At 72.1% G+C, this 56,487-nt stretch carries 54 protein-coding genes (2 of these 54 running past the window's edge); 18 read left to right on the plus strand and 36 right to left on the minus strand.

Annotated features, from left to right (window positions below):
* The 17 genes from DEI92_RS04065 to DEI92_RS04145 form a co-directional block, all read right to left on the minus strand.
* Positions 1-6 carry the beginning of a flagellar hook protein FlgE gene (locus DEI92_RS04065; protein WP_111012480.1) on the minus strand. 1,170 nt of this gene lie to the left of the window's left edge, so the window shows 6 of its 1,176 coding nt (coding positions 1-6); it begins with the start codon at positions 4-6; the stop codon falls past the left edge of the window.
* Positions 7-160: 154 nt separating this feature from the next.
* Positions 161-604, minus strand: coding sequence for a flagellar hook capping FlgD N-terminal domain-containing protein (locus DEI92_RS04070; RefSeq protein ID WP_111012481.1), 444 nt, complete (start codon positions 602-604; stop codon positions 161-163).
* 60 nt (positions 605-664) lie between these two features.
* The gene (locus DEI92_RS04075; protein WP_111012482.1) at positions 665-2,464 is read right to left on the minus strand and encodes a flagellar hook-length control protein FliK; all 1,800 of its coding nucleotides are present in this window, start codon (positions 2,462-2,464) and stop codon (positions 665-667) included.
* A complete protein-coding gene (locus DEI92_RS04080) occupies positions 2,461-3,393 on the minus strand; it encodes a C40 family peptidase (RefSeq protein WP_111012483.1) in 933 nt (310 codons plus the stop codon). Before DEI92_RS04080 ends, DEI92_RS04075 begins: the two co-directional genes overlap by 4 nt.
* On the minus strand, positions 3,390-3,860 hold the full coding sequence (locus DEI92_RS04085) for a hypothetical protein (RefSeq protein WP_111008835.1): 471 nt from the start codon (positions 3,858-3,860) through the stop codon (positions 3,390-3,392). Before DEI92_RS04085 ends, DEI92_RS04080 begins: the two co-directional genes overlap by 4 nt.
* On the minus strand, positions 3,860-5,191 hold the full coding sequence (locus DEI92_RS04090; RefSeq protein ID WP_111012831.1) for a FliI/YscN family ATPase: 1,332 nt from the start codon (positions 5,189-5,191) through the stop codon (positions 3,860-3,862). The genes DEI92_RS04085 and DEI92_RS04090 overlap by 1 nt, the downstream gene beginning before the upstream one ends.
* Positions 5,192-5,193: 2 nt before the next feature.
* Positions 5,194-5,856 (minus strand): FliH/SctL family protein, encoded by a 663-nt coding sequence (locus DEI92_RS04095; protein ID WP_181434638.1) that lies wholly within the window; start codon positions 5,854-5,856, stop codon positions 5,194-5,196.
* Entirely contained in the window at positions 5,849-6,904 is a 1,056-nt protein-coding gene (fliG, locus tag DEI92_RS04100; protein ID WP_258370058.1) for a flagellar motor switch protein FliG, read from the minus strand. Before fliG ends, DEI92_RS04095 begins: the two co-directional genes overlap by 8 nt.
* Positions 6,901-8,595 carry a flagellar basal-body MS-ring/collar protein FliF gene (fliF, locus tag DEI92_RS04105; RefSeq protein ID WP_111008832.1) on the minus strand — a complete coding sequence of 565 codons (1,695 nt, stop codon included), beginning with the start codon at positions 8,593-8,595 and terminating at the stop codon, positions 6,901-6,903. The genes fliG and fliF overlap by 4 nt, the downstream gene beginning before the upstream one ends.
* The gene (gene fliE, locus DEI92_RS04110; protein WP_111012485.1) at positions 8,595-8,924 is read right to left on the minus strand and encodes a flagellar hook-basal body complex protein FliE; all 330 of its coding nucleotides are present in this window, start codon (positions 8,922-8,924) and stop codon (positions 8,595-8,597) included. The genes fliF and fliE overlap by 1 nt, the downstream gene beginning before the upstream one ends.
* Positions 8,924-9,319, minus strand: coding sequence for a flagellar basal body rod protein FlgC (locus tag DEI92_RS04115; protein WP_111008830.1), 396 nt, complete (start codon positions 9,317-9,319; stop codon positions 8,924-8,926). Before DEI92_RS04115 ends, fliE begins: the two co-directional genes overlap by 1 nt.
* Positions 9,316-9,660: a flagellar basal body protein gene (locus tag DEI92_RS04120; RefSeq protein WP_111012833.1), complete on the minus strand. Its 345-nt coding sequence runs from the start codon at positions 9,658-9,660 to the stop codon at positions 9,316-9,318. Before DEI92_RS04120 ends, DEI92_RS04115 begins: the two co-directional genes overlap by 4 nt.
* A 146-nt stretch (positions 9,661-9,806) precedes the next feature.
* Positions 9,807-10,100 (minus strand): hypothetical protein, encoded by a 294-nt coding sequence (locus DEI92_RS04125; RefSeq protein ID WP_111012486.1) that lies wholly within the window; start codon positions 10,098-10,100, stop codon positions 9,807-9,809.
* 46 nt (positions 10,101-10,146) lie between these two features.
* Entirely contained in the window at positions 10,147-10,626 is a 480-nt protein-coding gene (gene fliS / locus DEI92_RS04130; protein ID WP_111008828.1) for a flagellar export chaperone FliS, read from the minus strand.
* Positions 10,627-10,630: 4 nt separating this feature from the next.
* Positions 10,631-12,070 carry a flagellar filament capping protein FliD gene (gene fliD, locus DEI92_RS04135; protein ID WP_258370059.1) on the minus strand — a complete coding sequence of 480 codons (1,440 nt, stop codon included), beginning with the start codon at positions 12,068-12,070 and terminating at the stop codon, positions 10,631-10,633.
* Between the two features lie 88 nt (positions 12,071-12,158).
* Complete coding sequence (locus DEI92_RS04140; protein ID WP_111008827.1) at positions 12,159-13,355, minus strand: flagellin; 1,197 nt, start codon at positions 13,353-13,355, stop codon at positions 12,159-12,161.
* A 135-nt stretch (positions 13,356-13,490) separates the two neighbouring features.
* Positions 13,491-14,312 (minus strand): sigma-70 family RNA polymerase sigma factor, encoded by an 822-nt coding sequence (locus DEI92_RS04145; protein WP_111008826.1) that lies wholly within the window; start codon positions 14,310-14,312, stop codon positions 13,491-13,493.
* Between the two features lie 303 nt (positions 14,313-14,615).
* Between DEI92_RS04145 and DEI92_RS04150 the strand changes: the two genes are divergently transcribed.
* The 5 genes from DEI92_RS04150 to DEI92_RS04170 all read left to right on the plus strand — a co-directional run bounded on the left by DEI92_RS04150 (position 14,616) and on the right by DEI92_RS04170 (position 19,385).
* The gene (locus DEI92_RS04150; RefSeq protein WP_111008825.1) at positions 14,616-15,104 is read left to right on the plus strand and encodes a flagellar protein FlgN; all 489 of its coding nucleotides are present in this window, start codon (positions 14,616-14,618) and stop codon (positions 15,102-15,104) included.
* Between the two features lie 2 nt (positions 15,105-15,106).
* Positions 15,107-16,537 (plus strand): flagellar hook-associated protein FlgK, encoded by a 1,431-nt coding sequence (flgK, locus tag DEI92_RS04155; RefSeq protein WP_111012487.1) that lies wholly within the window; start codon positions 15,107-15,109, stop codon positions 16,535-16,537.
* Between the two features lie 5 nt (positions 16,538-16,542).
* Positions 16,543-17,436, plus strand: a complete 894-nt coding sequence (gene flgL / locus DEI92_RS04160; protein WP_111012488.1) for a flagellar hook-associated protein FlgL — start codon at positions 16,543-16,545, stop codon at positions 17,434-17,436.
* Complete coding sequence (locus DEI92_RS04165; RefSeq protein WP_111012489.1) at positions 17,433-17,825, plus strand: flagellar assembly protein FliW; 393 nt, start codon at positions 17,433-17,435, stop codon at positions 17,823-17,825. The genes flgL and DEI92_RS04165 overlap by 4 nt, the downstream gene beginning before the upstream one ends.
* A 615-nt stretch (positions 17,826-18,440) precedes the next feature.
* Positions 18,441-19,385, plus strand: a complete 945-nt coding sequence (locus DEI92_RS04170; RefSeq protein WP_181434639.1) for a hypothetical protein — start codon at positions 18,441-18,443, stop codon at positions 19,383-19,385.
* 39 nt (positions 19,386-19,424) lie between these two features.
* Here the strand turns inward: DEI92_RS04170 and DEI92_RS04175 are convergent, their stop codons facing one another.
* The 3 genes from DEI92_RS04175 to DEI92_RS04185 form a co-directional block, all read right to left on the minus strand.
* Positions 19,425-20,393, minus strand: a complete 969-nt coding sequence (locus DEI92_RS04175; RefSeq protein ID WP_111012490.1) for a beta-ketoacyl-ACP synthase 3 — start codon at positions 20,391-20,393, stop codon at positions 19,425-19,427.
* Positions 20,394-20,480: 87 nt separating this feature from the next.
* Positions 20,481-20,873 carry a ChaB family protein gene (locus DEI92_RS04180; protein ID WP_111008820.1) on the minus strand — a complete coding sequence of 131 codons (393 nt, stop codon included), beginning with the start codon at positions 20,871-20,873 and terminating at the stop codon, positions 20,481-20,483.
* A 107-nt stretch (positions 20,874-20,980) separates the two neighbouring features.
* Positions 20,981-21,832, minus strand: a complete 852-nt coding sequence (locus DEI92_RS04185; RefSeq protein ID WP_111008819.1) for an SDR family oxidoreductase — start codon at positions 21,830-21,832, stop codon at positions 20,981-20,983.
* Between the two features lie 120 nt (positions 21,833-21,952).
* Here DEI92_RS04185 and DEI92_RS04190 point away from each other — a divergent pair, with 120 nt between their 5' ends.
* Together DEI92_RS04190 and DEI92_RS04195 are read left to right on the plus strand one after the other, a co-directional pair.
* A complete protein-coding gene (locus tag DEI92_RS04190; protein ID WP_111012491.1) occupies positions 21,953-22,924 on the plus strand; it encodes an aldo/keto reductase in 972 nt (323 codons plus the stop codon).
* 55 nt (positions 22,925-22,979) lie between these two features.
* Complete coding sequence (locus tag DEI92_RS04195; RefSeq protein ID WP_111012492.1) at positions 22,980-23,303, plus strand: hypothetical protein; 324 nt, start codon at positions 22,980-22,982, stop codon at positions 23,301-23,303.
* A gap of 207 nt (positions 23,304-23,510) precedes the next feature.
* Here the strand turns inward: DEI92_RS04195 and DEI92_RS04200 are convergent, their stop codons facing one another.
* The 3 genes from DEI92_RS04200 to zapE all read right to left on the minus strand — a co-directional run bounded on the left by DEI92_RS04200 (position 23,511) and on the right by zapE (position 26,788).
* Positions 23,511-24,170, minus strand: a complete 660-nt coding sequence (locus DEI92_RS04200) for a tyrosine-protein phosphatase (protein ID WP_181434640.1) — start codon at positions 24,168-24,170, stop codon at positions 23,511-23,513.
* Between the two features lie 71 nt (positions 24,171-24,241).
* Positions 24,242-25,516 (minus strand): ammonium transporter, encoded by a 1,275-nt coding sequence (locus tag DEI92_RS04205; RefSeq protein ID WP_111012494.1) that lies wholly within the window; start codon positions 25,514-25,516, stop codon positions 24,242-24,244.
* Between the two features lie 243 nt (positions 25,517-25,759).
* Complete coding sequence (gene zapE / locus DEI92_RS04210) at positions 25,760-26,788, minus strand: cell division protein ZapE (protein WP_111008814.1); 1,029 nt, start codon at positions 26,786-26,788, stop codon at positions 25,760-25,762.
* 172 nt (positions 26,789-26,960) lie between these two features.
* Between zapE and DEI92_RS04215 the strand changes: the two genes are divergently transcribed.
* The 6 genes from DEI92_RS04215 (at position 26,961) to DEI92_RS04240 (ending at position 33,806) form a co-directional block, all read left to right on the plus strand.
* Positions 26,961-27,884 carry a sulfurtransferase gene (locus DEI92_RS04215; protein ID WP_111012495.1) on the plus strand — a complete coding sequence of 308 codons (924 nt, stop codon included), beginning with the start codon at positions 26,961-26,963 and terminating at the stop codon, positions 27,882-27,884.
* Entirely contained in the window at positions 27,881-28,315 is a 435-nt protein-coding gene (locus DEI92_RS04220; RefSeq protein ID WP_111008812.1) for a SufE family protein, read from the plus strand. Before DEI92_RS04215 ends, DEI92_RS04220 begins: the two co-directional genes overlap by 4 nt.
* A 174-nt stretch (positions 28,316-28,489) precedes the next feature.
* Positions 28,490-29,086 carry a DUF3000 domain-containing protein gene (locus DEI92_RS04225; RefSeq protein WP_146243985.1) on the plus strand — a complete coding sequence of 199 codons (597 nt, stop codon included), beginning with the start codon at positions 28,490-28,492 and terminating at the stop codon, positions 29,084-29,086.
* Complete coding sequence (locus DEI92_RS04230; protein WP_375342530.1) at positions 29,079-30,347, plus strand: HRDC domain-containing protein; 1,269 nt, start codon at positions 29,079-29,081, stop codon at positions 30,345-30,347. The genes DEI92_RS04225 and DEI92_RS04230 overlap by 8 nt, the downstream gene beginning before the upstream one ends.
* Before the next feature lie 77 nt (positions 30,348-30,424).
* Positions 30,425-31,636, plus strand: a complete 1,212-nt coding sequence (locus DEI92_RS04235) for a thiolase family protein (protein ID WP_111008810.1) — start codon at positions 30,425-30,427, stop codon at positions 31,634-31,636.
* Position 31,637: 1 nt separating this feature from the next.
* A complete protein-coding gene (locus DEI92_RS04240) occupies positions 31,638-33,806 on the plus strand; it encodes a 3-hydroxyacyl-CoA dehydrogenase NAD-binding domain-containing protein (RefSeq protein WP_111012497.1) in 2,169 nt (722 codons plus the stop codon).
* 105 nt (positions 33,807-33,911) lie between these two features.
* Here DEI92_RS04240 and dxs read toward each other — a convergent pair whose 3' ends face one another.
* The 5 genes from dxs to dut all read right to left on the minus strand — a co-directional run bounded on the left by dxs (position 33,912) and on the right by dut (position 40,935).
* Complete coding sequence (dxs, locus tag DEI92_RS04245; protein WP_111012498.1) at positions 33,912-35,861, minus strand: 1-deoxy-D-xylulose-5-phosphate synthase; 1,950 nt, start codon at positions 35,859-35,861, stop codon at positions 33,912-33,914.
* 155 nt (positions 35,862-36,016) lie between these two features.
* The gene (locus DEI92_RS04250) at positions 36,017-38,854 is read right to left on the minus strand and encodes an aconitate hydratase (RefSeq protein ID WP_111008807.1); all 2,838 of its coding nucleotides are present in this window, start codon (positions 38,852-38,854) and stop codon (positions 36,017-36,019) included.
* A gap of 70 nt (positions 38,855-38,924) precedes the next feature.
* On the minus strand, positions 38,925-39,701 hold the full coding sequence (locus tag DEI92_RS04255) for a DUF3159 domain-containing protein (RefSeq protein WP_111008806.1): 777 nt from the start codon (positions 39,699-39,701) through the stop codon (positions 38,925-38,927).
* Positions 39,701-40,408 carry a DUF3710 domain-containing protein gene (locus DEI92_RS04260; protein WP_111008805.1) on the minus strand — a complete coding sequence of 236 codons (708 nt, stop codon included), beginning with the start codon at positions 40,406-40,408 and terminating at the stop codon, positions 39,701-39,703. The genes DEI92_RS04255 and DEI92_RS04260 overlap by 1 nt, the downstream gene beginning before the upstream one ends.
* On the minus strand, positions 40,405-40,935 hold the full coding sequence (gene dut / locus DEI92_RS04265) for a dUTP diphosphatase (protein ID WP_111012499.1): 531 nt from the start codon (positions 40,933-40,935) through the stop codon (positions 40,405-40,407). The genes DEI92_RS04260 and dut overlap by 4 nt, the downstream gene beginning before the upstream one ends.
* A gap of 39 nt (positions 40,936-40,974) precedes the next feature.
* Here dut and DEI92_RS04270 point away from each other — a divergent pair, with 39 nt between their 5' ends.
* Positions 40,975-41,406, plus strand: a complete 432-nt coding sequence (locus DEI92_RS04270; RefSeq protein ID WP_111008803.1) for a DUF3093 domain-containing protein — start codon at positions 40,975-40,977, stop codon at positions 41,404-41,406.
* A gap of 97 nt (positions 41,407-41,503) precedes the next feature.
* Here DEI92_RS04270 and DEI92_RS04275 read toward each other — a convergent pair whose 3' ends face one another.
* Complete coding sequence (locus DEI92_RS04275) at positions 41,504-41,800, minus strand: DUF4193 domain-containing protein (protein WP_111008960.1); 297 nt, start codon at positions 41,798-41,800, stop codon at positions 41,504-41,506.
* 298 nt (positions 41,801-42,098) lie between these two features.
* On the opposite strand from DEI92_RS04275, the gene sepH reads away from it, so the two are divergent.
* Positions 42,099-43,196, plus strand: coding sequence for a septation protein SepH (gene sepH, locus DEI92_RS04280; protein ID WP_111012500.1), 1,098 nt, complete (start codon positions 42,099-42,101; stop codon positions 43,194-43,196).
* 15 nt (positions 43,197-43,211) lie between these two features.
* On the opposite strand, the gene DEI92_RS04285 is transcribed toward sepH, so the two are convergent.
* On the minus strand, positions 43,212-44,357 hold the full coding sequence (locus DEI92_RS04285; RefSeq protein ID WP_220037451.1) for an alkaline phosphatase family protein: 1,146 nt from the start codon (positions 44,355-44,357) through the stop codon (positions 43,212-43,214).
* Between the two features lie 41 nt (positions 44,358-44,398).
* On the opposite strand from DEI92_RS04285, the gene DEI92_RS04290 reads away from it, so the two are divergent.
* Positions 44,399-46,873 carry a DNA topoisomerase (ATP-hydrolyzing) subunit A gene (locus tag DEI92_RS04290; RefSeq protein WP_111012502.1) on the plus strand — a complete coding sequence of 825 codons (2,475 nt, stop codon included), beginning with the start codon at positions 44,399-44,401 and terminating at the stop codon, positions 46,871-46,873.
* Between the two features lie 119 nt (positions 46,874-46,992).
* Here DEI92_RS04290 and DEI92_RS04295 read toward each other — a convergent pair whose 3' ends face one another.
* Complete coding sequence (locus tag DEI92_RS04295) at positions 46,993-49,119, minus strand: type IIA DNA topoisomerase subunit B (RefSeq protein ID WP_111008799.1); 2,127 nt, start codon at positions 49,117-49,119, stop codon at positions 46,993-46,995.
* Positions 49,120-49,348: 229 nt separating this feature from the next.
* Here DEI92_RS04295 and DEI92_RS04300 point away from each other — a divergent pair, with 229 nt between their 5' ends.
* Positions 49,349-49,573, plus strand: coding sequence for a hypothetical protein (locus tag DEI92_RS04300; protein WP_111008798.1), 225 nt, complete (start codon positions 49,349-49,351; stop codon positions 49,571-49,573).
* Positions 49,574-49,684: 111 nt separating this feature from the next.
* Here the strand turns inward: DEI92_RS04300 and DEI92_RS04305 are convergent, their stop codons facing one another.
* The 5 genes from DEI92_RS04305 to DEI92_RS04325 all read right to left on the minus strand — a co-directional run bounded on the left by DEI92_RS04305 (position 49,685) and on the right by DEI92_RS04325 (position 55,667).
* Positions 49,685-50,455, minus strand: a complete 771-nt coding sequence (locus DEI92_RS04305) for a type 1 glutamine amidotransferase (RefSeq protein WP_111012503.1) — start codon at positions 50,453-50,455, stop codon at positions 49,685-49,687.
* Complete coding sequence (locus DEI92_RS04310) at positions 50,452-51,711, minus strand: MurT ligase domain-containing protein (RefSeq protein WP_111008796.1); 1,260 nt, start codon at positions 51,709-51,711, stop codon at positions 50,452-50,454. The genes DEI92_RS04305 and DEI92_RS04310 overlap by 4 nt, the downstream gene beginning before the upstream one ends.
* 7 nt (positions 51,712-51,718) lie before the next feature.
* Positions 51,719-53,038, minus strand: a complete 1,320-nt coding sequence (locus tag DEI92_RS04315; RefSeq protein WP_111008795.1) for an RNA polymerase sigma factor — start codon at positions 53,036-53,038, stop codon at positions 51,719-51,721.
* 284 nt (positions 53,039-53,322) lie between these two features.
* Positions 53,323-54,663: a nitrate/nitrite transporter gene (locus DEI92_RS04320; RefSeq protein ID WP_111012504.1), complete on the minus strand. Its 1,341-nt coding sequence runs from the start codon at positions 54,661-54,663 to the stop codon at positions 53,323-53,325.
* Between the two features lie 65 nt (positions 54,664-54,728).
* A complete protein-coding gene (locus DEI92_RS04325) occupies positions 54,729-55,667 on the minus strand; it encodes a proteasome assembly chaperone family protein (RefSeq protein WP_375334614.1) in 939 nt (312 codons plus the stop codon).
* 105 nt (positions 55,668-55,772) lie between these two features.
* Between DEI92_RS04325 and DEI92_RS04330 the strand changes: the two genes are divergently transcribed.
* Positions 55,773-56,487, plus strand: partial view of a leucyl aminopeptidase gene (locus DEI92_RS04330; RefSeq protein ID WP_111012505.1) — the 5' end (the start) only. The gene runs 776 nt beyond the window's last position; 715 of the gene's 1,491 nt are visible here — the first part of the coding sequence; the start codon lies at positions 55,773-55,775; the stop codon falls past the right edge of the window.

A 56,487-nucleotide genomic window follows, 5' to 3' on the forward strand; every position in this document is an offset into this window, starting at 1 on the left:
GAGCATGGTGCGTCCTTTCGGAGGGCGACGGGCCGGCTGGCTCGCCGTCGGTGACGGAAGTGGTGGTCTCCGCGGCGCGTCCGTGCTGTGCGGTGGTGGTCCGACCGGCCGTCCTGGCCGGGGTGGTCGTGCGGGCAGGGCCCGGGGATGTGCAGGGCCGTCAGGATCCGCTGCTGGTCGTGGTCGTGACCCCGGAGACGCTGTCCAGAGCGACCTCCTTCCCGTTGACGGTCACCTGCGGGACGCTCCCGGCGTACGAGACGGCGGTGGCGGTGCCGGTCACGTCGGTGCCGGTCGTCGGGTCGGTGTAGGAGACCTGCTTGCCGACGAGGTTGGCGGCGGCGATCCGCATCTGGAGCGAGAAGTTCTCGTTCGCGGTCGACGTCTGGTTCGTCATCTGCTCCATCATCGCCATCTGCGTCTGCTGGCTGATCATGGCGTTCGTGTCCATCGGACTCGATGGGTCCTGGTTCTGCAGCTGCGTGACGAGCAGCTTGAGGAACATCTGCGAGTCCATCGTCGACGAGGTCGTCGTCGGGTTCGCCGCGAGCGCTGATGCCTGGGCGGCCGTGTCCACGGTGCCGGTGATGCCGTCGAGTGCCATGTGCGGTCCTTCGTTCGTTCTCGGTGACTATCGGTCGTCGTTCGGGTCTCGTCAGCGCCGTCAGGCGAGGACGTCGAGCCCGGTGGTCGGGGTGGCCGTCCGTCCGGCGGCCGCAGCGGTGTCAGCGGACGCCGCCGTGGCGCCGGCGGCCCGGACCGGACCGCCCGGGCCGGGCGTCGGGGCGGTCGAGGGTCGCCGGTCGCCGCCGCCCGTGTCCGACGGCTGGTTCTGCCCCGAGAGGTCGAGTGTCGTCGCCACCCCGGTCTGCCCGAGGTCACGTCGGAGCTCGGGCATGATCGACCGCACCGCGTCCCGGCCCGCGTCCGACGCGGCGAACAGCTCGACGCGCATCCCGTCGGCGGACACGTGCGCGCGGACGGTCACCGATCCGAGCGTCTCCGGGCTCACCGTGACGGTCACGACGTGCTCGCCGTGTGGTGCTGCCGCGAGCGTGAACAGCGGTCGCGCGAGCTGCTGCGCCAACGGCGCGGGGGTCGGCGACGGCGCTGCGGCGGTCGCCGACACCGCGGGACCGGCCGGTCCGGCTCCCGGGGCCACCGCGGGTACGGCGAACGGGAGGGACGGGGCCGCGTCCGACGCGCGCTGGTCGACGGCCGCGGGTCCGGTCGTCGTGCGCGCCGGACCGGCCGGAGCCGGTCCCGCGGTGCGGGTCGGGAGGGACGGTGCGGCGTCCGCGGACGCCATGCGGACCGCCGGTCGCTCGGTCGCCGTCGACGGCCGGACGGTGATCGCCCCGCTGGCCGCCGCCGCGCTCGGCAGGGGTCCGCTCGTCGCGGTGTCGCTCGTCGCGGTGCCGCTCGTCGCGGTGCCGGTCGTGGCGGGTCCGGTGACGCTCGCTCCGGTGCTCGAGGCGTCGGTGGCGCGCCCGGCGATGCCGACCCCGTCGGTGATGGCTTCGGAGGTCCTGGTCTCGACGGAGCCGGACCGGGAGGCGCCGGTGCCGGCGCCGGTGCCGGTGGCACTCCGGCCGAGCCGGCTGCGGCCGAAGGTGTCGACTCCGACCGGCGACGTCGACGTGACGGAGGCGCCACCCGGGGCCGTGGTGCCTCCGGCGAGCGTGCCGGGGACGCCTGCGGTCGCGCTCGGGTCGGACGTCGCGTCGGCCGCGGTGTTCCCGGGAACGCCGTCGGGCACCGGGGCGGCGGCGAGTCCGGGCAGTCCCCCCATCGGGGTGAGCGTCGCCGGCACGGCGGGTGTCGAGCCGGAGGCACCGGACCCGAGCGCCGCGCGGCGGCCGGTGGTCGTGTCCGCGCCGAGACCGACACCCGTCGGCGCGGCGCCCCCGGCGACGGTGGTGGCCGTGGCGGTCGTGGCACCGGGGACGTCGAGCGCAGCACCCGCGCCCGTCGGGACAGCGACGACCGAGCCGGACGTGGTTCCGGTGTCGGCCACGGCCGAGGGCGCACCGGCGGCCGTCGAGGACGCCCCGGTGACGGCAGCAGCCAGGCTCGCGAGCGCCGCGGCACCGGCGACGTCCACGAGCCCGTCCCTGACGTCGGCGCCGGACTGGTCGCCCGCGTCCGTCCCGTTCGCGGGCGTCGATGCCGACCGGGCTCGTTCCGCATGGCGGTCGGCGCCGTCGTGGCGACCCCGTGGTCGTGCGGCGCGGTCCTCGTGGCGGCTCCCGGGCCTCCCGGTCGATGGAGCGGGCCGGTGATCGGGTCGGACGCCGGCCTCCTGGTCCAGCCGGTCGTCGGACCGGCCGTCCCGATCGCTGTCGGTGGCGACGGAGGCCAGGGTCGCGTCGAAGTCCCCGGAGCCGGTGGGCGAGGTCGGACGTCCCGTACCGGACCGTGGCGCCGCGGGCGGCGGTGCCGCGGGCGTGGCGAGCACGGTCATGCGATGCTCCCGCCGCCGAGCAGCGACATGAGCGCCGCTGTCTGGAGGTCGGCCGACGAGGTCCCCGCGGTGCCGCCGAGCGACGAGAGCGACGACAGGCCCCCGAGCGAGGACAGCGAGGACAGCGAGGACAGTGAGGACAGGCCGCCGAGTGAGGACAGCCCCCCGAGCGACGCCAGCGCGTCGAGCGACGACGCGCTCGAGCCCGCTCCCGTCGCGGACGACAGCGACGCCAGGAGGGACCGGGCGGACGCCAACGCGGAGGCGTCGGAGGCGGAGGCGGAGGCGGCCGCGGCCGGGGGCGAGGACGTGGCGGTCGACGGCACGATGCGTCGGATCGTCGCGATGTCGCTGTCCTTCAGCCAGTTGTCGACGATGCGGACGTCCTTGCCGGGGTGCGGCGCGTGGAGCACCTTCCCGTTGCCGACGTAGATGACGACGTGGCCCTCGCCCTTCGGGATGATGAGGTCCCCGGGCTGCGCCTGGGCCAGCGAGGGCACGGCGACGCCCATCTTCGCCTGGTCCGGCACGACGCGGGGCATGTGGACGCCGAGGTCCTTGAACACCGTCTGGACGAGTCCCGAGCAGTCCATACCGGACCGGGTGGTGCCACCGAACACGTACGGCACGCCGAGGTATTTCTCCGCGTCCGCCACGACCTCGGTTCCCGTGGCCCCGGACCCCGTCGCCAGCGTGCCGGCCTCGGCATCCGTCGACGTCGGCGCGGCAGCGTCGGTGGTGGCCGGAGCAGCGGTGGCACTGGCGCCGGTCGCCGTCGTCGGGTCGCTCGCGGCGCTCAGGGCGTCCGCGAACGCGGTCGAGGCATCGGTGGAACTCGTGGCGGTCGCGCTCGCGTCGACACCGCCGCGCAGGGTGGCAATCTGGGACTGGATCTCCTGGATCCGGGCGAACACCGCGTCGACGGTCATCGGGCACCTCCGGTGGGGTCGGTGGGGGCCGCGGGACGCTCGGTCTCCGGCGGCGTGGGTCGTGCCGTGCGGGCGGCGATCTCGTCGAGGACGAGCTGTTCGGCGCGCAGGTCCTCCTCGGCGACGCGCTCGGCGTGCCGTTGCTCGAGCTTCTCGAGTCCGATCGCGGCACGGCGTGCGTCGTGGTGGGCGCTGCGGGCCCGGTCGGCGGCGGCACGGCGGGTGGCCTCGACCCCCGCGAGCTCCTCGAGCATCCCGCGGGTCGCGGCGCGGGCGGCGGCGACCGCGCTGAGCACCGCGGCGTCGGTGACCTCGGCCTGCGGGTCGTCGAGCGTGCGGCGGGCGGCCATCCGTGCGTCGGCGGCGTCGCGGAGCCGCTCGTTGGCGGCAGCCAGCTCGGCGGCGGCCTGGTCCTGTTGCGCGTGCCGGAGGCGGAGCAGTCCGGCGAGGGCGAAGCGGCGGGGCATCAGACGCCCCCGAACCGCGCGACGAGGGCGGCGAGCCGGCGCCAGGAGTCCTCGGCCTCGGCGCGCTCGTCCATGCCCTGCCGGAGGAACGCGTCGATCGCGCCCTGGTGGTCCACCGCGGCGTCGACGAGGGGGTTGCTCCCCCGCTGGTACGCCCCGACGTCGAGCAGGTCCTGCGCGGCCTTCCGCGCAGCCATGACCGATCGGAGCGTGGTGGCGAGGGCGCGGCGGTCCGCCGGCGTCACCTTGCCGGCGACGCGGGACACCGACCCGAGGGGGTCGACGGACGGGAAGTGTCCCGTGACCGCCAGGCGCCGGTCGAGCACGACGTGCCCGTCGAGGATGCTCCGCGCCGCGTCGGCGATCGGCTCGTTGTGGTCGTCGCCGTCGACGAGCACCGTGTACAGGCCGGTGACGCTGCCGACGCGGTCCGTTCCGGCACGCTCGAGCAGTCCTGCGAGGAGCAAGAAGGTCGACGGCGGGTACCCGCGGGTCGCGGGCGGCTCGCCCACGGACAGGCCGATCTCGCGCTGCGCCATCGCGACGCGGGTGAGCGAGTCCATCATGAGGACGACGTCCTGTCCGGCGTCGCGGAACGACTCGGCGATGCGGGTCGCCAGGAACGCCGCCCGGAGCCGCATGAGCGCCGGCTCGTCGGACGTGGCGACGACGACGACCGAACGCGCGAGCCCGGCTGGCCCGAGGTCGTCCTCGAGGAACTCCCGGACCTCGCGACCGCGTTCACCGACGAGGGCGATGACGCTCACGGCCGCGTCGCTCCCCCGCGCGATCATCGACAGCAGGGACGACTTGCCGACACCCGAGCCGGCGAACAGCCCCAGGCGCTGCCCTCGGCCGACGGTGGTGAGGGTGTCGAGCACGCGGACACCGAGCTGGAGCGGGGTCGCGATCCGTGCGCGGTGCATGGCGGAGGGCGTGTCGTGGTCGAGGGGCACCAGGTCGTCGGCGTCGAGCGGCCCGGCACCGTCGATCGGCCGCCCGAGCCCGTCGAGCACACGCCCGAACAGACCGGTACCGGTGGGCACGAGCACGGGACGCCCGGTCGGCCGTGCCGGGGTGCCCGCGGTCACCCCGGTGAGTCGGCCGAGCGGCATGCAGCGGATGCCGCTCGCGTCGGTGGCCACGACCTCGACGGCGACCGGTGGTTCGCCGTCCCGGCCGACGGCGACGACCTCGCCGATCGCGCAGTCGAGCCCCGCGATCGTGAGTCCGAGTCCGACGGCGCTCGTGACGACGCCGACCCGCTGCGGACGTGCCGCCGCGACGGCGCGGTCGAGGGCCGCCGGACGGATCCGCGGCGGCGTTCGCACGCTCACGAGGCGGTCCCGTCGTCCGGCGCGAGGTCGAGCGCGGCACGCACGCGGGCGAACGCCGTGGTGATGCGCGCGTCGAGGATCCCGGAGGGCAGGTCGACCACGGCGTCGCCGTCGCGCAATGCCGGGTCCGCGACAATGGGGACCGGCAGAGCGGCCCCTGCGACGGCGGCGGCGTCCGCCGGGCTGAGGCGCACCGCCAGCGCGACGTCGGTGTCGAGGGACGCGAGCACGCGTCGGACGGTCGCGAGCGCGCCGGACGGGTGCTGCGCCTCCCGGCCGTCGGTGGGCATCGCCCGGGAGGCCCGGATCTCGTGTCCGACGACGGCTTCGGCGAGCTCCACGGCGGTGGTGACCACGGTCTCCTCGGCCTCGTGCAGCACCGGGACCACGCGTGCCACGAGCGCGCGCGTCGCGGTCTCGAGCGCGGCCACGGCGGCGGCCGTCCGCGCCTCGAGCGCTGCGGTGCGGGCCACGTGCTCGGCCTCGAGCTCAGCCCGCCGCACCGACGCCTCGGCCTCGGCGGCGCGCAGGCCCGCCGCGTAGCCCGCGGCGTGACCGCGCACGTCGGCCTGCGCCTTCCGACGCTCCTCGGCCGGGGCCGCGATCGAGGGATAGGCGATCCGGGTGAACGTGGCAGCGCTCGTGTCGACGTCACTCAACGAAGTCGTCCTCCTCGGCGCGGTGCACCGTGATGACGCCCTGGGCCTCGAGCTCGCGGACGGAACGGACCACCTCGGCACGTGCTTCCTCGACCTGCGACATGCGGACCGGCCCCATCGACTGCACCTCGTCGTCGAGCAGGTCACGGTTGCGCTCGGACACGTTCGCGCGGATGGTCTCGACGACCGCCTGCTGCGCGCCCTTCATCGCCGTCGCGAGCACCTTCGAGTCGATGCCGCGGAGCACCTGCTGGATGTCCCGCGCCTCGAGCTTGACGATGTCGGCGAACGTGAGCATGCGCGACCGGATGTCCTCGGCGAGCTCCGGGTCGCGCGACTCGAGGCTGTCGAGCAGGGCCCGCTCGGTCGACACGTCCGACCGGTTGATGATCTCGACGAGGGGCGCGATGCCGCCGACGACCTCGACGCTCTCGCGGGGAGCGACGACGGCGCCGGCGCGACCGCGGAGCGTCGCGGCGACGATCCCGACGGCCTCCGGGGTCGCCGTGCCCATGGTCGCGAACGCCTGCGCGACGTCGGTCCGCGCGGCCTCGTCGATGCCGGCGAGCACCGCGGACGCCTGCCCGGCGCTGAGGTGCGCGAGCACGAGCGCGATCGTCTGCGGCAGCTCGCCGTCGAGTAGCGTGACGACCTGCCCGGGCTCGGCCTCGTCGAGGAACTCGAACGACGCCCCGGCCATCGTGGACGCCAGGCGTTCCATGACACCCGCGGCCCGCTCGGAGCCGAACGACGCCTCGAGCAGTCCGAGCGCGGCGTCCTTGCCCCCGCGGCGGGTGACCCGGCCGGTCGTGCTGATGCGGTGGAACTCGGCGATCGCGCGGTCCGCCACCGTCTGGTCGACGCGGCGCATCCGGACGATCTCGGCCGTGATCTCCTCGGCTTCGAGCTCCGAGAACTGCTTCATGACCTTCGCGGCGCTGGCCGTGTCCATCTGCATGAGGATGACCGCGACCTTCTGCGCGCCGGTGAGCTGTTGCGTCCCGGCCGTCGGGGCCCCGCTGCTCGGGGTCGTCAGCGGCGTGCTCACACCGAGGTCCTGTCGTCGAGCAGCCCGCGGAGCAGGTCGGCGGTCTTCTCGGGATCACGCTCGGCGAGGGCGGCGATGTCCGCCCGCCGGCGCTCCGCCGTGACGTCCTCGCTCGAGAGCACCTCGGTCGGGGCGTCTCCGGTGGGCGCCTCACCGAGCGTCGGCAGCGCGATGGTCGGTGCGTCCGCCGCGGCGAGCGACGCACGCGGGTCCGCACCGTCGAGCGCGATCGGCAGCTCGTACGCGTCGGAGAACGCGTCGAGCTCGCCGAGGTCGACGTCCTCGCGTTCGGCGCGCCGACCCCGGCGGGCCATCATGACGAGCACGGCGACGATCGCGAGCACGACACCGCCCACGATGGCCGCGGTGCGGATGGTGGACCACATCGCGGTCGCGGCGGCCTGGGCGTCGGCGGCCTTGAGCGCGGCGGCGGCCTGCTTGGCCGCGTCGTTGTTGAAGTCGACGACCGCGACCTTCACCTGGTCGCCGCGGGTCTGGTCGACACCGGCGGCGTTGGCCACGAGGTCGTCGATGCTCTGCAGGTTGACGCCCTTGGCGGCCTTGCTGTTGAGCGCGACCGAGATGGTCTGCCGGTTGAGCGCACCGGCCGGGATCGTGGTGGTCTCGGTCGTCTTGTCGACGGCGTTGTCCTTGGTCGACGACTCGTTCGTGTAACCGTTGCCCGAGCCGCTGGACCCACTCGATCCACTCGTGCCGCTCGTCGAACTGCCGCTCGGCACGGCGATGTTGTCCGGGCCGAGGACACCGGTCGCTCCGGATCCGCCGGCGCCGGAGCCGTCGTAGCTCTCGGTCGAGCTGGACTCGTTGAGCGCGACGGGGCCGCTCGTGGGCTGGGCGAACGACTCGGTGGTGCGCGTCCCGGAGTTCGGGTCCATGGTCGCCGCGACGACGACCGAGGAGTTGCCGGCGCCGACCACCTTGTCGAGCAGTGCCTGGACCTGCTGGCCGACGCGGGTGTCGTAGTCGCTCGCCTGGTCGTCGGACCCGCCGGTGGTGCCGGTGCCGACGGCCGAGAGCACGTCGCCCTTCGCGTCGACGACCGAGACGTCGGTCGGCTGCATGCCCTCGACGGCGGCGCTCGTCAGGTGCACGATCGCCTGGACCTGCTCGGTGCTCAGCGTCTGGCCGGCCTTCGGCTCGACGAACACCGACGCGGTCGGGTCCTTGGTCTCCGAGACGAACACGCTCTTCTCGGGGATCGCGAGCTGCACGGACGCCGTCTGCACGCCGTCCATGGCGCTGATCGTCTTGGCGAGCTCGCCCTCGATCGCGCGCTTGTACGTGACGTTCTGCTGGAACTCCGACGCCGTGACGCCCATCTTGTCGAGCAGTGCGTACCCACCCTCGTTCGACGACGGCAGCCCGTTCGAGGCCGCCTTGAGGCGTTCCTGGTACACGTCGCCCTGGGGCACGAGGATGGTCGCCCCGCCGTCGGTGAGCTGGTACGGCACGTTGTCCGTCGTCAGCTGGTCGGTGATCGAGCTGGCGTCGGTGGCGGCGAGGCCGGTGAACAGCGGCGCGTACGAGGGCTTCGAGAGCCAGCTCGTCAGGGCGATCGCGCCGAGCACGACGGCCGCGATCCCGATGACCGCGATGGTGCGCTGCGCGACACTGAAGCCCTTGAGGGTCGCGCCGAGACGCGCGAACGCGTTGCGGAGTGCGAGCGGCATCAGGCCTGCATCCTCATGATCTCGTTGAAGGCGTCGACGCCCTTGTTCCGCACGGCGGAGACGAGTTCGAGCGTCACCTGCGCGCGGGTGGCGGCGATGGTCGCGTCGTGGATGTCGTCGAGGTTCCCGGTCACGGCCTTGACGGCGAGCGTGTTCGATTGGCTCTCGAGCGACTGGAGGCCGTCCACCGCGTTGCCGAGACTCGTGGCGAACGACCCGTCGGTGCCGGTCGTGGGCTCGGCGGTGGTGGCGGGCGTGGTGGCCTGCGAGGTGCCGAACACGCCGGAGAGCGCGTTCGTGGTGACCCCGTTGACGGCGTCGATGGGCATCAGTTCTTCCCGATCTGGAGTGCCGCCTCGTAGGCGGTCTTGGCACGGTCGACCACGGCGGCGTTCGCCTGGTAGCCGCGCTGGGCCATGATGAGGTCCGCCATCTGCGTCCCGAGGTCGATGTCCGGCATCCGGACGTACCCCTCCTTGTTCGCGAGCGGGTTGTCCGGGTCGTAGGTCACGCGGCCGGCGGCACTGCCGAACGCGGCGCCCTCGACGTAGGCGCCGGAGACACCGTCGCCTTCCTGGACCTCGACGTACCGGGCCTGGAACGCCGAGTCGTCCATGGACTTGACCGTGTTGACGTTCGCGATGTTGTCCGAGATCGCGTCGAGCCACTTCCGGTGCACCGTGAGGCCGGTGCTCGCGATGCCGATCGCGTCGAACGTGGTCACGAGTCGGTCCGCATCGCCGCGCGGACCGCCGTGAGCTCCGCGTTCATCGCCTGTGACGCGAACTGGTACCGCAGGGTCGTGTCGACGTTGGACAGCGTCTCCTCGTCGAGGTCGACGTTGTTGCCGTTCGTGTTCGTCGGCTCGAGGCTCCGCGCGATGGTCGGCGTCGTGCTGCCGTTCCCGTCCGCGACGGACTGGGCGAGCGCGTCCTCGAACTGCACCTTCTCGGCGTGGTAGTTCGGCGTGTTGATGTTCGCGATGTTGTTCGCGATCACCTTCTGCCGGAGCGAGAGACCGTCGAGCGCGCTCTGCAGCGCCGAGGTCGACACGGAGTCGAGCATGACCAGCCGTTCCACGAGGACGGCGACCACGAGGGGTCGCCGGTGGCGGAGGCCGATCCGTGGCCGAGGACGAGCGATCCGTGCTCGAGAGGGGCTATCGGCGCACCGCCCGGCCCGCGTAAGCGGTCGCCCCGAACGGGGGTCGGTCAGCCCGTGACGTCGAGGTACCGAGCCGGTTCCGGCGCCCGCGACGACGCGACGGACCGCAGCGCGCCCAGGTGCGCGGCGACGTCCCTCCTGGCCGCGTCGACGCGCGCGACGGCGTCCCGCTGCGCTGCGAGCAGCCGGGAGGCCCGACCCACGAGCTCGCGCGGGATCCGTCCCAGTCCGGTCGGCGGGGTCCACTCCGGGACCGCGACGCCGACGGCGTCGGCGCGGGCGACCGCGACCTCGAGGTCGGTGAGGACGCGGTCCCACGCCGAGTGCGCGTCCACGGTCACTGCGTCGCCGCGATCCTGACCGGACTGCTCGCCGGGCGTCGACCACTCAGGCGACACCGAGTGCTCCCCCGGTCCCGGTCGCCGTCGCCGACGCGGGCAACGCCGCGGCGGCGTCGTGCCACGCGGCACGGAGCGGCTCGAGCAGACGGATGCACTGCCGTGTCGCGTCGACGTCGTGGTGCACGTTCGCGGTGATCAGCGCGGTCGACGCGTAGTTGTAGATGGCGAGCAGCCCCTCCCCGCCGTCCCACACGTCGATGCGGAGCGACGTGGACAGCTCCCCCACGATCGCCTGCGCGTGCATGAGCTGCTCCCGAGCGGTCGACCAGTCGGCGGTGGTCTGCGCCTGTTCGGCGCGGTGCAGGTCGAGGAGCAGCCGGTCGTAGAGCATCGTGACGAGCTGGGCCGGGGTCGCGGACAGCACCGACTGGGTCGCGTACTGCGCGCGGCGACGGTCGTCAGCGGCGGTGCCCTCGGCGGCGGCGCGACGGAACGCGGCGGCGGAGGCGAGGTCGAAGGCGTTCATCGGGTCACTTGCTCGACGACGAGTACGAGGGCAGCGACGAGATCTGGCTCGTGAGCCAGGTCGACTGCGACTTCAGGGTGGACAGGTTCGTCTCGAGGTTCGTGTACTCCTCCTGCAGCGTCGCACGGCGGTCCGCGAGCCGCGTGTCCCAGTCGCTGATCTGCTGGTTGAGGTCCGTGACCACGGACTGCTGCCCCGTGATCGCGGTCGTGATCGAACCGCTGTACTTGTCGGACGCGCCGTTCGCGACGTTCGCGACGTTCTGCGCCAGGCCCGAGAGGATCTTCTGCGTGCCGGCGGGGTCCGTCGCGAGCGCGGCCTGGAACGCGTCCGAGTCGAAGGTGAAGTCGCCGTCCTTCGTGATCTCGATGCCGATCGAGGACGGGGACTGCCCGTTCACCGGGGTCGACATCGCGCTCGTGATCTGCTGCACGGCGTCCCGCGTCGTCGCGTCGCCGAGGAGCACGCCCGCGGTCGTGGACTGCGAGCCGTCGGTGGCGCTCGTCGACGTCGACACACTCGTGTTCGACGAGTAGTAGCTCGTGATCGCGTTGAGTGCGTCGACCAGGCCGGACGCGACCGCGGTGGCCTTCGTCGTGTCCTGGGCGACGGTGACCGTGACCGGTGACGCGGACACCGCCGACACGTTCACGGTGAGTCCGGGCACGAGGTCGGTGAACGTGTTCGTCGAGCTCGTGATCGTCTGCGCGGCCGCGGTGCCCGCCCACAGCGTGACCGAGGCGTCGGACGCCTGCTGCACGACGGCGGCACCGGACTCGGTGAGGACGTTCGTCGCGGTCCCCGCGTCGACGTCGCTGCCCGAGCCGCGGTAGAGGGTGAACGCGCCCGCCGACCCCGAGGCCGTCGCGGTGAGCTGGAGCCGGTACTGCTTCGTGCCGTCGGCCGTCGTCCCCGCGGCGACCTTCGTCGCGGTGACGCCGGCGCCTGCCTTGTTGATCGCGCTGACGACGTCGTCGAGCGAGCCGGAGGCCGGGCTGATCTCGGTCTTCGCACCGCTCGCGGAGACGACTGTGAGCGTCGGCGCGCTGCTCGACCACGTCGTCATCGCGGCGGTGACGCCGACCTGCGCTGCGGCGGTGCTCCCGACCGTGAAGCTGACGCTCCCGGCGGCCGCGGTGCTCGACACGCTCGCGGTGACCGCGGAGGACGAGCTCGACGCGGTGAGGAGGTTGAGGGAGGTGCTCGTGGCGGCGGCCGTGGCCTTCGTCGCCATGGTCGCGAACAGGCCGTTGATCGTCTGCAGCGACGAGATGAACGCGCTCGTCGACGTGACCTTGTCCTGGAGCAGCGACTGCGGCAGCTGCTCGATCGACATGAGCGAGTTGATGATGCTCGTGGTGTCGAGGCCACTGGCGAGGCCGTCGATGCCGAGCGTGCCCGATGCCGACGTCGAGGTGGTCGTCAAGGCGGAGGTGGTGGACACCGTGGGGCTCCTTCCGGTCGTTCGACGGCAGCGACGCCGCCGCACGGATCACCCGAACGGATCCGTACGGCGGCGGCCGCCAGGGGTGTTACTTGAGCAGCGAGAGGACGCCCTGCGTGCTCTGGTTCGCCTGCGCGAGCATCGCCGTGCCGGCCTGGCTCAGGATGTTGTCGCGCGTGTAGTTGACCATCTCCTCCGCCATGTCGACGTCGGTGATCCGCGACTGCGCCGCGGTGAGGTTCTCCTTCGCCACGTTCGTCACGTTGATGGCGTGATCGAAGCGGTTCTGGACGGCACCGAGGTTCGAGCGGGCGGTCGACACGGCCGTGATCTGCGCGTCGATGGCACGGATCGCCGCCTGGGCGTGGTCCGCGGTGTCGAACTGCAGGCCCGTCGTGGACGAACCGGCGGCGCCCGTCAGGGTGCCGGTGGTGTCCGCCGTCCCGAGCGGGCTGACGGTGTCGACCGCACTGCCGTCGTTCGCGCGGACGTTGAAGCCGGTGGTCGCGCCGTTCACGTCCTTCACCGCGGTGGCGGTGAAGTTCTTCGAGAACGTGGCGTCACCGTTCAGCGAGGACACGAGATCGTCGACCGACGTGAACGTGCCGTCGGCGTTCGAGCCCGTGAGGGTGCCCGTCGTGACCTTGAGGTCCGACGAGGTGCCCTTGCCGGCCTCGAACGAGAGCGACTTGCCCTGGAAGGCGGTGTTGATGTTCGTGCCGCTCTTGATCGTGAACGCGGTGCCGTCGGACTGCGTCGCGCCGAGCGCGTCGACGACCTTGTTCACGTTGGCGCCGGACAGGTCGACCGAGATCTGGCTGTTGGCGTCACCGTTCGCGCCGACCTGGAACTTCAGCGTGCTGTTGCTGTTGAGCAGCGACGTGCCGTTGAAGTTCGTGGACGAGGCGATGCGGCTGAGCTCCGACTGGAGCGACGAGACCTCGGTCGTGATCGCGGTGCGCGAGTCGGCGTTGTTCGAGTCGTTGCCGGCCTGCACGGCGAGGTCACGCATGCGCTGGAGGATCGAGTGGACCTCGGTGAGGCCACCTTCAGCGGTCTGCACGACGGAGATGCCGTCCTGGGCGTTGCGGGCCGCGACCGTGAGGCCACCGACCTGCGACTTCAGGCCCTCGGAGATCGACAGACCGGCGGCGTCGTCGGCGGCCTTGTTGATCCGCAGACCGCTCGAGAGCTTCTCGAGCGAGTTCGACAGGTCGTTCTGGGTCGCGTTGAGGTTCCGGTACGTGTCGAGTGCCGAGAGGTTGGTGTTGATGGACATACCCATGGTGATTTCCTCCGTGAAATGTGGGTGTGGTGCGCCGGCCCGTCCATGGGCTGGCATCGAGGACTCTCGGCCGTGCGGCCGGAGCCGTTAGGAGACGGTGCGGACCGATTTCCGCGTGCCGTGCTCCCGACGTTCTCAGCTCGCCGCGGCGGCAGTTCCGGCGAGGGGCTCGATCACGGCGCGGGCCATGCCGACCGCCGCGTTCGAGGCGACCCGTGCGAGGTAGGCGCTGCGTCGCGCGGCCGTCGTGCGGGAGCGCGGCTCGACGACGACGTCGTCGCTGTCGCCGTAGTGGGCGGTCAGGCCGTCGTGGAGCAGGCGCATCGCCTCGGACCGCTGCTGCGACACCGCCGAGTGGGTGATCCCGAGCTCCTCGGCGACCTCGGTGACGGTGCGGTCCCCGAAGTACACGGCCTCGACGATGAACCGCATGCGCTCCGGCAGAGCGGCGACGGCGGCGCGGAGGTAGCGGGTGCGCTCGGTGGCGAGGAGGTCGTCACCGGGCAACGGGACCTCGGCCGCGAGCGAGTCGTGCACGGTCTCGTCGATCGTGGTGACCGTCCGGCCCGCGTCGGCGAGGGCGTCCGCCGCGGACTGGCGGTCGACCCCCATGGCGTCCGCGAGCTCCTGGACCGACACCGCGCGTCCGAGCTGCGCCGTCAGGGTGTCCTGCACGGCGAGGGTCTCCTTGATGCGCTTGCGCGTCCCACGGCTGGCCCAGTCGCCGGCGCGCATGTCGTCGGCGAACGCCCCGGTGATGCGCGTGCGGGCGTACGCACCGAACGGCACCCCGAGCGAGGGGTCGTACGCGTCTGCGGCGGTGACGAGCGCCAGGGCACCGACGGAGGCCATGTCGTCGCGCGACAGGTGGGTCGCACGGGCGCAGACCTCGGCGACGAGGTACCCCACCAGCGGGAGGTTCTCCACCACGAGTGCGTTCCGTGCCGTGCGGTCCATCCGGTGTCTCCCCCTCGATGATCGGTGCGGTCGCCCGCGGTGCAGTCATGAACCTATCGACGAGCTGAGGGGGACAGGAGACCTCTCCCGGCCCCAGTCCGGGGGTTTCCTGGGCGCCCTGGGTCGGCATTTCGGGGGACAAGGCGGTTCCCGTCCCCCCGAAGTGGAGGCGCGGTGCCACTGGTGCCCCTCCGGGGGTTCGGCTAGTGCGCCCAGGTCGCTCCCACCGTCGCTCCTAACGGCGGTGGACGTGCGGACCGATAGTGCTCGTCGACGCAGCGAGCCGATCACCGGGAGGAGACCTTGGGCATGAACGAACTGTCCGCCGTGCTGTGGCGGGAACGCGAGCTCCTCGAGCTCCTCACCTTCAAGCTCGAGGAGGAGCAGCTGCTCCTGACCGCCGGACGCTCGCGGTGGGTCGACCACGCGAGCCGTGAGGTCGAACAGGTCCTCGAGCGGCTGCGCGCCGTCGGCCTCGAGCGCAGCGTCGAGAGCGCCGCCGTCGCCGAGCAGCTCGGCGCGCCGACCGACGCACCCCTCCGCGAGATCGTGTCGGCCGCCGCGCCGGAGGGGCCGTGGGGCGAGATCCTCGCTGCGCACCTCCGCGCGATGATCGAGCTGACCGCGCAGGTCGCCGCGCTGCGGGACGAGAACGAGCGGTTCCTCCGAGCGGCGGCGCGCGCCACGCAGGAGACCCTGGCCGGTGCGGTCGGCGAGGTCGCGACGTACGACGGCCGCGGGTCCGCCGACGCCGGCGCCGCCGGTGCGCACTTCTTCGACGGGAGCCTGTAGTCATGGTCAGCACCTTCGGATCGCTCGCAACCGCCTACTCCGGGCTCTCCGCCGCGCGTGCCGGACTCGACGTCGTGGGTCAGAACATCGCGAACGCGGGGACGACCGGGTACACCCGGCAGCGGATCACGCAGACGTCCATCCCGCCGGTCGCCGCGACCGGGCTCCTCACCGGTACGGTCGCGACCGCCGGCCAGGGCGTCTCCGTCGAGGGCATCGCCCGACTCGCGACCATGACGCTCGACACGCAGGTCCGTGCCTCCGCGTCCGCCTCGGGGTACGCGTCGGCTCGCTCGTCCGCACTGTCCGACCTCGAGACGTCGTTGAACGAACCCGGGGCGAACGGACTGTCCAGCCAGCTGGACACGATGTGGTCGGCCTGGTCGGACCTCCAGAACAACCCCGGGGACACCGCGTCCGGCGGCGTCGTGCTCAGCTCGGCCACGCAGGTGGCGAGCACGCTGCGGACCGGATCCCAGGCGATCGACGCGCAGTGGGCCTCCGCGCGGTCCGACGTCGGCGACGCGGTCGGGCAGCTCAACACCGCGGCGACCCAGGTCGCGGCGCTCAACGACCGCATCCGCACCACCGCCGCAGGGGGCGGCTCGACGAACGAGTTGATGGACCAACGCGACGTGCTCACCGAACAGATGGCGTCCCTGTCCGGCGCCACGGTGCGGGACAACGGCGACGGCACGGTCGACGTGGTCATCGGCGGGAACGCGATCGTCGACGGCACGTCCGCCCACGCCGTGGCCGTCACCGGTTCCGACACGCTGCGCGGCGCCGCCGCCTCCCCGGTGACCCTGTCGTGGGTCGGCGGGTCCGGCTCGGCCGTCACACTGGACGGCGGCAGCATCGCCGGCACGCTCAGCGTCCTCGCGCCCGCGAACGCCGACGGCACCGGGGGCGCCCTCGCCGAGGCCTCCGCGGGGTACGACCGTGTCGCGACCGCGCTCGCCACGCAGGTGAACGCCGTGCACGAGACCGGGTACACCCCCGCGGGTGCCACCGGCACGGACTTCTTCGCGATCGCGGCCGGTGTCCCGGCCGCGCAGGGCCTCACCGTCGTCCCGACCGACGCCGCCGGCATCGCCGTCCGGACCGGGGACGGCTCGTACAGCGGCAGCATCGCGGACACCATCGGCCAGATCGGCTCCGCCGCGGACGCCCCCGACCGGACCTGGTCGGACGTCGTCACCGGCATCGGCACGACGTCGAGGACGGCCGCGACCCAGACCACCCTCACCGGACTCGCCGCGACGAGCGCCAAGACGCAGCAGCAGTCCGGGGCCGGCGTCGACCTCGACGAGGAGAACGTGAACCTGCTCACCTACCAGCACGCCTACCAGGGGGCCGCGCGCGTGCTCACCGCGGTCGACCAGATGCTCGACACCCTCATCAACCACGTCGGCGTCGTCGGGATCAGCTGATCGTCATGCTCACTCGTGTCACGACCCAGATGTCCATGGCGGCGGCGCAACAGCGTCTCCATACCGGTGCCGCGCGGCTCGCGCAGCTGCAGGACCAGGCGTCGAGCCTGAAGCACATCACCGTCCCGTCGGACGACCCCAGCGGTACCGGCAAGTCGATCACCGTGCGGAGCGCCCAGGCCCAGAACGCGCAGTACTCCCGCAACGCCGACGACGGCGCCGGGTGGCTGGCCACGACCGACTCCGCGCTCGCGAGCGTGTACTCGGTCATGAACAAGGTCCGGGACCTCACCGTGCAGGGATCCAACAGCGGCACCATGAACGACACCGACCGGAACGCGATCGTCACCGAGCTCCAGGGACTCAAGCAGGACCTGCTCCAGGACGCCAACACGCAGTACGGCGGTCGGGCCGTCTTCGCCGGCAACACGGACGCGTCCGCCGCGTACGGCAGCGACTTCACCTACAACGGGTCGACCGACGGCACCGACGTCGGCGTGCAGCGCCGGATCGCGTCGGGGACGACCGTGCGCGTCGACACCGACGGCAGCGCCGTCTTCGGGACCGGGAGTGACTCGGTGTTCAGCCTCATCGACGACATCAGCAGCGACCTGCAGTCCGGTGCCGACGTCAGCGCGCGGATCAGTCAGGTCGACAGCCGGATCGCCGCCGTCCGTGGCGTCCAGGGCGACGTCGGCACCCGACACTCCTCGGTCATCACCGCGCAGTCGACCCTCGCGTCCCGGTCCACCGACCTCGAGGGACAGCGCTCCCAGATCGAGGACAAGGACGTCGCCAAGGCGATCCTCGACCTGCAGCTCCAGCAGACCAACTACCAGGCAGCCCTCGCCGTCACCGCGAAGACGCTGCAGCCGACCCTGATGGACTACCTCTCATGAACATCCCGCTGACGTTCACCGTCCCACCGTTCGGTCTCGAACCCTTCACGTCGTTCACCCTGCAGGAGGTCACCGGTGCCGAGGGGCTCTTCGCCCTCGCCGGGCACGGCACCACCGCTGCCGGCACCGAGGACCCACGCCTGTTCGTCCTCGACGCCGCCGTGCACCTGCCCGACTACGCGCCCGTCATCACCGAGGAGCAGACCGCGCTCCTCGACCTCCGCGACGCGGGCGAGGCGATGCTCCTCGTCGTCGCGAACCCCGCCGAGAGCGGCACGACGGTGAACCTGCTCGCGCCGGTCATCGTCAACGCCCGGACCGGCATCGGCGCGCAGCTCATCCTCGAGGGGCAGGACCACCCCCTCCGAGCGGTGCTCGCGCGCCGCTGACGCCGCCCCGCCGCTCCCGCTGGTTTCCCGACAGGTCAGCGGTCGTCCGACACGCACACCGTCACCGAAGACGCGTGCATCTGGTTCCCGCGCATACGACGACATCGCCGATGACGGACGACAGCGGGATCGTCACCAGGTGACGCACCACTCGCTTCCGACGGTGACGACACTCCTCCCCAGGTGATCCACGAGCAGGCCCGTCCCCAGTCCAGTGCTCCCGGTGCGTGGGCGCGCCCGGAGCTCCACGAGCATCACTGCATGCCGTCGACTCGTCACGCCCGCTCTGGTCGCGTCGCCGACAGCCGCCGGTGCCGCCACCGACCGGGAGGCCCACCTCGTTCCCGCCGGACCGGCACCCGCCGGGCGCGCACGGTCGGTGCGGGCCCCGTTCACGGATCCCCGGAGCGCGCGACCGGCGTCCACGCCGCCAGCACGCGTCCACGACGCCGACGCCGCCCGCGGGCCGAGCTGCCGACGCTCCCCCGCGCGGGCTTACCCCTCCGCCCCATCGCCGCCCCCACGCGCAGTCTGAAGCGGAAGAAGCGCGCAGGCAGGGCGGCCGGAACGCACCGGCCCCGGCACCCGCGAAACCGCCGAGCGTAGGGTGCACGAATGGCCAAACGAGGCACCCCGGGCGATCGAAACGCCATCGTCCCCCTTCCCGTCACGGTCCCGACCGACAACACCTCGGTCGAGGCGCAGACCGACGTACCCGGCCCGAGCGGCCTGGCGTCCACTCGCTGGTCGGCGACGCTCGACCGCGTGCTCAGCGTGCAACGCCCGGTGGTGGTCGCACACGTCGACCGGATCCGTCGGCGCCGCCCGGACGCCACACCGGCCGAGGTCATCGCGATCCTCGAGCGCCAGTACCTCACCGCCGTGTCGACGGGCGGCGCCGCGGTCGGAGCGAGCGCGGTGATCCCCGGGGTCGGGTTCGCGACGAGCCTCGGCCTCACGGGCGCGGAGACGGCGGCGTTCCTCGAGGCGAGCGCCCTGTTCGCCCAGTCGGTCACCGAGGTGCACGGCATCGCGGTGACCGACCCCGAACGAGCGCGGACGCTCGTGATGGCGATGATCCTCGGCGCGCCCGGAACCTCGCTCGTCAAGCAGCTCGCGGCCCAGGCCGGGGGTGGCCCGACGCGGACGGCGTTCTGGGGCGAACTCGTCACGTCGAGCCTGCCCCGCTCGGTCGTCAGCGGCATCGGCGGGCGGCTCCGTGACTCGTTCGTCAAGCGCTTCCTGGCGCGGCAGGGGGCGAGCGTGCTCGGCCGCGCGGTGCCGTTCGGGATCGGTGCGGTCATCGGCGGCGTCGGGAACCACGCGCTCGGCCGCAAGGTGATCGACGGCTCGCGGACGGCGTTCGGCCCGCCGCCGGCACACTTCCCGCTCCCGGTGTCGCCGCGCCCCGAGCGAGCTCGACGCGGGCGCGACGTCGCCCCGGGCGTCGAGGCCGGGACCTCGCGGCGCCGGCAGCGCGCCCTGCCCTGGCGTCGTCCTGCCGACACGGACGACCTCTGGGCCGACCCGGACACGGGCACGGACACGCCCGCGTCGTAGCGAGCGGCCGGGCGCGTCGCGGCCGCGCCGACGGTGGCCTCAGCCCCGCCGGACCGGCGTCCGGACGACCTGTCCGGCGTGCGCGAAGCCCCCGCCGAACCCGAACAGCAGCGCGGGCACGCCCTCGGGCAGTTCCCCGGCCGCCCACGCCTTCGACAACCCGAGCGGCACGCTCGCGGCCGAGGTGTTCCCGGACTCCTGCACGTCGGTGATCACGAACTTCGTGTCGCCCCCGAGCGCCTTGGCGAGCGGCTCGATGATCCGGAGGTTCGCCTGGTGGAACGCGAGCACCTGAATCTCGTCCATCGTCATCCCGGCCTTCTCGACGATGCGGCGCGCGTGCCCCTCCGCCTCGGTGATCGCCCAGCGGTAGATCGAGCGGCCTTCCTGCGAGAACCGTTGCGGGTCCCCGTCGACGAGCACGGCCTCGAGCAGGTGCGGGACGCTCCCCCAGGACACCGGGCCGATCTCGGCGGTGTCGCTGCGTTGGACGACGGCGGCTCCGGCTGCGTCGCCGATGAGGACGCACGTCGACCGGTCGGTCCAGTCGACGAGGCCGGAGATCTTCTCGGACGCGATCACGAGCGAGGTCGTGGCGCTGCCGAGCCGGATGGACTGGTCGGCGAGGGCGAGCGCGTACTCGAAGCCGGAGCAGGCGGTGTTGATGTCGATGGGCGCCGGGCCGGCAGTGAGTCCGAGCGCGACGGCGACGCGTCCGGCGGTGTACGGCGCGCGGTCGGTGGCGGAGGTCGACGCGACGAACACCTGGTCGATCTCGGCGGGGTCGATGCCCGCGTCGGCGATGGCGGCACGGCCGGCCTCGATCGCCATGCTCGTGACGGTGTCGGCCTCGGACGCGATGTGCCGCGTGCGGATCCCGGTTCGGGTCCGGATCCACTCGTCGTTCGTGTCGACGATCGCCGCGAGGTCGTCGTTCGTCATGATCCGGGCGGGCTGGTGGTGCCCGAGGCCGATGATGCGGCTGCCGGGCGTGTTCGCGTCGTTCACCGGATCGACGCTAGTCGACGCGCGCCCGGCGACCGTGCAGTGCGCACGACAACGAACCCGACCCCGTCTTGGGGCCCTCGTGCACGTTCACGAGCGGGCGTCGCGCGTCGCCTTCGCGTTGGCCTTCTTGATCGCGTCGACGAGTTCGTCCTTGGTCATCGACGATCGCCCGCTGACGTCGAGCCGCTTCGCCACGTCCATGAGGTGCTGCTTGGACGCGTTCGCGTCGACGCCCTGCTGGGTCTCACCGTCGTCACGACTCCCGGCTGCACCGGAGTCGGACGGACCGTTCTCCGCCTTGCGCTCCCAGTGGTCGCCGATCTTCTCGTACTCGTGCTTGACGGCGGCGAACGCGGTCCGGTGGGCGCGCTCCCCGGGGCCGTAGGTCTCGTTCGCCGAGTCGAGCGTCTTCGCGTAGATCTCCTGCGCGTGCTCATCCGAGCGCTGCAGGGTGCTCGGGATCTCGTCCTTCGCGGGCATGGTGACTCCTCTCGCTGGTCCAGTCGTACCCCACACGGCCGGGTGTCGGACGGGAGGCGCGGCACCGGTTTCGATGTCGCGCCTCCCGTCCGTCCCGTGGTCGCGGATCAGAGGATCGGCGTGCCGCCGGTGACGGCGATGCGGGCACCGGACACGTAGCTGCCGTCGTCACTGGCGAGGAGCACGTACACCGGGGCGAGTTCCGCGGGCTGGCCGGCGCGACCGAGCGGCGCCTGCGACCCGAACGACTCGACCTGCTCCTCGGGCATCGTCGACGGGATGAGCGGCGTCCAGATCGGCCCTGGCGCGACGCTGTTCACGCGGATGCCGCGCGACCCGACGAGCTGCGCGAGCGCAGCCGAGAAGTTCGCGATGCCGGCCTTCGTCACGTCGTAGGGCAGGAGCGTCGGCACGGGGTTGTCCGAGTTGACCGAGCTCGTGCCGATGATCGACGCGCCCGCCTCCATGTGCGGCAGGGCGGCCTTCGCGAGGTGGAAGTAGGCGCTGAGGTTCGTGGCGATGGTGTGGTCCCACTCCTCGTCGGGGATCTCCTCGAGCGTCTCGTGCGTCATCTGGAACGCGGCGTTGTTGACGAGCACGTCGAGGCCGCCGAACTCCTCGACCGCCGTCGCGATCACGGAGCGGCAGTACGCCGGGTCGGACAGGTCACCGGGGAACAGGACGGCCTTCCGGCCGGCGTCCTCGATCCAGTGCTTCGTGTCCTGGGCGTCCTCCTCCTCGTCCGGGAGGTAGCTGATGAGCACGTCGGCACCCTCACGGGCGAACGCGATGGCCACGGCCTTGCCGATGCCGCTGTCGCCGCCCGTGATGACGGCACGCTTGCCGGTCATCTTGCCCGAGCCCTTGTACGACTGCTCGCCGTGGTCCGCCTTGGGGCCGAGCTCGGCTTCACTGCCGGGGGTGTCCTGCTGCTGCGGGGGCTGCTGCTGGTCGCTCATGTGGTCCTCTCCTGTCGTTGCTCCGTCGGCGTCCGTTGGCGATGCGTGGCGGACGCACGGCACCCAGGCTGGTCCGCTGCTCCTGGACCCGCGCTCAGCGGGAGGCGTAGACCCGGAGGCATGGAATACACACACCTCGGACGCACCGGCCTGTCCGTCTCCCGCGCCGTGCTCGGCACCATGAACTTCGGACCACAGACGAGCGAGGAGGACTCGTTCGCGATCATGGACCGCGCCCACGACCTCGGCGTCAACTTCTTCGACACCGCCAACGTGTACGGCTGGCAGAAGGGCGAGGGCGTCACCGAGCAGATCGTCGGCCGCTGGTTCGCGCAGGGCGGCGGCCGCCGCGAACGCACGGTCATCGCGACCAAGCTGTACGGCGACATGGGCGACTGGCCGAACGAGTCGAAGCTCTCGGCCCTGGCGATCCGTCGTCAGCTCGACGACTCGCTCCGCCGGCTGCAGACGGACCACGTCGACCTGTACCAGTTCCACCACATCGACCGGGAGACGCCCTGGGAAGAGATCTGGCAGGCGATGGAGGTCGCCGTCCAGCAGGGCAAGGTCCTGTACGCCGGGTCGAGCAACTTCGCCGGGTGGCACATCGCCCAGGCGCAGGAGGCCGCCGCGCGCCGGAACTTCGTCGGCCTCGTCAGCGAGCAGTCGATCTACAACCTGCTCGTGCGCGACGTCGAGCGCGAGACCCTGCCCGCCGCGCGCGCGTACGGCCTCGGGATGATCCCCTGGTCGCCGCTCCAGGGCGGTCTGCTCGGTGGCGTCATCGAGAAGACCGAGGAGGGCTCGCGCCGGCTCGAGGGTCGCGCGAAGGAGGCCCTCGAGGCGAACCGACCCGCGATCGAGCAGTACGAGGCGTTCGCGAAGGAGATCGGCCACGCGCCGGGCGAGCTCGCGCTCGCGTGGCTGCTCCACCAGCCGGGCGTGACCGCGCCGATCACCGGCCCGCGGACGATGCAGCAGCTCGAGTCGGCGGTGGCATCCGTGGACATCCACCTCGACCAGGCGGCGCTCGACCGCCTCGACGAGATCTTCCCGGGGCACAAGACGTCCCCGGAGGACTACGCCTGGTGACGACGGACGCGCCGGTCACCCATCCGGTGGCCGAGAACTCGGAGAGGACGACGACATGGTGAACGACCGCGGCGGGATGAACGAGGGTGCCGCGAGCGTGGGTGCGAGCCTGCAGCACGAGGCATCCGAGTCGGGCGACCGGCACATGGACCAGCACCCGGAGCAGATGGGTCGCGCCGAGGACGGCTCGTCCGGCCTCGACCGGGAGGACCGGGGCGAGCGGGAGCAGAGCGCCCTGGCCGCACTCGGTGACGACGCGCGCGGCGGCGACGCGATGGTCGGCGCGGCCGATGCGGCCGGCGACGCGTCCTCGGGGACCCAACAGGACGACCAGGAGGCACCGGGCGGCGACCGCGCGGACGGCGCCGACGTGCCGTAACGGGCTGACCCGGCCGATGCCCGGGGCCCGGCTCCGGGATCCGGGACCCGGGACCCGATCCGCGAGATCGCAGGAGATGCCGCTCTGGAACACTCCGGGGCGGCATCTTCCGCGATCTCGCGGTGCTGTGCGACCTCGCGGTGCTGTGCGATCTCGCGGTGCTGTGCGATCTCGCGGTCCTGGGTGCCGTGCCAGGTCGGATCCGGGTCAGAGCCGGTCGACCTCGCGGTCGCTCAGCCCGAGCCAGCGCAGGTAGCCGCGGACGGACAGGAACCGCTCCTCCACGTGCTCGACGACCGCGACGGCCGTGGCGGCCTCCGATCGGGCGTTCCGGTCGAAGTGCTCGGCGTCGGCAGCCTCGGCGCGTTCGCGGGCGAAACGGTCCGCCAGCGCCGCCCCGGTCGCGGCGTAGTCCGCGCCGATGCGGTCGAGGTCCGCGCCCCAGAGCCGGGCGAGCAACGCGCTGACGACGCCGGTGCGGTCCTTGCCCGCGGAGCAACAGACCAGCACGTCGCCCTCGGTCTCGGCCAGGGCGCGGAACACGAGGAGCATCGTCGCTCGGTGCCGCACGAGCCAGTCCACGTACTGGTCGCGGAGCTCGAGGGCGTCGGGGGCCGACTCCTCACCGGCCGCGGGGTCGAACAGCGGCACGTTCCGGTAGCCCGCGGCCGCGCGGAGCGGGTGCGCGAGCGCGGCGACCTCGTCGCCGCGGCGCAGGTCCACGACCGTCTCGAGCACGACGGGGTAGGCGGTGGCCGGCACGTCCTCGGTGTTCGAGCGGTAGACGGTGCGGGTCCGCCCCGCCTGGAACCCGGGTCCGCCGACCTCACGGAAGTTCGCGAGCGTGGGCGGTGTCGTCGTGGTCACCGCGTCAGTCTGCCACCGGACACGACGACGCCCCCGGCGCGGAGCCGGGGGCGTCGTGCGTGTCGCGTGGGTCAGCGGACGGAGACCGGGGTGCGGTCGGCCTCCTCGTAGAGCACGTAGCCCTCCTCGCCGTGGACGGCGGTGTCGATGCCGGCGACCTCGTCCTCGGCGCGGACGCGGAACCCGATGGTCTTCTCGACGATCCAGCCGATCACGAAGGCGAGGACGAACGAGTAGACGAGCACGACGCCGGCCGCGGTGGCCTGCTTGCCGAGCTGCACGAACGAGCCGGAGTAGATGAGGCCGGTGGTGTTCGCGAAGAACCCGAGCCACAGCGTGCCGACGATGCCGCCGACCAGGTGGACGCCGACGACGTCGAGTGAGTCGTCGAAACCGAGGCGGTACTTCCAGTCGATCGCGAAGCAGCAGATGATGCCCGAGACGAACCCGAGGACGACGCCCCAGCCGGGCGTCAGCGCGGCACAGGCGGGCGTGATCGCGACGAGACCGGTGACGGCGCCCGACGCCGCGCCGACCGAGGTGGCCTTGCCGTCGCGGATCTTCTCGATCATGAGCCAGCCGAGCACGGCGGCGGCGGGTGCGGCGAGCGTGTTGATCCACGCGAGCGAGGCGATGCCGTCCGCGGCGCCCTCGGACCCGGCGTTGAACCCGAACCAGCCGAACCAGAGGATCCCGGCGCCGAGCAGGACGAACGGGGGGTTGTGCGGCTTGTGGGCGCCCTTGGCGAACCCGACGCGGCGGCCGAGCACGATCGCGAGGGCGAGGCCCGCGGCACCGGCGTCGATGTGGACCGCCGTGCCACCGGCGAAGTCGATGACACCCCACGTGGCGAACATGCCGGACTTGAGGTTGAACACCCAGCTGGCGACCGGGAAGTAGACGAGGGTCACCCAGATGCCGGAGAAGATCATCCACGCGCCGAACTTGGCGCGGTCGGCGATGGCGCCGGAGATGAGCGCGACCGTGATGATCGCGAACGTGGCCTGGAACCCGACGAACGCGAGGTCGGGGTACGTGGCGTGGAGCGTCGACGCCTGCGACTGCTCGAACGCCTGGCCGAGACCGAGCTGGTTGAGGTCGATGCTGAAGAACCCGACCTTGCCGACGACGTGGGTGCCGGGGCCGGTGTTCGCGAACGAGATCGCGTAGCCGTACAGCACCCACAGGACGCTCACGAGACCGATCGCGCCGAAGGACATCATCATCATGCTGATGACGCTCTTCGCCTTGACCAGGCCGCCGTAGAAGAACGCGAGGCCCGGCGTCATGAACAACACCAGCGCCGCCATGATCAAGATGAAGGCCGTTTGACCTTGGTTGAGCATCTGTTCACCTCTCTGTTGCTGTGGACCGCGTCGGCGGCGCTGTCCGCGTCTGACGGGCCCGCCTCGGGTGGGACCAGTGTGGCGACGAGAGGTTTCACTCCGGAGCACGGCGTGTTTCACGGATGTAACACGACGCGCCGCCGTGTGAACGTTGTGTTTCGGCAGGCTGGCGCGGCGCTCGACAGCAGCCGAGGACCTCCCCCGAACAGGTGCCGACGCGCAGCCGACGCGCCGGAGCGGCGTTCAGGCGCGCGTCAGCGCGACCACGCGCGACGCGGCACGGAGGTACTTCTTGCGGTACCCACCCGAGAGCATGGACTCCGGGAACACCTGGTCGAGCGGAGTGCCGGACGCCACGAGCCGCACCTGGGCGTCGTACAGGCGGTCCACGAGCGCGACCCACCGGAGCGCGTCGGTCTGGTCGGTGAACGGCACGACGTCGACGAGGCCGGCCGCGTCGAGCCCCTCGACCATCGCGACGTACCGCGAGGGGTGCACCGTCCCGAGGTGCGCGACGAGGTCGGCGAACCGGTCCTCGGTGACGCGCGCCTGGCCTCCCGGCAGGGCGCGGAGGACCGCGGCGACGTCGTCGACGGTCGCGGCGGTCTCGTCGATGGAGCGGCGGCGGAAGTCGAGCCCGTCGATGCGGAGCGTGGTGAACCGGTCCGCCATCGCCTGGATCTCCCGGAGGAAGTCCTGCGCCGCGAACCGGCCCTCGCCCAGGGCCCCGGGCGGGGTGTTCGACGTCGCCGCGATGCGGGTACCGCGCTCGGCGAGTTCCCGGATCAGCCGGGTCATCATCATGGTGTCGCCCGGGTCGTCGAGCTCGAACTCGTCGATGCACACGAGCGCCGTGCCCGTGAGCAGGTCCACGGTGCCCTGGAACCCGAGCGCACCGACGAGTGCCGTGTACTCGATGAACGTCCCGAACGTCCGGCGGCCGGTCTCCGCGTGGTACGCCGCCGCAAGCAGGTGGGTCTTGCCGACACCGAAGCCGCCGTCGAGGTACACGCCCGACGTCGTCGGCTCGGGTGCGGGACGCCGACGGCCGAACAGTCCGCGGCGGGCGGACACGGGCCGGTCGGCGACGAACCGCTCGACGGCGTCGCGGACCTCGGCCTGCGACGGGAAGTCGGGGTCGGGTCGGTACGAGGCGAACGACGCGTCGGCGAACTGCGGCGGCGGGACGAGCGCCGCGGCCATCTGCTCCGGCGTGACGACGGGGTCCCGGTCCGCCAGACGCGGCAGGGTCCCGACGGCGTCGTTCGGCATGCTGGGCGGACCTTCCGTCGAGGGATCGGGAACAGCGTCACCCGTCGTCACGTTGATCGACCACGGACGGTGCGGACGCGTAGCGTTGTCCGGGCGCCGCCCGTCGATGCTATCCGCGTCCGATGTCCACCCGCACGATCCGAACCGGCCCCGAGGGGCCCAGGAGGTACCCATGACCGCCCCGGTCGACCCGTCCGAGCAGTTCGCCGCGTACGCCCACCCCGAGCGACTCGTGTCGACCGCGTGGCTCGCCGAACGGCTGACGGCCGCGGAACCCGGTCAGCACGACCTCGTCGTCGTCGAGTCCGACGAGGACGTGCTCCTGTACGAGACCGGCCACATCCCCGGCAGCGTCAAGATCGACTGGCACACCGACCTGAACGACCCGGTGCAGCGCGACTACATCGACGGCGAGGCGTTCGCGCGCCTGGTCGGCGGCAAGGGGATCGCGCGCGACACGACGGTCGTCATCCACGGTGACAAGAACAACTGGTGGGCCGCGTACGCGTTGTGGGTCTTCACCCTCTTCGGGCACGAGGACGTCCGTCTGCTCGACGGCGGGCGGGCGAAGTGGGTGGCCGAGGGTCGCCCCATGACGACGGACCGGACCGAGGTGACGCCGGTCGAGTACCCCGTGGTCGAGCGGCGGGACAGCGCCGTCCGCGCCTTCAAGGAGGACGTCCTCGCGCACCTCGGCGAGCCCCTGATCGATGTCCGGAGCCCCGCCGAGTACTCGGGTGAGCGCACCACGGCGCCGGACTACCCGGAGGAGGGCGCGCTGCGCGCCGGCCACATCCCGACCGCCACGAACATCCCGTGGGCGACCGCGGCGGCGCCGGACGGCACGTTCCGTCCTCGAGCCGAGCTGGACGCCGTGTACCGCGACGGTGCGGGCATCGGCGACGACGACGCCGTGATCGCCTACTGCCGCATCGGCGAGCGGTCGAGCCACACCTGGTTCGTGCTCACGCACCTGCTCGGGATCCAGGACGTCAAGAACTACGACGGCTCGTGGACCGAGTGGGGCAGCGCGGTGCGCGTGCCGATCGCGACGGGCACCGAGCCGGGCGACATCCCGGCGGGACGGACCCGATGACCGACACGCTGCCCGCGTCGCTCGCCACGATCCGCGACGACTTCCTCGCGCTGGGGCTCCAGGACCGCCTGCAGCTGCTGCTCGAGTTCTCGGACGAACTCCCGGCGCTGCCGCAGGAGTACGCCGAGCACCCGGACCTGCTCGAGCGCGTCGAGGAGTGCCAGTCCCCCGTGTTCATCTTCGTCACGGTCGACGACGGCGTGGTCACGATGCACGCCACGGCTCCGCGCGAGGCCCCGACCACCCGCGGCTTCGCGTCGATCCTCGCGCAGGGACTCAGCGGACTGACCTCGGACGAGGTCCTGGCGGTGCCGGCGGACTACCCGCTGACGCTCGGACTCAGCGAGGCCGTGAGCCCGCTGCGGATCCGCGGCATGGTCGGCATGCTCGGCCGGGTGCAGCGGCAGGTCCGGGCGGCCGTCGCCGCGTAGGTCACGGTGCGTCCGAGGGAGACCGTGCCGACGCCGAGACCGACCGTGAGGACACTCCTCGCGAGGCGCGCCGACGACGCCGTTCCGGTCATCGCACGCGTCCTCTCTGCCGAGCAGACCGACGGACGGCGTGCCGCCCCTCCCGGTCCCGGCTCCGGAGCCTAGTCTGCAGAGGTGTCCGATACCCCTGCACCGACCGCGGAACCCGAGGCGTTCGCGCGCCTGCGGGCGTTCGTGGCCCAGGGCTCGACCCGGTCGGAGACGACCGTGACCGAGATCCCGTCGCCGAGCCGGGTGGCGCCGCACTCCCTCGCGCTGGCCGCCGACGTCTCGGGGATCGCTCACGGGGTCGACTCCGACCTCGGCACCGGTCGGTTCATCGCCATGTACGACCCGGCGGAGCCCGAGGGCTGGTACGGCCCGTTCCGCGTCGTCACGTTCGCCCAGGCGCCCCTCGAGCCCGAGATCGGGGTGGACGAGTTCGTCGCCGACGTCACGTGGAGCTGGCTCGTCGACGCCCTCGCGGCGCACGGTGCCGCGTACGACCACGCCTCCGGCACGGCGACCAAGATCATCTCGCGCGGCTACGGCGAGCTGAGCGCCCAGGGCGACGGCGCCCAGCTCGAGCTCCGTGCCTCGTGGAGCCCCACCGATGACGACCTCACGGCGCACGTGCGGGCCTGGGAGGACATCGTCGCGATGCTCGCCGGACTCCCACCGTCGTCGGACGGCGTCACCCTCCTCGCCCCGAGGCGGCTCGCCCGTGACTGACCAGCGCACGACGCCCGACGGAACGGACCCCGGCGTCGAGGACTCCCACGCGACCGTCCGCGTCATCGAGGACCTCGCGGCGTACCGGCAGGCCGTCGCGCACATCGCCGCCGGTCACGGTCCGGTCGCGGTCGACGCCGAGCGCGCGAGCGGCTACCGGTACTCCCAGCGCGCCTACCTGATCCAGGTCTACCGCCGCGGTGCCGGGGTGTTCCTGCTCGATCCGATCGCGATCAGGGCCGAGGACGCCGACGCGTTCGCCGCCCTCCAGGCGGTCATCGGGGACGAGGAGTGGGTGTTCCACGCCGCGAGCCAGGACCTGCCGTGCCTCCGCGAGGTCGGGCTCGTGCCGCGGCGCATCTTCGACACCGAGCTCGGAGCGCGGCTCGCGGGGCTCAGCCGCGTCGGCCTCGGCGCGGTCGTCGAGGAGCTCCTCGGGATCCATCTCGCCAAGGAGCACTCCGCCGCCGACTGGTCCACACGTCCGCTCCCCCAGGCGTGGCTCGTGTACGCGGCCCTCGACGTCGAGCTCCTCGTCGACCTCCGCGACGAGATGGCCGAGCGCCTCGAACGGTCCGGCAAGGCCCACATCGCCGAACAGGAGTTCGCGGCGGTCCTGACGCGCGTGCCGAAGCCCCCGCGCGCGGAGCCCTGGCGCCGGCTCTCGGGGCTGCACACGCTCCGCGGACAGCGGTCCCTCGCGATCGCACGGGCGCTCTGGCAGGCGCGTGACGCCTACGCCCAGGCGGCGGACGTCGCGCCCGGGCGCACGATCCCGGACTCTGCGATCATCGCCGCCGCGGCCGCCAACCCGTCGTCGAAGCGCGAGCTGGGTGCCGTCAAGACGTTCTCCGGACGCGCGAGCCGCAGCGAACTCGACCGGTGGTGGGCCGCCGTCGAGGAGGGCCGGGCGACCACGGACCTCCCCTCGGTGCGTGGAACGGGTGAGCCGTCCCTCCCGCCGCCGCGTGCGTGGTTGGACCGCAATCCCGCGGCCGATCGCCGGTACAAGGCGGCGCGACCGGCGGTCGTGGCGCGCGCCGAGGAGCTCGCGCTCCCGGTCGAGAACCTGCTCACTCCGGACACCCTCCGGACGCTCGCGTGGGAGCCCCCCTCGCCCGTGACGCCCGAGACCGTCGCCGACGCCCTGGCCGCGCTCGACGCCCGTCCGTGGCAGATCGAGGAGACCGCGGACCGCATCGCCGCCGCGTTTGTGGCAGCCGGACAGGCCGACGAGCCGGGCGGCGAGTCCGCCTCGTAGGAACCGGCCAACCGACTCGCTCCGGGGTCGCGCCCGGCATAGCGTCGGCGATGATCGAGGAAGATCAGGAGGCTCATGTGACCAAGGCATCAGACGTCGTCTTCGTGGACGGTGTCCGGACCCCGTTCGGACGCGCCGGCGAGAAGGGGGTGTTCTGGAACACCCGGGCGGACGACCTCGCGACGCACGCGATGCGTGGCCTGCTCGACCGGAACCCGTCGCTGGACGGCGCCGCCGTGGACGACGTCGCGGTCGCCGCGACGACCCAGCAGGGCGACCAGGGACTGACGCTCGGCCGCACGGTCGGCATGCTCGCGGGCCTCCCGAAGTCGGTTCCCGGCTACGCGATCGACCGGATGTGCGCCGGCGCGATGACGAGCGTGACGACCCTGGCCGGGGCGATCGCGTTCGGCGCCGCTGACGTCGCGATCGCCGGCGGGGTCGAGCACATGGGTCGGCACCCGATGGGTTTCGGGGTCGACCCGAACCCCCGGTTCCTCGCCGAGCGCATGGTCGCGGGCGACGCACTCGTCATGGGCAACACCGCGGAACGACTGCACGACCGGTTCCCCGCGATCACGAAGGACCGCACCGACGCCTACGCCGTCCGCTCCCAGCAGCGGTACCAGGCGGCGTGGGAGGCCGGGAAGCTCCAGCCGGACCTCGTCCCCGTCGCGGTCGCGACCGGATCGGGCTGGGACGTCGTCGACCGCGACGAACCGCCGCGGCCCGGCACCACCCTGGAGGCCCTGGCCGCGCTGGGGACACCGTTCCGGCCCCACGGACGGGTCACCGCCGGCAACGCCGCCGGCCTCAATGACGGCGCCACCATGAGCCTCCTCGCCTCGGAGGACGGCGCGAAGCAGCACGGACTCCCGACGAAGATGCGCATGGTGTCGTTCGCGTTCGCCGGCGTCGACCCCGAGGTCATGGGCGTCGGACCCGTCCCGGCGACGGACAAGGCGCTCCGGAAGGCCGGGCTGTCGATCGACGACATCGGGCTGTTCGAGATCAACGAGGCGTTCGCCGTGCAGGTCCTGGCGTTCCTCGACAACTACGGCATCCCGGAGGACAGCGAGAAGGTGAACCCGTGGGGCGGGGCCATCGCGGTCGGCCACCCCCTCGCGTCGAGCGGTGTCCGGCTCATGACCCAGCTCGCCGCCCAGTTCGCCGAGCACCCCGAGGTCCGGTACGGGATCACGACGATGTGCATCGGACTCGGGCAGGGCGGCACGGTGGTCTGGGAGAACCCGGGCTTCTCGCGCAGCGCGGCACGGAAGGCGGCCTGACATGACCACAACCGGCACGAACGCCACCGCGGCACCGGACCAGGCCGTGCTCGACCGACTCGAGGCGCTCGCGGCCGACGAGGTCGTCACGAACGCCCACGTCAAGCACGTGGCGTTGCCCTCCGGAGGCCGTCTGGCGCTCATCACGCTCGACAACGGCAAGGACCACAAACGCCCCAACACGCTCGGCCCGCGGTCGCTCCGGGCGCTCGGCGAGGCGCTCGACCAGGTGCGCGCGGACGCCGCCGCCGGCACGATCCGCGCCGCGGCCATCACGGGCAAGCAGTACTGCCTCGCCGCCGGCGCCGACCTCTCCCAGGCCTCCCGCGTGCCGGACCGCGAGACCGCGCACGCGCTCGCCCGGCTCGGACACGACACCCTCCGGCGCCTCGGCGACCTCGGCGTGCCGTCGTTCGCCTTCGTCAACGGGATGGCCCTCGGCGGCGGACTCGAGGTCGCGCTGCACTGCACCTACCGCGTGTTCTCGTCCGCGGCGCAGGGCATCGGGCTGCCCGAGGTGTTCCTCGGGATCATCCCCGGCTGGGGCGGCGCGACGCTGCTCCCGCGGCTCATCGGGCCCGAGCGCGCGCTCCGCGTCATCGTGGAGAACCCGCTGAAGAACAACCGGCTCATGGACGGGCCCACCGCCGTCGAACTCGGCATCGGCGATGCGCTCGTGCCCTCGGCGATGTTCCTCACCGATGCGCTGCGCTGGGCCGACGGCGTGCTGTCCGGTCGGGTGACGGTGCAGCGCCCGAACGAGCCGGGCACCCTCGCCAAGGCCACCTGGGGCACGGTCGTCAAGGTCGCCCGAGGGCAGGTCACGGGCCGGATCGGCACCGTGCCGCGCTCGCCCCGGGTCGCTCTCGACCTCGTCGCCGCCGCCCGTTCCGGCAGCCTCGACGACCGGTTCGCGGCCGAGGACGACGCCCTCGCGGACCTCATCAGCGGCGACCAGTTCGCCGCGTCGATGTACGCGTTCGACCTCGTGCAGAAGCGCGCCAAGCGTCCGGTCGGCGCACCCGAGGCCGCTCCGCGGACGATCACGAAGGTCGGCGTGCTCGGTGCCGGACTCATGGCGTCGCAGTTCGCGCTGTTGTTCGCCCGCCGTCTCGGTGTGCCCGTGGTCATCACCGACCTCGACCAGGGCCGCGTCGATGCCGGGGTGGCCCGGATCCGCAGCGAGGTCGACGCGCTGCTCGGCAAGGGACGGATCTCGCCCGACGACGCCAACCGGATCGTGGGCCTCGTCTCCGGCACGGTGTCCCTCGAGCCGTTCGCCGACGCGGACTGGGTCATCGAGGCCGTGTTCGAGGAACTCGGCGTCAAACAGGACGTCCTCCGCCGGGTCGAGCAGATCGTCGCCCCGGACGCGATCCTCGCCACGAACACGTCGTCGCTCTCGGTCGAGGCCATGGCCGACGCGCTCGAGCACCCGGACCGCCTCGTCGGCTTCCACTTCTTCAACCCCGTCGCGGTCATGCCGCTCGTCGAGGTGGTCCGCGCACCGCGGACGTCGGACGAGGCCGTCTCGACCGCACTCGCCGTCGCGCGGACGCTGAAGAAGACCGCGATCATCACGGCGGACGCCCCCGGCTTCGTCGTGAACCGTGTGCTCGCCCGGGTCCTCGGCGAGGCGATGCGCGGCGTCGAGCAGGGCACCCCGTTCGAGGTCGTGGCCGAGGGCGCCGCGCCGCTCGGCCTCCCGATGTCGCCGTTCGAGCTGCTCGAACTCGTCGGTCTGCCCGTCGGCGCCCACGTGCTCGACTCCCACCACCAGGCGTTCCCCGACCGCTACTGGCCGGGCGACGGACTCCGGCGGCTGGCCGAGCACGGTGCCATCACGACGCGCGACAAGAAGGGCGCCGTGACCGGGTACGACCGGGCGGCGGTGGAACTCGTCGCGCCCGCGAAGAAGGACGCGACACCGTCGTCCGCGGCCGAGATCCAGCGACGCTTCGAGGACGGCCTCGCGGACGAGCTCCACCGCATGCTCGACGAGGGCGTCGTCTCCGCCGTCGAGGACATCGACCTCGGGCTGATCCTCGGTGCCGGGTACCCGTTCCACTCGGGCGGCATCAGCCCGTACCTCGACCGGGTCGGCGCGTCCGAGCGGGTGTTCGGCGGCACGTTCCACGACCCGCGGATCGTGGGTCCGGCCTCCCGCTGAGCGCCGCTCCGGCCGCGTCGCACCGGGGCATCCCGTTCGAACACCGGGATGCCCCGGTGCGACCGGCACCCGGCGGTGCGACGGCGGTCGGGGACCCCGCCGCCGTCAGCGCTGCGCCGAGCCCGACGACTGGCGAGCGGGGGCGGGCTTCGCCTTCGGCAGCTTCGTGCCCACGACCTGGTCGATCACGTCCCGCGCGATCGCCTGTGCCGACAGTCCGACCTGCTCGAGGATCTGGGACCGCGACGCGTGGTCGATGAACGCGTCGGGCAGCCCGAGCTCGTTCACCGCGGTGTCGACCCCGGCCGCGCGGAGGTCCTGCCGCAGGCGCGTCCCGATGCCCCCGACGCGGACGCCGTCCTCGAGCGTGATGACGAGCCGGTGGTCGCGCGCGAGGTCGACGAGCGAGGTCGCGATGGGCACGACCCATCGCGGGTCGACCACCGTGGCGCCGATGCCCTGCGCTTCGAGGAGCGCGGCGACGTCGAGCGCGATCGGTGCCATCGCCCCGACCGCGACGATGAGGACGTCCTCGGCGTCCGACGAGTCCGACGCCGACCGGAGCACGTCCACGCCGTCCGCGAGGCGGTGCACCGCGGGGATGTCCGGCCCGACCGCGCCCTTCGGGAACCGCACGACCGTCGGGGCGTCGTCGACGGCGACGGCCTCGCGGAACTCCTCGCGGAGGGTGCTGGCGTCACGGGGCGCAGCGATGCGGATGCCCGGGACGACCTGCAGGATCGCGAGGTCCCACATGCCGTGGTGGCTCGGCCCGTCCGGACCGGTGACGCCGGCGCGGTCGAGCACGAAGGTCACGCCGGCGCGGTGCAGGGCGACGTCCATGAGGACCTGGTCGAACGCGCGGTTCACGAACGTCGCGTAGAGCGCCACGACCGGGTGCAGTCCGCCGAACGCGAGCCCCGCTGCCGTGGTGACGGCGTGCTGCTCGGCGATCCCCACGTCGTACACACGCTCCGGGTGCCGCTCCTGGAACCGGTGCAGTCCCGTCGGCCGGAGCATCGCCGCGGTGATCGCGACGATGCGCTCGTCGTCATCGCCGGCCTGCGCGAGTGCCTCCGCGAACACGTCCGTCCAGGCGGGTCCGGCGCTCGCGCTCTCGAGCGACTCGCCCGTCTCGGGGTCGATGTGCCCGACGGCGTGGAACTGGTCGGCGACGTCACGGAGCGCGGGCTCGAAGCCGTGCCCCTTCTCGGTGATCGCGTGCACGATGACCGGCGTCCCGTAGTCCTTCGCCTGCCGGAACGCGGCTTCGAGCGCGCGCTCGTCGTGGCCGTCGACCGGTCCGATGTACTTGATGTCGAGGTTCGAGTACAGCGCCTCGTTGTTCGTGAACCGCGACAGGAACCCGTGCATGCCGCCCCGGAGTCCCCGGTACACGGCACGTCCGGGATGCCCGAAGTGGCTCGCGAAGCGTTGGGTGCGCTCGTACATCTCGCGGTACTCACGCCGCGTCCGCACCTGGTTGAGGAACCGCGCCATGCCGCCGATCGTCGGCGCGTAGGAGCGGCCGTTGTCGTTGACGACGATGACGAGACGGCGGTCGTTGTCGTCCGAGATGTTGTTGAGGGCCTCCCACGTCATGCCGCCGGTGAGCGCGCCGTCACCGACCACGGCCACGACGGTGCGATCGCTCTGCCCGGTGAGCTGGAACCCCCGCGAGATGCCGTCCGCCCACGACAGCGACGACGACGCGTGCGAGGACTCGACGATGTCGTGCTCGGACTCGGATCGCTGCGGGTACCCGGCGAGACCGCCCTGTGTCCGCAGGCCGCTGAAGTCCTGTCGCCCCGTGATGAGCTTGTGGACGTACGACTGGTGCCCGGTGTCGAACACCATGGGGTCGTGCGGGGAGTCGAACACCCGGTGCATGGCGAGGGTGAGTTCCACCACGCCGAGGTTCGGCCCGAGGTGCCCGCCCGTCTTCGCCACCTCGGCCACGAGGAACGTGCGGATCTCCGCTGCGAGCTCGACCATCTGGGTGTCGGACAGACGCTTCAGGTCGCGTGGCGACCGGATGCCGGACAACAGGCTCACGGACGCTCCTTTCGTGGGCGAACGCTCAGTGTATTCGCGCCACCGCAGAACGGTCTGGTTGCGGGCGGCGCGGGGCTCGTCGCGCAGATGGTGACCTGGACGGACGGGAGGGACGGTGCCAGTCGCACCCTCCCTCCCGTCCGTCCACCGGTCACCTAGACGAGCGAGCGGAGCACGTACTGCAGGATGCCGCCGTTGCGGTAGTAGTCGGCCTCGCCGGGGGTGTCGATGCGCACCACCGCGTCGAACTCGACGGGCTGGGCACCCGCGGGCGAGTGCTCACTCGGCGTCGCGGTGACGTGCACGGTGCGCGGGGTCGTCCCGTCGTTGAGCTGCTCGAGCCCCGAGATCGACACGACCTCGGTGCCGTCGAGTCCGAGCGAGTCCGCGGTCTCGCCCGCCGGGAACTGCAGCGGCACGACACCCATGCCGATGAGGTTCGAGCGGTGGATGCGCTCGAAGCTCTCCGCGATCACCGCGCGGACGCCGAGCAGGTTCGTGCCCTTCGCCGCCCAGTCGCGGGAGGACCCGGATCCGTACTCCTTGCCGCCGAGGATCACGAGCGGGACACCCTGCGCCTGGTAGTGCTGCGACGCGTCGTAGATGAACGCCTGTGCACCCTCCGGTGTCGTGAAGTCCCGCGTGTACCCGCCCTCGACGCCGTCCAGCAGCAGGTTCTTGAGGCGGATGTTCGCGAACGTCCCGCGGATCATCACCTCGTGGTTGCCGCGCCGCGACCCGTACGAGTTGAAGTCCTTCCGGTCCACCCCGTGCTCGGCCAGGTAGTGCCCGGCGGGGCTGTCCGCCTTGATGGACCCGGCGGGCGAGATGTGGTCGGTCGTGACGGAGTCGCCGAGCTTCGCGAGCACCCGGGCGCCGCTGATGTCCGACACGGGGGTGGTCTCGATCGTCAGGCCCTCGAAGTACGGGGGCTTCCGGACGTAGGTCGACTCGGCGTCCCACTCGAACGTGTCACCGGTCGGCGTCGGCAGGGACTTCCAGCGGTCGTCGCCCTCGAACACCGAGGCGTACTCGTGCGTGAACATCCCGGTGTCGATCGAGTGGTCGATGACCTCCTGCACCTCGGCCGCGTCGGGCCAGATGTCCTTGAGGTACACCGGCTCCCCCGACTGGTCGGTGCCGAGCGCGTCCGCGTCGAAGTCGAAGTGCATGGACCCGGCCAGCGCGTACGCGATCACGAGGGGCGGTGACGCCAGGTAGTTCATCTTGACGTCGGGGTTGATGCGCCCCTCGAAGTTCCGGTTGCCGGAGAGCACCGCGGTCACGGCGAGGTCGTTGTCCTGCACCGCCTGCGAGATCTCGTCGGGCAGCGGGCCGGAGTTGCCGATGCACGTGGTGCAGCCGTAGCCGACCGTGTAGAACCCGAGGTCCTCGAGGTACCCGGTGAGCCCGGCCTTCTCGTAGTAGTCCGTGACGACCTTCGATCCGGGCGCGAGCGTGGTCTTGACCCACGGCTTCGACTTCAGGCCCTTCTTCGCGGCGTTCCGGGCGAGGAGCCCGGCCGCGAGCATCACCGACGGGTTCGACGTGTTCGTGCACGACGTGATCGCGGCGATGGCGACCGCGCCGTGGTCGATCGTGAACGCGTCGCCGCCGTCGAGCGCCACCCGGACCGGCTTCGACGCCGTGTTCGGCGCGCTGGCGGCGTGGAGCGGGACCTCCGACGGCTGGGCGTCCGCGTCGTCCTGGACGGCGTGCTCGTCGCCGGGCGCGGCGGCCACCGGGTCCGACGCGGGGAACGAGTCGGCGACGGCCTTGTCCTCTTCCGACGGCGTCGTCGTGGCGTAGTTCGCCAGGTCGACCTCGAACTGGTCCTTGGCGACCGAGAGCTCGATCCGGTCCTGGGGGCGCTTCGGTCCGGAGATCGACGGCACGACCGTCGAGAGGTCGAGCTCGAGGTACTCGGAGTACGCCGGCTCCACCGAGGGGTCGTGCCAGAGGCCCTGCGCCTTGGAGTAGGCCTCGACGAGGGCGATCTGCGACTCCTCGCGCCCGGTGAGGCGCAGGTACTCGAGCGTGACGTCGTCGACCGGGAAGATCGCGGCGGTCGACCCGAACTCGGGGCTCATGTTGCCGATCGTCGCGCGGTTCGCGAGCGGCACCTGGGCGACGCCCTCGCCGTAGAACTCGACGAACTTGCCGACCACGCCGTGCTTCCGGAGCATCTGGGTGATCGTCAGGACGACGTCGGTCGCGGTGACGCCGGCCGGGATCGCACCGGACAGCTTGAACCCGACGACCTTCGGGATGAGCATCGACACCGGCTGACCGAGCATCGCCGCCTCGGCCTCGATGCCGCCGACGCCCCACCCGAGGACGCCGAGCCCGTTCACCATCGTGGTGTGCGAGTCGGTGCCGACGAGGGTGTCCGGGTAGGCCGTCAGCTCGCCGTCGATCTCGCGCGTGTAGGTGACACGGGCGAGGTACTCGATGTTCACCTGGTGGACGATGCCGGTGCCCGGCGGGACGACCTTGAAGTCCTCGAACGCGGTCTGCCCCCAGCGGAGGAACTGGTACCGCTCGCCGTTCCGCTCGTACTCGATGTCCGTGTTGACCTTCAGCGCGTCAGCACGCCCGAAGAGGTCGGCGATCACCGAGTGGTCGATGACGAGCTCGGCCGGCGCGAGGGGGTTGATCTTCGTCGGGTCCCCACCGATCTCCGCCATCGCCTCACGCATGGTGGCCAGGTCGACGATGCACGGCACGCCGGTGAAGTCCTGCATCACCACGCGCGCGGGCGTGAACTGGATCTCGGTGTCGGGTTCCGCGGTCGGCACCCAGGAGCCGAGCGCGCGGATCTGCGCCTCGGTGACGTTCGCGCCGTCCTCGGTGCGGAGCAGGTTCTCGAGCAGGACCTTCAGGCTGTACGGGAGTCGCTCGTGTCCGGGCACGGTGTCGATGCGGTGGAACGCGTGGTCGACACCCCCGACCGTGAGGACGTCCTTCGAACCGAAGCTGTTCAACGCAGCCATCGTGCCGCCTCCCTTGCTGGTCGGGCCCGCTCCGTCGCGGGCCCGAGATGTCTCGATGTCGAGACAGATGCTACACGCGGTCGGGGCCTCCGGCGGCGTCGACGTCCCCGGTGCCGCCGTCGGCGACCTGCCCGAACACGGAGCGGACGAGCAGCCACGTCACCCAGAGCATCGCCGCGTAGAGCGGTACCCCGGTGACGAGCTTGATGCCGGCCAGGAGCTCCACCTGCGCGGCGAGGTAGAGCGGGACCTCGATCGCGAGCCGCACGGCGAACAGCCCCGCCCAGAGCCAGGTCGCCACGGTGAGCACACGGCGCTTGCCGGGGTCGCTGCGCCAGTGGTCGCCCTCCGGCAGCAGGAGCCCCACGACGATCCCGATGAGCGGCCGTCGGGCCACGAGGGTGGCGAGCAACACGGCCAGGGACACCGCGTTCACGACGATGCCCGGCACGAAGTTGCTCTCGGCGCGCCCGGTGAACAGCGACAGGCCGGCGGAGATCGCGACGCCGAGGATCCCGGAGAGCGCGGTGACGAGCGGCTGACGCTGCACGAGCCGCAGCCCGACGAACACGAGCCCGACGAGCACGGGGACCACGACACTCGGCACGAGCTGGTGCGTGACGGCGAACACGATCAGGAACGCGAACCCCGGGAGGATCGACTCGGCCAGTCCGCGCACCCCGCCGACCGCCGCGACGAGCGCCCGGCCCGATGGCGCCTCGCCCGGAGCGACCCGCGCGATGCCGGCCCGCGCGACCGCGTCACGCAGCTGCGCCGACAACGACAGCGCGTCGGCGTGGTCTGTGGCGTGGTCCTCGGGGAGCGGGGCGCTCGGGTCCGACGTCATCAGATCGTCGCGGTCGGCATCGTCTTCGGCATGTGGAGCGGGATGAGGTCGCGGGGCGGCATGGGACTCGTCCCACGGACGACGACCACGCTCCGGAACAGGTCCTCGATCTCGGTCGCGGCCTCGGGGTCCTCCGCCGCCTTGCCGGCGATCACACCGCGGAGGAACCAGCGGGGCCCGTCGACCCCGACGAAGCGCGCGGTCCGCAGCCCGTCGGTGACGCCGTCCTCGCCGACCACCGGGACGTCCGCGCGGAGCTCCGGGCCGAGCGGCCCGTCCACCTCGGTCGCCACGCCACCCTGCCGACCGATCTGCTCGGCGATCTGCGCGCGGATCTCGTGCCAGAGCCCCGTCGTCCGGGGCGCGGCGAACGGCTGCACCTGGAGCGTCGACTCCTCGAAGTCGAGACCGACCGCGACGACCCGCTGCGAGCCCTCCTCGACCTCGAGGCGGAGGTGGAGGCCCTCGCGCGGCAGGATCTTCACCCCGCCGAGGTCGACGTACGGACGCACGGGATTCGCCTCGGTCTCGTCGAGCGGCCCGTTCTCCTCGCGGTCCGCGGGAGCCGACTTCGCCGTCGGCTCGACCGTCACGACCTCGTCGAGCGCCTCGTCGGCCTCGTCCGCGATGTCCACCTCGGGCGTGGTCGAGGCGAGCTCGACCTCCTCGGCGGGCTCGGTGCCCTTCTTGCCCCTGCCGATCCTCATGCGCTGGCTCCTTCCTGGTCGTCCGTTCCGGGTCGCGTGCCGTCCGCCGCGCCCTCCGTCGTGGGGGCGGCCGCCACGCTCACGTCCACCGCCGTACCGTACCCGGACGACCCGAATCCGCCGTGTCCGCGCACGCTGTCCGGGAGCTCGTCGACGGCGACGAACCGCACGGCGGGCACGGGCATCACGACGAGCTGGGCGATGCGGTCCCCCACCGCCACCGAGTACGACTCGCGCTGGTCCGTGTTGAGCAGGGCGACCTTGAGCTCCCCGCGGTACCCGGCGTCGATCGTGCCGGGCGCGTTGACGATCGTGATCCCGTGCTTGGCGGCCAGACCGCTCCGCGGCACCACGAACCCGGCGTACCCGTCGGGCAGGGCGACCCGCACGCCGGTGCCGACGAGTCGACGCTCACCGGGGGCGAGCACCACCGCCTCGGTGGAGACGAGGTCGGCTCCGGCGTCTCCCGGGTGGGCGAACCGAGGGGCGTCCGCCCCGGTCCATGGCACGTCGAGGGGCTCGGTCACGTGACGAGGGTAGTGCACACGGCGTGGTCGAATAGGGGGGTGACCGTGTACCGCGAACGACTCTGGGCTCCCCCGACCCTCTACCTCGCGACCGCGCTGGTGATCCCCGCCAGCCTGCTCGTGTTCCTGCCCATCAACACCACCGTCGGCGTCGTCGTCGCGATCGGCATGGAGCTCGCGGTCCTCGTCATGCTCTGGCTGCTCGCACCGATCGTCGAGGTGACCGAGGACGAGTTCCGGGCGGGCCGCGCGCACCTGCCGCGGAGCGCGGTCGGCGCGGTGCAGGGGTACGACGGCAGCGCGGCGACCCGCGAGCGCGGGCCGACGTTGGACGCGCGCGCCTGGACGCTCTTCCGTGGCTACGTCCACGGGGTCGTCAAGGTCGAGGTCGCCGACGCGCAGGACCCGACCCCGTACTGGTTGGTGTCCGTGCGGCACCCCGACCAGGTCGTCGCGGCCCTCGGACGCTGATCCGTCGGGAGGACGACGAACGGCGCCCGTCGGGAGGACGACGAACGGCGCCGGACCCCGATCGGGATCCGGCGCCGTTCGACGTGCGGGGTGTGGACTACGCCGAGGCGCACTCCATGCAGACGGGACCGAGCTTCGTCTCGTGGTCGAGCTGCGAGCGGTGCTTCACGAGGAAGCACTCGACACAGGTGAACTCGTCCACCTGCGGCGGCAGCACGACGACGTCGAGGTCGACGTCGGAGAGGTCCTGTCCGGCGAGTTCGAAGCTGCCGGGGTTGTCGGCGTCGTCGACGTCCACGACACCCGACATCTTGTCGGGGACGCGCTCCTTCAATGCCTCGATCGACTCGGAGTCGTCGTCGGTCTTCCGAGGGGCGTCGTAGTCGGTGGCCATGCCCATCCGTTCTCGTTGAGAGGGGTCGTCGCCGGGATCGGCGGCGACAGTTTGCATCAAGTACCGATGATTCGCAAACCGTGCGATCCGGTGCTCCAGCAGGCGGTGCAACCCGTCGGGCCGGCTGCGCATTCCCGCTTCCAGCCCGTCGGCACGCCGTCGTCGGCACCGGCGTGAGCGGCCGGCCACGGACACGAGGCCGACGACGTTTCCGCGCGGCACGCCCACGACGTCCCGGTCGCGGGGTCGGGCGGGTGGCACACTTCCGGACTGTACGCATGCACGGGAAGGCGGACAGATGCAAGACGTGAGAGTCATCGGTGTGGAACCGGGCGCGATCCTCCTCGCGACCGACTCCGGGAGCGAGTACCGGCTCGCGGTCACCCCCTCGCTGTCCGGCCAGGTCCGCCAGGCGAGCCCCGCCGAGGGCGAGCCGCACCGCCGGATCCCGCCCAAGGAGATCCAGGCGCGCATCCGCGCCGGGCTGAGCAGCGAGCAGGTCGCCGAGCTCATGGGCGTCGCGGTCGAGGACGTCCGTCGGTTCGAGGGGCCGGTGATGGCCGAGCGGTCGTTCGTGCTCGACGCCGCCCGACGCGTCTCCGTCACGGGCGAAGCGGGAGCACCCGAGGTCTTCGGCGACGCCATCACCGCGCGGCTCGAGGCCGGCGACGCCACCGACGTCCGCTGGTCCAGCCGGAAGGACGTCGAGCACGGCTGGCAGGTGCAGGTCCACTACATCGCGGACGAGGTCGAGCACGACGCGCAGTGGCGCTTCGACCCGAAGACCTCGACGCTGACGCCCGACAACGGCGACGCGCACCGCCTGTCGCGCGAGGACGACGACGAGGGCCTCACCCCTCGGCTCCGCGCCGTCGATCCGGAGCCCGAGGACAGCGCGTCCACCCGGTTCGACTCCGGCGCGTTCCGGGTCGAGACCGACCAGCGTCCGGCACCGGACCGGGAGGCCGCCGACCGTCCGCCACTCCGCGCACCGCTGCCGCGCATCGGCGCGCCGGCCGTCGAGGAACGGGGCCCGGGGAACGAGACCGCCGACCTGCTCGAGGCGCTGCGGCGCCGGCGCGGTGAGCGCGAGGCCGCCACGTTCGGCGACCACTCGGACGACCGCCGCGGGGACGACCGGCAGCGCCGGTCGGTGACCGTCGTGGACATCCCGCTCGACACCCTCGCTCCCGGCGAGGTCGGCGACGCCGACGGGGTCGACGACCCGGTGGGCGACGGCGGCCGCCCGTCGTCCGCGCCCCGGGCGGACGAGTCCGGCTCCACCGCGGAGCAGCCCGACGGAGGCCGACCGGACCGGAAGAAGCGGAGCCGACGGGCGATGCCGAGCTGGGACGAGATCGTGTTCGGCACGCGGCCGGACGACGACCTGGCCTGATCCGGCAGCCCGACCTCAGGTGGCGAACGCCCCCGCGAGGAGCAGCGGGACGTAGGTCTCGTCGTCCGACATCGATCCGTGCTGGCCGAGCATCCGCCGGGGGTGTTCGCCGGCCTCGCGGTCGTCGTTGAACGCCCACTGACCGCGAGCGGCGACCACGACGTCGCCGAGTCGCGCCCGGACCGGGTCGGTGACCGCCCCGAACCACCCGGCGGCGATCGCCTCGTCGCGGCTCGCCACCCACGCGCGCTTGCCGACGCGCTCCCGCCACGCGCGCACGGTGGCGTCGACGTCGGTCCCCGGCGCCAGGGTGAGCTGTCGGCAGCGCGGATCCCCCGCGAACCCGACGACCGGTTCGAGCAGGTCGGGAGCGATGGCGACGTTCGCCTCGTCGGGGACGTCGAGCACGCCGTGGTCCGCGGTGACGACGAGGCCGACATCGGCCGGGAGCGCCGCCGCGAGCCGGGCCAGTTCGGCGTCGAGGGCCTCGAGCGCACTCGTCCACCGGTCCGACTGCCAGCCGCGCTTGTGGGCGATCGAGTCGAGCTCCGGCACGTACAGGTAGACGAGCGTGGCCGGCCCGTCGGCGACCGCCTCGAGCGCGGCGTCCACCCGGGCGGGGATGGTGTCGGCGTCGACGTAGTCCGCGCCCGCCAGGACGTTCGCGGTGAACCCCGACGTCCGGTATCGCGCCGGCCCGACCGACCGCACCACGAGCCCGTCGGCGACGGCCCGCTCGAACAGCGTCGGGACGAGCAGCCACCCCGCGGGGACCTCGGTGTCCCAGCCGCTGAGCAGGTTGACCACGCGGCCCGAGCCCGGGTCGAACCCGCTGTACCCGACGACGCCGTGCGTCCCGGGCGTCGCACCCGTGCTGAGCGTCGTCAGCGCGGCGGCGGTCGTCGTGGGGAACCCGCTCCGCAGGCGGCGCTTCTCGGCGGCGAGGAACCGCGCGTGACCGGCGCGCGCCCGCACGGCGTTCGCACCGAGTCCGTCGACGAGCACGACGATCGCGGACCGGGCGGGACGGAGCCGGATCCGGGCCTCCCGACCGAGCCCCGCGAGCGCCGGTCCAGGGTGGCCGAGTGCGGTCAGGCAGGCCGGCACCACGTCGGCGAGGTTCGCGGTGTCCTGCGTCGCCGTCGGTACCATCGGAGTCATCCGGCCCAGTCAACCAGACAGCGCCGCGACAGAGAGGGCCCATGGCACGCACGGACGCAGTCGGCCTCCCCGACGGTGAGCGCATCGAGGACGTCGACGTCTCCGAGGAGATGCAGGGCTCGTTCCTCGAGTACGCGTACTCGGTCATCTACTCCCGCGCGCTGCCCGACGCCCGTGACGGCCTGAAGCCCGTCCAACGCCGGATCCTGTACCAGATGTCGGAGATGGGCCTCCGCCCGGACCGCGGACACGTCAAGTGCGCGCGCGTGACCGGCGAGGTCATGGGCAAGCTGCACCCGCACGGCGACGGCGCGATCTACGACGCCCTCGTGCGGATGGCACAGGACTTCACGATGCGCGTCCCGCTCGTCGACGGCCACGGCAACTTCGGCTCGCTCGACGACGGACCCGCCGCCGCCCGCTACACCGAGGCACGACTCGCCGAGCCGTCGATGGCGATGACCGACGGCCTCGGTGAGGACGTCGTCGACTTCGTCCCGAACTACGACAACCAGCTCATGCAGCCCGAGGTGCTGCCCGCGGCGTTCCCGAACCTGCTCGTGAACGGCGCGTCCGGGATCGCGGTGGGCATGGCCACGAACATGGCGCCGCACAACCTCGGCGAGGTCGTCGAGGCCGCGAAGCACCTGCTCCGTCACCCCGACGCGACCCTCGACGAGCTCATGGAGTTCGTGCCCGGCCCCGACCTGCCGTCGGGCGGCACGATCGTCGGCCTCGCCGGGGTCCGGGACGCCTACGCCACCGGCCGCGGCTCCTTCCGCACGCGCGCCAAGGTGAGCGTCGAGAGCATCACCCCACGCAAGACCGGGCTCGTCGTCACCGAGCTGCCGTACCTCGTCGGTCCCGAGCGGGTGATCGAGAAGATCAAGGACGGCGTCCAGTCCAAGAAGCTCTCGGGGATCTCGGACGTCACCGACCTGACCGACCGGAACCACGGACTCCGGCTCGTCATCGGGATCAAGACCGGGTTCAACCCGTCCGCCGTGCTCGAGCAGCTGTACAAGCACACCCCGCTCGAGGACGGCTTCGGCATCAACAACGTCGCCCTCGTCGACGGCACCCCGCAGACGCTCGGGCTCAAGGAGCTCCTCGAGGTCTACGTCGCACACCGCCTCGACGTCGTGACCCGCCGGTCCCGCTACCGCCTCGCGCGGCGTCGCGAGCGCCTCCACCTCATCGAGGGCCTGCTCATCGCGATCCTCGACATCGACGAGGTCATCGAGGTCATCCGGACGTCGGACGACTCCGAGGCCGCACGCACGCGGCTCCAAGAGGTCTTCGACCTGTCCGAGGTGCAGGCCGAGTACATCCTCGAGCTGCGCCTGCGGCGCCTCACCAAGTTCTCGCGCCTCGAGCTCGAGCGGGAACGCGACGAGCTGCTCACCGACATCGCCGCCCTGGAGGAACTGCTCGGCTCCGACGCCCGGCTCCGGACCCAGGTGGCCACGGAACTCACCGAGGTCGCGGACCGCTTCGCGACCCCGCGCCGCACCCTGCTCACCGAAGCCGACGCGCCCGTGCGCGGCGGACGCAAGGCCGCCGTCGAGCTCGAGATCGTGGACGCCCCGTGCCGCGTGCTCCTGTCCACCACCGGACGGCTCGTGCGCGTCGACCAGACCGAGGGCTCCGACCGCGTCGCGCGCACCCCGGCGCGATCGAAGCACGACGCCGTGCGGTCCACCGTCGCCACCACGGTGCGGTCCTCCGTCGGCGCACTCACGGACCGTGGCCGCGTCGTGCGGTTCTCGCCCGTCGACGTCCCCGCCGTCCCGCCGGCCTCGGTCCGCCTGGACGCCGGCGTGCGAGTCCGCGACTACCTGGGCCTGCCGTCGGGTGAGACCGTCGTCGCGCTCCTCGACCCCGAGTCACCGAACGCGCTCGCGATCGGCACACGGCAGGGCGTCGTCAAGCGCGTCGTGCCGAACGCTTGGCCGGACAAGCCCGACGTCGTGGCGATCGCCCTCAAGGACGGCGACGCCGTGGTCGGCGCCACACAGGGACCCGAACAGGACGACGTCGTGTTCGTGACCTCGAACGCGCAGCTCCTGCGGTTCCCCGCCGCCGTGGTCCGCCCGCAGGGGCTCCCCGCGGGCGGCGTCGCCGGCGTCCAGCTCGCCGCGGGTGCCACGGTCATCGCCTTCACGACCGTCGACCCAGCGGCCGACGTCGTCGTCGCGACCGTGTCCACGTCGTCCGTGACGCTCGCCGGCACGGACCCCGGCCGCGCCAAGGTCTCCGCTCTGTCCGAGTTCCCCGCCAAGGGGCGCGGCACCATGGGGGTCCGGGCGCACGCGTTCCTCAAGGGCGAGGACGGCCTCGCCGTCGCATGGGCCGGCGTCGCTCCCCCGCACGCGCTCGGTCCGGACGGCGCGGCCCGGACGCTGCCCGACTGGTTGTCCAAGCGGGACGGCTCCGGGTCACCGCTCGAGGCCGTCGTGACCACGATCGGTGCGAGCCCCGCCGTCCCCATCGGGGCGGAGTCCGACCCCGCGTAGCGGGCCCGGAAGGCGACCCCGCGGAGCGGGCCCGGAAGGCGACCCCGCGGAGCGGCCGGAAGGCGACCCCGCGGAGCGGCCGGAAGGCGACCCCGCGGGGCGGCCGGGGCCTGGGCCGGTCAGGCGTCGATGCGGTCCCGGTCGAGCCCCTGGCCGGCCAGGATGAACTCCTTGCGCGGCGCCACGTCGTTGCCCATGAGCAGCTCGAACACCCGGGCGGCGTTCTCGGCGTCCGACACGTTGACGCGCCGGAGGGTCCGGTGCGCCCGGTCCATCGTGGTCTCGGCGAGCTGGTCGGCGTCCATCTCGCCGAGGCCCTTGTACCGCTGGATCGGCTCCTGGTACTTCTTGCCCGACTTCTCGAGCTTCCGGAGCACGCCCTGCAGCTCCTGCTCGGAGTACGTGTACAGCGTGTCGTTCGGCTTGCCCCGGTTCACCACCACGACGCGGTGCAACGGCGGGACGGCGGCGAACACCCGGCCGGCCTCGATCATCGGGCGCATGTACCGGAAGAACAGCGTCAGCAGCAGCGTGCGGATGTGCGCACCGTCGACATCGGCGTCGCTCATGACGATGACCTTGCCGTAGCGGGCCTGGTCGAGCTCGAACGAGCGTCCGGATCCGGCTCCGACCACCTGGATGATCGACGCGCACTCGGCGTTCGAGAGCATGTCGCTCACCGAGGCCTTCTGCACGTTGAGGATCTTGCCGCGGATCGGAAGCAGCGCCTGGTACTCGCTGTTCCGGGCGAGCTTGGCGGTGCCGAGCGCGGAGTCGCCCTCGACGATGAACAGTTCGCTCGCGGCGACGTCGTTCGACCGGCAGTCGGCGAGCTTCGTGGGCAGGGACGAGCTCTCGAGCGCGTTCTTGCGGCGCTGGGTCTCCTTGTGCGCGCGAGCGGAGATCCGGGACTTCATCTCCGAGACGACCTTCTCGAGCAGCGCCTGCGACTGTGCCTTCTCGGTCCGCTGCGTCGACGTCAGGATCTCGGTCATCCGGGCGGCCACGACGTTCGCGACGATCTGCCGGACCGCCGGCGTGCCGAGGATCTCCTTCGTCTGCCCCTCGAACTGTGGCTCGGGCAGCCGCACCGTCAGCACCGCGGTGAGTCCGGCGAGCACGTCGTCCTTGTCGAGCTTGTCCTGCCCCACCTTGAGCCTGCGGGCGTTCGCGTCCACCTGCGCGCGGATCGCCTTCATCAGACCGTTCTCGAAGCCCGTCTGGTGCGTCCCGCCCTTCGGCGTCGCGATGATGTTGACGAAGCTCCGGGTCACGGTCTCGTAGCCGCTCCCCCAGCGCAGCGCGACGTCGACCTCGCAGGTGCGCTCGACCTCGGTCGCGACCATCGCCCCGGCGTCGTTGAGCACCGGCACGGTCTCGGTGAAGGTACCCGTCCCCGTGACGCGCCACGTGTCCGTCACGGCCGTGTCCGGAGCCAGGTGTTCGGCGAACTCGCTGATGCCACCGTCGAACCGGAACCGCTCGACGACCGGTCCCTCGAGTCGCTCGGCGCCCTGCCCCTCGGCGAGCCGGGACGCCGCGGCGATCGCGTGCGGGCGTTCGTCGGTGATGGTGATGCCGAGACCCGGCACGAGGAACGCGGTCTGCCGCGCCCGGTTCGTCAGGTCGCCGAGCTGGAACACCGCGTCGGCGGTGAAGATCTGCCGGTCGGCCCAGTACCGGACGCGCGTGCCGGTGACGCCGCGCTTCACCTTGCCGATCACCCGGAGCTCGCTGCCCGAGGTGAACGGGGTGAACGGTGCGTCCGGGCCGATGCCCGCAGCGTCGTCGAACACGCCGGGCTCACCGCGGTGGAACGACATGGCGTACGTCTTGCCGCCGCGGTCGACCTCGACGTCGAGGCGTTCCGACAGCGCGTTCACGACGGATGCCCCGACCCCGTGCAGACCGCCGGACGCGGCGTACGAGCCGGACCCGAACTTGCCGCCCGCGTGGAGCTTGGTGAACACGACCTCGACGCCCGTCAGCCCCGTCTTCGGCTCGACGTCGACGGGCACGCCACGCGCGACGTCCCCGACCTCGACGCTGCCGTCCGCGTGGAGCCGCACCGTGATCTCGTCGCCGTGGCCCGCGAGGGCCTCGTCGACGGAGTTGTCGATGATCTCCCACAGGCAGTGCATGAGCCCTCGTGAGTCCGTCGAACCGATGTACATCCCGGGACGCTTGCGGACCGCCTCGAGCCCTTCGAGCACGGAGAGATGGCGGGCGTTGTAGTCGGAACTCACCTGCCGAGGCTACCCGCGACCGGTGACGCTCCTGGCGCACCACCCCGGACGTGAGCGCACGACGCTCGGTCGACCCGCGCCTCCCGGCGGTGTCCGCGACGCGCAGGTGACCGTCGACGGAATCCGCGGTCAGCGAAACAGCGCGACCACAATGCGGGGATCCCAGGGAGCGCGTGCTGAAATGGACGCACCAACCCCGGCACCGCCTCCGATCAACGAGGAGCACACCATGTCCCAGACCGTGCAGGACCTCTCCATCGACGACCTCGGCAGCAACCAGCTCACGGCGGCCGACCGCTGCGACAGCTGCGGCGCGCAGGCCTACATCCGAGCCACGATGGCGAGCGGCGAGCTCCTCTTCTGCGCCCACCACGGTGCCGAGTTCAAGGACAAGCTCGCCGCGACCGCTCTCGAGTGGCACGACGAGACCAGCCGGCTCTACGAGAGCAAGTAGCGCCCGGCCCCGCCACGGCGATCGCCGCGGTCGGTCCGACGAACAGAGGCCGGATCCCCATCGGGGATCCGGCCTCTCGCGTACCCGGCCGGTGTGCCGCTCGCGACCGCGTCAGGCGATGCGCTTGAACGCCTTGTCGACGTAGCGCGTGATCACCGCGCGGGCCTCGCGAGCGTAGCGGTCCACGGCGGCGGTGCGCGTCGGATCCGGCGCGTATTCGCGACCCAGACGACCGGTGGCGGCGGCCAACACCGCATCGGTCAGGTGCGGGTTCAGTGGCAGGAGCGGCCCCTGGGTGTGGGTGCCGAACGCCGCGGCGGTCGCCGAGCCCTCGGTGCCGGTGCCGTCCTGGTTGCCGCCGCCCGACACGACGTCCGCGAACACCGCCGTGGGATCGATGTTCTCGATGCGGGTCGCGTGGTCCTCGAACCCCGCCACGCGTTGGTCTCCGCCGGGCAAGGTCGCACGCACGTCGAGCAGGAAGTAGTTGACCCGGCGCTCGGCGCCGCGCACGGCGCGGGCGTCGAACACCCCGAGGCCGGTCACCGGCGTCCCCTCGGTGGGGACGACCTCGCGGGTCGCCAGGTCGTAGCCGCCACCGACCGCCACGAGCGGCACGCCGGCGGCGACGGCGTCCTGGAGGAACGGTGCGAGTCGGGCCGGGTCCCCGCCGAGCGAGCGCATCGCGCTGAGCGGGCCGTTGCCGACCACGACGACGTCGGCGTCCGTCGGGAGGCTGTCCCCGACGTCGTGGCGCACGACCTCGGTCGGGATCCCGGCGGCGTCCGCGCGGGCGACGAGGGCGGTCACGTTCCCCCGGTCGCCCGAGACGCCCATCTGCCGCGGGTAGAGGTGCAGGATCGTGAGGCGATCGGCCGTCATGCCGTCCTCTCCAGGTCGGGATGACCGAGGGCCTTGCGGGCCAGCATCATGATCTCGTAGTTGACGATGAAGTGCTTCGTGCCGGACGTCGTCGCCCCGAGTCCGGACATCAGTCGGATCGCGGCCTCGACATCGGGCTCCACACGGCCGATCCGCACCCCGGCGAACTCGAGGGCGAGGGCGATCTGCCACGCCTTGTCACCCGACACGACGTCCACGTGGTCGAGATGCGAGAAGTCGATGTCGTAGATCCAGGAGATGTCCGGCGTGCCCTCGTCGATCGCCATGAGCACCTGCTCGGGCGGCGTCGACAGGGCGTCGAGGTTGAGCTGCAGGCTCGCGGCGTTCTTGAACATGGTGAACTCGGCGTGCTCTCCCGCGATCGGGATGCGCTCACCACGCCCGTAGGCCGGCTTCATCGCGGTGAAGGCCCGGGTCACCGCTTCCGCGCGGAACTGCTCGCCGAGGGCGGCCGAAGCGGTCGCGGTGGCAGCAGCGGCGTCCACCGCGTAGTGCAGCCCCCGGGCCGGCAGCCGCACCGGGATGTCGGCCCCACCGAAGCGGACCACCGCTGCGTCCCCCGTGGACTCGACGACCTCGGCGTCCGCGGCGGTCGTGCCCGACGCGTCCCGGGCGAAGTCGTCCGCGTTCTGCAGCCCGTTCGGAGCCGCAGCGACGACCTCGGGCGCGGCGCCGAAGCGCAGGACCCGCTGGCCGGCCCGGCCCTCGTAGGCGTCGAGGAACTGGTCGTCGTGGTTCGTGATGACGTTCCGCGACGACGTCGCCGCGGTGTCGAGCATCATCGTCGCGACGCGCTCCGTCTCGAAGAACCGGTACAGCTGGTCCACCTGCACGTTGAGCATCGTGACCGTCGACGGCGAGAGGATGCCGGACAGCTCCACGGCGAAGGCCTCGTCGACCTCGAGGATGCCGATGTCCGCCTTGAGGCGTCCCGTCAGCCCGACCTCCGAGAGGAGCGCCGACGCGATGCCCTGCGGCAGGTTCGCCCCGGACGGGTTCGTGAACACGCGGAGCCCGTGCGCCCGCATGATCTCGGAGATCATGTGGGTCGTCGTCGACTTGCCGTTCGAACCCAGGACGAACACGATGCCGTTCGGGAACTGCCGCGACACGTGCCGGAGGAAGTCGGGAACGAGCTTGAGGAGGATGTAGCCGGGGTAGGCGGATCCCCCGCCGCGCGCACGAGCGAGGGCGCGGAGGATCCGCCCGATGAGGATCGGGACGACGAAACGCACGCGGGGCCTACTCGAGGTAGTCGCGCAGGGACTGCGACCGCGACGGGTGGCGCAGCTTCGCCATCGTCTTCGACTCGATCTGGCGGATGCGCTCGCGGGTGACGCCGAACGTGTCGCCGATCTGGTCGAGGGTCTTCGGCATGCCGTCGCCGAGCCCGAAGCGCATGCGGATGACGCCCGCCTCGCGCTCGGACAGCGAGTCGAGCAGGCTCTCGAGCTGCTTCTGCAGCATCGTGAAGCCCACTGCGTCCGCCGGGACGACGGCCTCGGTGTCCTCGATGAGGTCACCGAACTCGCTGTCGCCGTCCTCGCCGAGCGGGGTGTGCAGCGAGATCGGCTCGCGGCCGTACTTCTGGACCTCGACGACCTTCTCCGGCGTCATGTCGAGTTCACGCGCGAGCTCCTCGGGCGTGGGCTCACGTCCGAGGTCCTGCAACATCTGCCGCTGGACGCGGGCGAGCTTGTTGATGACCTCGACCATGTGGACCGGGATGCGGATGGTCCGCGCCTGGTCCGCCATGGCGCGGGTGATCGCCTGCCGGATCCACCAGGTCGCGTAGGTCGAGAACTTGAAGCCCTTCGTGTAGTCGAACTTCTCGACGGCACGGATGAGGCCGAGGTTGCCCTCTTGGATGAGGTCGAGGAACTGCATGCCGCGACCCGTGTACCGCTTGGCGAGGCTCACCACGAGGCGGAGGTTCGCACCGAGCAGGTGGGACTTCGCGCGCTGACCGTCGCGGGCGACCCACTTGAGCTCACGCTCCTCTTGCTTGGACAGCCCCGTCGCGTGCTGGAGCTTGTCCTCGGCGAACAGGCCGGCCTCGATCCGCATCGCGAGCTCGACCTCCTCGGCCGCGTTCAGGAGCGGGACCTTGCCGATCTGCTTCAGGTAGTCCTTGACCGGGTCCGCCGTGGCGCCCGTGATCGTGGTCGAGTAGACCGGGACCTCGTCGTCGTCGGCCTGCGAGATGACGAGCGCGCCCGCAGGAGGGGCCGCCTCGGGCGCGGGGGTCGCCGTGTCCTCGGACTCGGTCTCCTCACCGTCCTCGGTGTCGCTGTCCTCGGAGTCGGCCGCGACCTCGGTGTCGTCGGCCTCGACGTCGACGGCGTCCTCCGGCGCGTCCTCGACGGTGTCCGGCTCGTCGTCGGCGGGGGCGGCCGCCTTGCCGCGCGCGGTCTTGGCGGTCGTCTTCTTCGGCGCGGCCTTCTTGGCGGGGGCGCGCTTCTTCGGCGCGGCCGGTGCCGCGTTCTCGTCGGTCGCGGTCTCCACCGTCTCGGCGTCGGCCGTGGCCTTCGTCGCATCGATCGTCGTGCTCCGGGCAGCCATGCGATCACCTCTCTCGTCGTGTCACGTCCTGGGTCGTGACGGCCCCTCGCTGTCCTGCCCCCGCCGTCGGCGGACCGACGTCAGGACCCTGCGTTCCGGGCAGCATGAGGACCCATGTCAAGTCCTCGTGCCCCGATCACCACGAGCCGGAGCTCGCCGCCGATCGGCGTACCAGGACCCGAACGGGTCCGTACGCCATTATTGCACGTCCCGCCGCCGCCCGACGCGTGTCGTCCGCTCGAGGTCGATCGAACGCACGATGCGTGGTCGGGTGGGATGCGATGTCAGGGTCTGGTCGGCCCGTCCGTCGTACGGCCGGGCCGCATACGCCGCACCAGTGCAACCCAGAGGGGGCCGACGCGTATTCCGTCCTCGGCGTGGATCCGTGCTCGCGTGCGGTGCCGCGCGACGAGGAGCATCACCACGCCGAACCCCACCACGACGTACTGCACGAGCAGGGCGACCCGGAAGGACGACCACGCGAAGACCGCCGCGCCCGTGTGGTCGTGGACCGCGTCGAGCACGACGCCGATGCAGTACATCATGACGAAGGCGGCCAGGAACCCGCCGACGTTGACGACGCCGTTCGCCGAACCGAGCGACCCGACGGGGTTGAAGGTCCGCGCGAAGTCGAAGCCGATGAGGGACCCGGGGCCACCCACGCCGAGGACCACCACGAGCACGACGACGAGCCACGTCGGCGGAGCGCCGGGCCAGAGCAACACGGCCGTCCACGCGGCGAAGATGACGCCCACGATCGTCAGCACCAGGTTCGACCGCCGGAACGGGAAGCGTGCGCAGAGCACCCCGAGGACCGGGCCGACCACGAACCCGACGAGCACGATCACCGTGAGGAACGCCGCCGCCACGGTCGCGGAGTACCCGAGCCCGCGCTCGAGCATCGGCACGCCCCACAACAGGCTGAACACGGTCCCCGACGACTGCGTGACGTAGTGCGACCAGAAGCCGAGCTGGGTCCCGGGACGCCGGAGCGCCTGCCCGAACGTCGAGAACGCGCCGCGCCGCGAGCCGGGCAACGGGATGGCGTCCGTCCGCACCGCGATCGGACCGTTGCGGACGAACGCGGCGACCAGCACGAACCCGGCGAGGCTCACCGCGGCCGCGACGCCGTACGCGGCGCTCCACCCGGAGGCGTGGAGCAGGACCGCGAACGGGAACGCCGAAGCGATCTGCCCGAGCTGCCCCAGGTTGCCGGTCCACTGCGAGATCTGCGGGAGGATCGGCCCGGTGAACCACATCGGCAACAGCCGGATCACCGAGATGAACGTCATGGCGTCGCCAGCGCCGACGAGCACCCGACCGCCGATCGCGGGACCGATCGTCGGTGACATCGCGACCACCGCCTGACCGACCGCGAGCAACGCCGCGCCGGCGGCGACGAGCCGACGTGGTCCGACCCGGTCGAGCAGGATCCCGACCGGGATCTGGAGGCCCGCGTACACCGCGATCTGCACGACCGCCAGCGTCGAGAGCACGGCCGCGGACACGGCGAACCGCTCCTGCGCCTGGACGCCCGACACACCGAGCGACGACCGCTGCAGCACGGCCAGCACGTAGGCGAGCACGGCGACGGACCAGACGGTCCACGAGCGGCGGGAGTTCATCCTCGCCAGCGTATCCAGCGGCCGCCCTCCGGACCGTGCGGCTCCGACTGCCGACGTCCTGCGGCTCAGTCGAGCGTGGCGTCGCCCGCGACCCCGTCGGGGCCGTCCGGGCGGCGGTCCGCCAGGAAGCGCTCGAGCTCGGCCGCGATCGCGTCCGCCGTCGGGACCTCACCGTCGGCACCGGTGAGCGGCGACGACACCGGGTTGCCCTCGACGTACGTGTCGTGCCGCTCCTCGAGTGCCTGCACGAGGTGCTCGAGCTCGCCGTTGCCCGCGACCTGCTCGTCGACGCGGTTGTGGAAGTCGCGCCCGAGTTCGCGGAGGCGGTCCGTCGGGAAGATCAGGCCGGTCGCCGCCGCGATGCCGGAGAGCGCGGCGACGGCGGCGTCGGGGTACTCGGTGTCGGACAGGTAGTGCGGGACGAGCAGCACGAGACCGGTGACCTGGCGGTCGAGTTCGCTCATGCGGTGCTCGACGAGGTGCAGCACGTTCGCCGGTGCCTGGGTCTGCGGCTTCCAGATGCTCATCGACTCGACGAGGTCCGCGCGTGTCCCGCTCACCGTGATCCCGATCGGACGGGTGTGCGGGACGGGCATGGGGATGGACTGGATCCACGTCGTGTCGGTGACGGCCAGGTCCTCGGCGAGGTCGACCACCGCGCGGACGAACCGGTTCCACTGGAAGTCCGGCTCGTACCCGGAGAGGAAGAGGAACGGGCGACCGAGTTCGTCGTGCACGAGGTGCAGCGTCAGACGGGACGGCGTGACCTCGGCGATGTGGTCGCGGTCGAACGTGATCACCGGGCGGCGCGCCCGGTAGTCGAGCAGGATGTCCGGATCGAACTCCGCGACGAGCACCGCCCCCGGACCGGCGAGCAGCGTCTCGGTCACCTGACCGACCGCCGTGCCGGCGTCGGCGAACCCCGTCAGGCCCGCGACCAGATGCAGACCGGGCGGGACGTCCGCCGCTGCCGCGGTCAGCGTGTACAGGTCTTCGGGGTTCATCCCGACCATGCTAGGCGGGGCCGTCGGACACCCCCGACCGCCGCTGCACGCCCAGAGCGAACAGCTCCGACGGTCCGGCACGAGCGCGTCAGTAGGGTTGGCGGTATGGTCCGCCCCACGCTCGACACCACCTCCGACCGCCCCGACAGCGTCGACGCCGACGTCCTCGTGCTCGGGGTCCGCCCGGGCTCCGACGGCTCGCCCGCCGTCGTCGCCCCCACCGCCGACGGCACCGTCGTCGACCTCGGGATCGACCTCGCGGCGCTCGGCGTCCGCGGCACGAAGGACCAGCTGGTCCGGCTGCCGGCGCCCGGCCTCGCCGCGCGCAGCGTGGCGCTCATCGGCCTGGGGAGCCGGGTCGACGCGGCGTCGATCCGTGCGGCTGCGGGCAGCGCCGTCCGACAGCTGCACGACGTCGTCTCGATCGCGCTGGGCCTCCCGACCGATCACGAGGACCTGGTGGAGGCAGCGCTCGAGGGCGCTGCCCTCGGGACCTACACGTTCACCCGGCACCGCGGCACCGGCACCACCGGACCGGTCCGCGGCGACCAGCGGATCACGGTGCTCGCGGCCGCCCCGGCCGAGGCCACGGTCCGACCGGCGATCGTCGCCGACGCGGTGGCGCTGGTCCGTGACCTCGTCAACACCGCTGCTGCCGACATGGCGCCCGAGGACGTCGCCGAGGCCGCCCTGGACGCAGCGCGCGGTCTCCCCCTCGACGTCGAGGTGCTCGACGTCGCCGCGCTCGAGGAGCAGGGCTACGGCGGGATCCTCGGGGTCGGCCGCGGCTCCGTCCGGCCGCCCCGGCTCGTGGTCGTGC

Source organism: Curtobacterium sp. MCBD17_034 (assembly GCF_003234515.1).
Classification (GTDB): Bacteria; Actinomycetota; Actinomycetes; order Actinomycetales; family Microbacteriaceae; genus Curtobacterium.

What these genes read in the sequence shown, in the direction of transcription:
- DEI92_RS04275 (WP_111008960.1), bottom strand. Translation starts at nt 41,800, where the DNA reads ATGGCCACCGACTACGACGCCCCTCGGAAGACCGACGACGACTCCGAG.
- DEI92_RS04325 (WP_375334614.1), bottom strand. Translation starts at nt 55,667, where the DNA reads ATGAACCCCGAAGACCTGTACACGCTGACCGCGGCAGCGGCGGACGTC.
- DEI92_RS04215 (WP_111012495.1), top strand. Translation starts at nt 26,961, where the DNA reads ATGACCGCCCCGGTCGACCCGTCCGAGCAGTTCGCCGCGTACGCCCAC.
- DEI92_RS04285 (WP_220037451.1), bottom strand. Translation starts at nt 44,357, where the DNA reads ATGACTCCGATGGTACCGACGGCGACGCAGGACACCGCGAACCTCGCC.
- DEI92_RS04165 (WP_111012489.1), top strand. Translation starts at nt 17,433, where the DNA reads ATGAACATCCCGCTGACGTTCACCGTCCCACCGTTCGGTCTCGAACCC.
- fliE (WP_111012485.1), bottom strand. Translation starts at nt 8,924, where the DNA reads ATGCCCATCGACGCCGTCAACGGGGTCACCACGAACGCGCTCTCCGGC.
- sepH (WP_111012500.1), top strand. Translation starts at nt 42,099, where the DNA reads ATGCAAGACGTGAGAGTCATCGGTGTGGAACCGGGCGCGATCCTCCTC.
- DEI92_RS04145 (WP_111008826.1), bottom strand. Translation starts at nt 14,312, where the DNA reads ATGGACCGCACGGCACGGAACGCACTCGTGGTGGAGAACCTCCCGCTG.
- DEI92_RS04290 (WP_111012502.1), top strand. Translation starts at nt 44,399, where the DNA reads ATGGCACGCACGGACGCAGTCGGCCTCCCCGACGGTGAGCGCATCGAG.
- DEI92_RS04180 (WP_111008820.1), bottom strand. Translation starts at nt 20,873, where the DNA reads ATGCCCGCGAAGGACGAGATCCCGAGCACCCTGCAGCGCTCGGATGAG.
- DEI92_RS04255 (WP_111008806.1), bottom strand. Translation starts at nt 39,701, where the DNA reads ATGACGTCGGACCCGAGCGCCCCGCTCCCCGAGGACCACGCCACAGAC.
- DEI92_RS04080 (WP_111012483.1), bottom strand. Translation starts at nt 3,393, where the DNA reads ATGACCGTCGACGCGGTGTTCGCCCGGATCCAGGAGATCCAGTCCCAG.
- DEI92_RS04190 (WP_111012491.1), top strand. Translation starts at nt 21,953, where the DNA reads ATGGAATACACACACCTCGGACGCACCGGCCTGTCCGTCTCCCGCGCC.
- DEI92_RS04300 (WP_111008798.1), top strand. Translation starts at nt 49,349, where the DNA reads ATGTCCCAGACCGTGCAGGACCTCTCCATCGACGACCTCGGCAGCAAC.
- flgL (WP_111012488.1), top strand. Translation starts at nt 16,543, where the DNA reads ATGCTCACTCGTGTCACGACCCAGATGTCCATGGCGGCGGCGCAACAG.
- fliF (WP_111008832.1), bottom strand. Translation starts at nt 8,595, where the DNA reads ATGCCGCTCGCACTCCGCAACGCGTTCGCGCGTCTCGGCGCGACCCTC.
- DEI92_RS04140 (WP_111008827.1), bottom strand. Translation starts at nt 13,355, where the DNA reads ATGGGTATGTCCATCAACACCAACCTCTCGGCACTCGACACGTACCGG.
- DEI92_RS04070 (WP_111012481.1), bottom strand. Translation starts at nt 604, where the DNA reads ATGGCACTCGACGGCATCACCGGCACCGTGGACACGGCCGCCCAGGCA.
- fliS (WP_111008828.1), bottom strand. Translation starts at nt 10,626, where the DNA reads ATGAACGCCTTCGACCTCGCCTCCGCCGCCGCGTTCCGTCGCGCCGCC.
- DEI92_RS04085 (WP_111008835.1), bottom strand. Translation starts at nt 3,860, where the DNA reads ATGCCCCGCCGCTTCGCCCTCGCCGGACTGCTCCGCCTCCGGCACGCG.
- flgK (WP_111012487.1), top strand. Translation starts at nt 15,107, where the DNA reads ATGGTCAGCACCTTCGGATCGCTCGCAACCGCCTACTCCGGGCTCTCC.
- DEI92_RS04075 (WP_111012482.1), bottom strand. Translation starts at nt 2,464, where the DNA reads ATGACCGTGCTCGCCACGCCCGCGGCACCGCCGCCCGCGGCGCCACGG.
- DEI92_RS04250 (WP_111008807.1), bottom strand. Translation starts at nt 38,854, where the DNA reads ATGGCTGCGTTGAACAGCTTCGGTTCGAAGGACGTCCTCACGGTCGGG.
- zapE (WP_111008814.1), bottom strand. Translation starts at nt 26,788, where the DNA reads ATGCCGAACGACGCCGTCGGGACCCTGCCGCGTCTGGCGGACCGGGAC.
- DEI92_RS04170 (WP_181434639.1), top strand. Translation starts at nt 18,441, where the DNA reads ATGGCCAAACGAGGCACCCCGGGCGATCGAAACGCCATCGTCCCCCTT.
- DEI92_RS04205 (WP_111012494.1), bottom strand. Translation starts at nt 25,516, where the DNA reads ATGCTCAACCAAGGTCAAACGGCCTTCATCTTGATCATGGCGGCGCTG.
- DEI92_RS04185 (WP_111008819.1), bottom strand. Translation starts at nt 21,832, where the DNA reads ATGAGCGACCAGCAGCAGCCCCCGCAGCAGCAGGACACCCCCGGCAGT.
- DEI92_RS04320 (WP_111012504.1), bottom strand. Translation starts at nt 54,663, where the DNA reads ATGAACTCCCGCCGCTCGTGGACCGTCTGGTCCGTCGCCGTGCTCGCC.
- DEI92_RS04195 (WP_111012492.1), top strand. Translation starts at nt 22,980, where the DNA reads ATGGTGAACGACCGCGGCGGGATGAACGAGGGTGCCGCGAGCGTGGGT.
- DEI92_RS04220 (WP_111008812.1), top strand. Translation starts at nt 27,881, where the DNA reads ATGACCGACACGCTGCCCGCGTCGCTCGCCACGATCCGCGACGACTTC.
- DEI92_RS04260 (WP_111008805.1), bottom strand. Translation starts at nt 40,408, where the DNA reads ATGAGGATCGGCAGGGGCAAGAAGGGCACCGAGCCCGCCGAGGAGGTC.
- DEI92_RS04120 (WP_111012833.1), bottom strand. Translation starts at nt 9,660, where the DNA reads ATGCTCGACTCCGTGTCGACCTCGGCGCTGCAGAGCGCGCTCGACGGT.
- DEI92_RS04315 (WP_111008795.1), bottom strand. Translation starts at nt 53,038, where the DNA reads ATGGCTGCCCGGAGCACGACGATCGATGCGACGAAGGCCACGGCCGAC.
- DEI92_RS04305 (WP_111012503.1), bottom strand. Translation starts at nt 50,455, where the DNA reads ATGACGGCCGATCGCCTCACGATCCTGCACCTCTACCCGCGGCAGATG.
- DEI92_RS04240 (WP_111012497.1), top strand. Translation starts at nt 31,638, where the DNA reads ATGACCACAACCGGCACGAACGCCACCGCGGCACCGGACCAGGCCGTG.